Annotated in this window: 54 protein-coding genes (2 of these 54 cut by a window edge); 27 read left to right on the top strand and 27 right to left on the bottom strand. The window is 33.1% G+C overall.

All coding sequences use genetic code 11. The features are described from left to right. From GQ47_RS09520 to GQ47_RS09490, 7 genes are all read right to left on the bottom strand, one after another. Nucleotides 1–794, bottom strand: partial view of a hypothetical protein gene (locus tag GQ47_RS09520; RefSeq protein ID WP_035648149.1) — the 5' portion only. It extends 490 nt beyond the left edge of the window; 794 of the gene's 1284 nt are visible here — the first part of the coding sequence; its start codon is at nucleotides 792–794; its stop codon lies off the left edge, out of view. A gap of 204 nt (nucleotides 795–998) precedes the next feature. Next, on the bottom strand, nucleotides 999–1565 hold the full coding sequence (locus tag GQ47_RS09515) for a YceI family protein (RefSeq protein WP_035647640.1): 567 nt from the start codon (nucleotides 1563–1565) through the stop codon (nucleotides 999–1001). Nucleotides 1566–1595: 30 nt separating this feature from the next. Continuing rightward, nucleotides 1596–2228, bottom strand: a complete 633-nt coding sequence (locus GQ47_RS09510; RefSeq protein ID WP_035647637.1) for an NAD(P)H-dependent oxidoreductase — start codon at nucleotides 2226–2228, stop codon at nucleotides 1596–1598. Between the two features lie 4 nt (nucleotides 2229–2232). After that, the gene (locus GQ47_RS09505) at nucleotides 2233–2694 is read right to left on the bottom strand and encodes a MarR family winged helix-turn-helix transcriptional regulator (RefSeq protein ID WP_035647635.1); all 462 of its coding nucleotides are present in this window, start codon (nucleotides 2692–2694) and stop codon (nucleotides 2233–2235) included. 453 nt (nucleotides 2695–3147) lie between these two features. Beyond that, a complete protein-coding gene (locus tag GQ47_RS09500; RefSeq protein WP_035647632.1) occupies nucleotides 3148–3627 on the bottom strand; it encodes a DUF6691 family protein in 480 nt (159 codons plus the stop codon). Between the two features lie 10 nt (nucleotides 3628–3637). Continuing rightward, nucleotides 3638–4207 carry a YeeE/YedE family protein gene (locus GQ47_RS09495; protein WP_371199629.1) on the bottom strand — a complete coding sequence of 190 codons (570 nt, stop codon included), beginning with the start codon at nucleotides 4205–4207 and terminating at the stop codon, nucleotides 3638–3640. A 141-nt stretch (nucleotides 4208–4348) separates the two neighbouring features. After that, a complete protein-coding gene (locus tag GQ47_RS09490) occupies nucleotides 4349–5767 on the bottom strand; it encodes an MBL fold metallo-hydrolase (RefSeq protein WP_035647629.1) in 1419 nt (472 codons plus the stop codon). A 201-nt stretch (nucleotides 5768–5968) separates the two neighbouring features. Between GQ47_RS09490 and GQ47_RS09485 the strand changes: the two genes are divergently transcribed. From GQ47_RS09485 to GQ47_RS09470, 4 genes are all read left to right on the top strand, one after another. Then, nucleotides 5969–6559: an HD domain-containing protein gene (locus GQ47_RS09485; RefSeq protein ID WP_035648143.1), complete on the top strand. Its 591-nt coding sequence runs from the start codon at nucleotides 5969–5971 to the stop codon at nucleotides 6557–6559. Nucleotides 6560–6850: 291 nt separating this feature from the next. Further along, nucleotides 6851–8197, top strand: a complete 1347-nt coding sequence (locus GQ47_RS09480; protein WP_035647627.1) for a cytochrome ubiquinol oxidase subunit I — start codon at nucleotides 6851–6853, stop codon at nucleotides 8195–8197. 2 nt (nucleotides 8198–8199) lie between these two features. After that, nucleotides 8200–9276, top strand: coding sequence for a cytochrome d ubiquinol oxidase subunit II (gene cydB, locus GQ47_RS09475; RefSeq protein WP_035647625.1), 1077 nt, complete (start codon nucleotides 8200–8202; stop codon nucleotides 9274–9276). A gap of 178 nt (nucleotides 9277–9454) precedes the next feature. Continuing rightward, nucleotides 9455–10243 carry a DUF1444 family protein gene (locus GQ47_RS09470; RefSeq protein ID WP_035647621.1) on the top strand — a complete coding sequence of 263 codons (789 nt, stop codon included), beginning with the start codon at nucleotides 9455–9457 and terminating at the stop codon, nucleotides 10241–10243. A 294-nt stretch (nucleotides 10244–10537) separates the two neighbouring features. Here GQ47_RS09470 and GQ47_RS09465 read toward each other — a convergent pair whose 3' ends face one another. Together GQ47_RS09465 and GQ47_RS09460 are read right to left on the bottom strand one after the other, a co-directional pair. Continuing rightward, nucleotides 10538–11323, bottom strand: coding sequence for a sulfite exporter TauE/SafE family protein (locus tag GQ47_RS09465; RefSeq protein ID WP_035647618.1), 786 nt, complete (start codon nucleotides 11321–11323; stop codon nucleotides 10538–10540). Nucleotides 11324–11633: 310 nt separating this feature from the next. Beyond that, nucleotides 11634–12260 (bottom strand): Crp/Fnr family transcriptional regulator, encoded by a 627-nt coding sequence (locus GQ47_RS09460; RefSeq protein ID WP_035647615.1) that lies wholly within the window; start codon nucleotides 12258–12260, stop codon nucleotides 11634–11636. A 360-nt stretch (nucleotides 12261–12620) separates the two neighbouring features. Here GQ47_RS09460 and GQ47_RS09455 point away from each other — a divergent pair, with 360 nt between their 5' ends. From GQ47_RS09455 to GQ47_RS09440, 4 genes are all read left to right on the top strand, one after another. Further along, complete coding sequence (locus tag GQ47_RS09455; protein WP_035647612.1) at nucleotides 12621–12932, top strand: rhodanese-like domain-containing protein; 312 nt, start codon at nucleotides 12621–12623, stop codon at nucleotides 12930–12932. 76 nt (nucleotides 12933–13008) lie between these two features. Beyond that, entirely contained in the window at nucleotides 13009–14589 is a 1581-nt protein-coding gene (locus GQ47_RS09450) for an NADP-dependent glyceraldehyde-3-phosphate dehydrogenase (RefSeq protein ID WP_035647608.1), read from the top strand. A gap of 248 nt (nucleotides 14590–14837) precedes the next feature. Further along, the gene (locus tag GQ47_RS09445) at nucleotides 14838–16709 is read left to right on the top strand and encodes a M1 family metallopeptidase (RefSeq protein ID WP_035647606.1); all 1872 of its coding nucleotides are present in this window, start codon (nucleotides 14838–14840) and stop codon (nucleotides 16707–16709) included. 151 nt (nucleotides 16710–16860) lie between these two features. Continuing rightward, nucleotides 16861–17472, top strand: coding sequence for a hypothetical protein (locus tag GQ47_RS09440; protein WP_035647603.1), 612 nt, complete (start codon nucleotides 16861–16863; stop codon nucleotides 17470–17472). Between the two features lie 45 nt (nucleotides 17473–17517). Here GQ47_RS09440 and GQ47_RS09435 read toward each other — a convergent pair whose 3' ends face one another. Continuing rightward, nucleotides 17518–18081, bottom strand: coding sequence for a hypothetical protein (locus GQ47_RS09435; protein ID WP_026728141.1), 564 nt, complete (start codon nucleotides 18079–18081; stop codon nucleotides 17518–17520). Between the two features lie 181 nt (nucleotides 18082–18262). Here GQ47_RS09435 and GQ47_RS09430 point away from each other — a divergent pair, with 181 nt between their 5' ends. The 6 genes from GQ47_RS09430 to GQ47_RS23635 all read left to right on the top strand — a co-directional run bounded on the left by GQ47_RS09430 (nucleotide 18263) and on the right by GQ47_RS23635 (nucleotide 25666). Then, nucleotides 18263–18667: a GNAT family N-acetyltransferase gene (locus GQ47_RS09430; protein ID WP_026728142.1), complete on the top strand. Its 405-nt coding sequence runs from the start codon at nucleotides 18263–18265 to the stop codon at nucleotides 18665–18667. 257 nt (nucleotides 18668–18924) lie between these two features. Beyond that, nucleotides 18925–19308, top strand: a complete 384-nt coding sequence (locus GQ47_RS09425) for a hypothetical protein (protein ID WP_026728143.1) — start codon at nucleotides 18925–18927, stop codon at nucleotides 19306–19308. A gap of 175 nt (nucleotides 19309–19483) precedes the next feature. After that, nucleotides 19484–20566, top strand: a complete 1083-nt coding sequence (locus GQ47_RS09420; RefSeq protein ID WP_026728144.1) for an efflux RND transporter periplasmic adaptor subunit — start codon at nucleotides 19484–19486, stop codon at nucleotides 20564–20566. 106 nt (nucleotides 20567–20672) lie between these two features. Beyond that, nucleotides 20673–23840 carry an efflux RND transporter permease subunit gene (locus GQ47_RS09415; RefSeq protein WP_035647600.1) on the top strand — a complete coding sequence of 1056 codons (3168 nt, stop codon included), beginning with the start codon at nucleotides 20673–20675 and terminating at the stop codon, nucleotides 23838–23840. Further along, on the top strand, nucleotides 23833–25275 hold the full coding sequence (locus GQ47_RS09410) for a TolC family protein (RefSeq protein ID WP_035647598.1): 1443 nt from the start codon (nucleotides 23833–23835) through the stop codon (nucleotides 25273–25275). Before GQ47_RS09415 ends, GQ47_RS09410 begins: the two co-directional genes overlap by 8 nt. 214 nt (nucleotides 25276–25489) lie before the next feature. After that, the gene (locus GQ47_RS23635; protein ID WP_193745222.1) at nucleotides 25490–25666 is read left to right on the top strand and encodes a hypothetical protein; all 177 of its coding nucleotides are present in this window, start codon (nucleotides 25490–25492) and stop codon (nucleotides 25664–25666) included. 200 nt (nucleotides 25667–25866) lie between these two features. Here the strand turns inward: GQ47_RS23635 and GQ47_RS09405 are convergent, their stop codons facing one another. Next, nucleotides 25867–27576 carry a tetratricopeptide repeat-containing sensor histidine kinase gene (locus GQ47_RS09405; protein ID WP_035647596.1) on the bottom strand — a complete coding sequence of 570 codons (1710 nt, stop codon included), beginning with the start codon at nucleotides 27574–27576 and terminating at the stop codon, nucleotides 25867–25869. Nucleotides 27577–27627: 51 nt separating this feature from the next. Further along, nucleotides 27628–27828, bottom strand: a complete 201-nt coding sequence (locus GQ47_RS09400; RefSeq protein WP_035647592.1) for a hypothetical protein — start codon at nucleotides 27826–27828, stop codon at nucleotides 27628–27630. A gap of 598 nt (nucleotides 27829–28426) precedes the next feature. On the opposite strand from GQ47_RS09400, the gene GQ47_RS09395 reads away from it, so the two are divergent. Together GQ47_RS09395 and GQ47_RS09390 are read left to right on the top strand one after the other, a co-directional pair. Then, nucleotides 28427–29059 (top strand): hypothetical protein, encoded by a 633-nt coding sequence (locus GQ47_RS09395; protein ID WP_152561016.1) that lies wholly within the window; start codon nucleotides 28427–28429, stop codon nucleotides 29057–29059. A 349-nt stretch (nucleotides 29060–29408) separates the two neighbouring features. Then, entirely contained in the window at nucleotides 29409–29771 is a 363-nt protein-coding gene (locus tag GQ47_RS09390) for a hypothetical protein (protein WP_035647587.1), read from the top strand. Nucleotides 29772–29853: 82 nt separating this feature from the next. Here GQ47_RS09390 and GQ47_RS09385 read toward each other — a convergent pair whose 3' ends face one another. The 3 genes from GQ47_RS09385 to GQ47_RS23830 all read right to left on the bottom strand — a co-directional run bounded on the left by GQ47_RS09385 (nucleotide 29854) and on the right by GQ47_RS23830 (nucleotide 32515). Then, nucleotides 29854–31206, bottom strand: coding sequence for a GH1 family beta-glucosidase (locus GQ47_RS09385; RefSeq protein ID WP_035647584.1), 1353 nt, complete (start codon nucleotides 31204–31206; stop codon nucleotides 29854–29856). A gap of 264 nt (nucleotides 31207–31470) precedes the next feature. Then, the gene (locus GQ47_RS09380; RefSeq protein ID WP_035647582.1) at nucleotides 31471–32139 is read right to left on the bottom strand and encodes a response regulator; all 669 of its coding nucleotides are present in this window, start codon (nucleotides 32137–32139) and stop codon (nucleotides 31471–31473) included. A gap of 244 nt (nucleotides 32140–32383) precedes the next feature. Next, a complete protein-coding gene (locus GQ47_RS23830) occupies nucleotides 32384–32515 on the bottom strand; it encodes a hypothetical protein (RefSeq protein ID WP_256380878.1) in 132 nt (43 codons plus the stop codon). 369 nt (nucleotides 32516–32884) lie between these two features. On the opposite strand from GQ47_RS23830, the gene GQ47_RS22860 reads away from it, so the two are divergent. After that, entirely contained in the window at nucleotides 32885–33802 is a 918-nt protein-coding gene (locus tag GQ47_RS22860; RefSeq protein WP_051951461.1) for a hypothetical protein, read from the top strand. Nucleotides 33803–34133: 331 nt separating this feature from the next. Here the strand turns inward: GQ47_RS22860 and GQ47_RS09360 are convergent, their stop codons facing one another. The 11 genes from GQ47_RS09360 to GQ47_RS23630 all read right to left on the bottom strand — a co-directional run bounded on the left by GQ47_RS09360 (nucleotide 34134) and on the right by GQ47_RS23630 (nucleotide 41992). Then, on the bottom strand, nucleotides 34134–34544 hold the full coding sequence (locus GQ47_RS09360; RefSeq protein ID WP_035647577.1) for a hypothetical protein: 411 nt from the start codon (nucleotides 34542–34544) through the stop codon (nucleotides 34134–34136). Nucleotides 34545–34644: 100 nt separating this feature from the next. Next, nucleotides 34645–35700, bottom strand: a complete 1056-nt coding sequence (locus GQ47_RS09355) for a type I restriction endonuclease (protein WP_035647575.1) — start codon at nucleotides 35698–35700, stop codon at nucleotides 34645–34647. Between the two features lie 167 nt (nucleotides 35701–35867). Further along, nucleotides 35868–36767, bottom strand: a complete 900-nt coding sequence (locus GQ47_RS09350) for a hypothetical protein (RefSeq protein WP_051951459.1) — start codon at nucleotides 36765–36767, stop codon at nucleotides 35868–35870. Nucleotides 36768–36771: 4 nt separating this feature from the next. Then, nucleotides 36772–38040: an ABC transporter permease gene (locus tag GQ47_RS09345; RefSeq protein ID WP_035647572.1), complete on the bottom strand. Its 1269-nt coding sequence runs from the start codon at nucleotides 38038–38040 to the stop codon at nucleotides 36772–36774. A gap of 3 nt (nucleotides 38041–38043) precedes the next feature. Next, nucleotides 38044–38439, bottom strand: a complete 396-nt coding sequence (locus tag GQ47_RS09340; protein ID WP_035647569.1) for a hypothetical protein — start codon at nucleotides 38437–38439, stop codon at nucleotides 38044–38046. Between the two features lie 15 nt (nucleotides 38440–38454). Next, nucleotides 38455–38697 carry an excalibur calcium-binding domain-containing protein gene (locus GQ47_RS09335; protein WP_035647568.1) on the bottom strand — a complete coding sequence of 81 codons (243 nt, stop codon included), beginning with the start codon at nucleotides 38695–38697 and terminating at the stop codon, nucleotides 38455–38457. 2 nt (nucleotides 38698–38699) lie between these two features. Then, on the bottom strand, nucleotides 38700–38927 hold the full coding sequence (locus GQ47_RS09330) for a DUF4236 domain-containing protein (RefSeq protein WP_035647566.1): 228 nt from the start codon (nucleotides 38925–38927) through the stop codon (nucleotides 38700–38702). A 7-nt stretch (nucleotides 38928–38934) separates the two neighbouring features. Further along, a complete protein-coding gene (locus GQ47_RS09325; protein ID WP_035647563.1) occupies nucleotides 38935–39225 on the bottom strand; it encodes a DUF3892 domain-containing protein in 291 nt (96 codons plus the stop codon). Nucleotides 39226–39389: 164 nt separating this feature from the next. Continuing rightward, nucleotides 39390–40058 carry a response regulator gene (locus GQ47_RS09320; protein WP_035647561.1) on the bottom strand — a complete coding sequence of 223 codons (669 nt, stop codon included), beginning with the start codon at nucleotides 40056–40058 and terminating at the stop codon, nucleotides 39390–39392. A 6-nt stretch (nucleotides 40059–40064) separates the two neighbouring features. Next, complete coding sequence (locus tag GQ47_RS09315; RefSeq protein ID WP_371199628.1) at nucleotides 40065–41582, bottom strand: ATP-binding protein; 1518 nt, start codon at nucleotides 41580–41582, stop codon at nucleotides 40065–40067. A 239-nt stretch (nucleotides 41583–41821) separates the two neighbouring features. Then, nucleotides 41822–41992 (bottom strand): hypothetical protein, encoded by a 171-nt coding sequence (locus GQ47_RS23630; protein WP_193745221.1) that lies wholly within the window; start codon nucleotides 41990–41992, stop codon nucleotides 41822–41824. Nucleotides 41993–42358: 366 nt separating this feature from the next. Here GQ47_RS23630 and GQ47_RS22855 point away from each other — a divergent pair, with 366 nt between their 5' ends. After that, nucleotides 42359–43321 carry a hypothetical protein gene (locus tag GQ47_RS22855; protein WP_152561015.1) on the top strand — a complete coding sequence of 321 codons (963 nt, stop codon included), beginning with the start codon at nucleotides 42359–42361 and terminating at the stop codon, nucleotides 43319–43321. A gap of 60 nt (nucleotides 43322–43381) precedes the next feature. Here GQ47_RS22855 and GQ47_RS09305 read toward each other — a convergent pair whose 3' ends face one another. Continuing rightward, the gene (locus GQ47_RS09305; RefSeq protein WP_035647556.1) at nucleotides 43382–44998 is read right to left on the bottom strand and encodes a L,D-transpeptidase family protein; all 1617 of its coding nucleotides are present in this window, start codon (nucleotides 44996–44998) and stop codon (nucleotides 43382–43384) included. A 447-nt stretch (nucleotides 44999–45445) separates the two neighbouring features. Between GQ47_RS09305 and GQ47_RS09300 the strand changes: the two genes are divergently transcribed. The 9 genes from GQ47_RS09300 to GQ47_RS09260 all read left to right on the top strand — a co-directional run. Then, nucleotides 45446–47599: an alpha-glucuronidase family glycosyl hydrolase gene (locus GQ47_RS09300; RefSeq protein WP_035647555.1), complete on the top strand. Its 2154-nt coding sequence runs from the start codon at nucleotides 45446–45448 to the stop codon at nucleotides 47597–47599. A gap of 16 nt (nucleotides 47600–47615) precedes the next feature. Continuing rightward, on the top strand, nucleotides 47616–48353 hold the full coding sequence (locus tag GQ47_RS09295; protein ID WP_035648133.1) for an SDR family NAD(P)-dependent oxidoreductase: 738 nt from the start codon (nucleotides 47616–47618) through the stop codon (nucleotides 48351–48353). A 136-nt stretch (nucleotides 48354–48489) separates the two neighbouring features. Beyond that, a complete protein-coding gene (gene uxuA / locus GQ47_RS09290; RefSeq protein WP_152561021.1) occupies nucleotides 48490–49653 on the top strand; it encodes a mannonate dehydratase in 1164 nt (387 codons plus the stop codon). 226 nt (nucleotides 49654–49879) lie between these two features. Then, nucleotides 49880–52456: a glycosyl hydrolase 115 family protein gene (locus GQ47_RS09285; protein ID WP_035647551.1), complete on the top strand. Its 2577-nt coding sequence runs from the start codon at nucleotides 49880–49882 to the stop codon at nucleotides 52454–52456. A 167-nt stretch (nucleotides 52457–52623) separates the two neighbouring features. After that, nucleotides 52624–53733 carry an endo-1,4-beta-xylanase gene (locus tag GQ47_RS09280; RefSeq protein ID WP_035647548.1) on the top strand — a complete coding sequence of 370 codons (1110 nt, stop codon included), beginning with the start codon at nucleotides 52624–52626 and terminating at the stop codon, nucleotides 53731–53733. A gap of 222 nt (nucleotides 53734–53955) precedes the next feature. Further along, nucleotides 53956–55389: an MFS transporter gene (locus tag GQ47_RS09275; protein WP_035647547.1), complete on the top strand. Its 1434-nt coding sequence runs from the start codon at nucleotides 53956–53958 to the stop codon at nucleotides 55387–55389. A 30-nt stretch (nucleotides 55390–55419) separates the two neighbouring features. Beyond that, nucleotides 55420–56445, top strand: a complete 1026-nt coding sequence (locus GQ47_RS09270) for a glycoside hydrolase family 43 protein (RefSeq protein ID WP_035647545.1) — start codon at nucleotides 55420–55422, stop codon at nucleotides 56443–56445. Nucleotides 56446–56474: 29 nt separating this feature from the next. Further along, entirely contained in the window at nucleotides 56475–56723 is a 249-nt protein-coding gene (locus tag GQ47_RS09265; protein WP_035647542.1) for a hypothetical protein, read from the top strand. A 243-nt stretch (nucleotides 56724–56966) separates the two neighbouring features. Beyond that, nucleotides 56967–57671, top strand: partial view of a GntR family transcriptional regulator gene (locus GQ47_RS09260; RefSeq protein WP_035647539.1) — the 5' portion only. The gene runs 303 nt beyond the window's last position; the window shows 705 of its 1008 coding nt (coding positions 1–705); it begins with the start codon at nucleotides 56967–56969; its stop codon lies beyond the right edge, outside the window.

The raw sequence follows: 57671 nt of genomic DNA, 5'->3' as shown, positions 1-57671 counted from the left end.
GGATGACGAATAGCAATACTGTTACTGATGTTGATTTGTGCACCTTGAGTAAAATCAAAATCATCATCTGTAGTTCGGTATGAAACTAAATTACTCATATTTAAGTCGCCACCGTAGCATTCAAAAGAGTCATCATTTGAAAAACTAATTTGGATATTGTTTAAAACCGTTTTTCTTCCAACACCAGCCAATGAAAGTCCGTTTAGCTCTTTCAATGAACTTAATTTTCTTCCGGCATATTCAATTCGTACATATTTTAAAACTCCCGAATTATCTTCTGCATCTTGTCCTCCGTAATGATTTAATAGTGGTTCAAGATCAAAAGGTAAAGTATGAAGTCCTCCTAAAGTATTAATTGGAGCTTTTCCTAAAATTATAATACCGCCCCAGTCTCCTGGTTTTCTTTCGGTTTTTTCTTTATTTGATGTAAAAACAATCGGATCAGTTTCTAAACCATCAGCTATAATTTTTGCTCCGTTTGTAATAACCAATGTTCCGCAAGTTTTATCATCTCCACGAATTACTGTTCCAGGTTCGATGCTTAGCGTTGCATTGTTAGTAACATAAACAACGCCAACTAATTGATAAGTGTTGCGTTTCAGTAATTTTAAATCTTTGTCTATTGTTCCGGCAATTATATTTGTAGCTTCGTTATATTCGTTGGCAGCAGGTTTAAAATTGGTCCAGTTGTTCATCCAGTTTGTTGTTCCAATAATTCCTTTTGTTTGTTGTTGTGCTTGAAGAAAAAAAGTGCTCAAAAGGGTAAGAGCAGCAATTTGTAGTTTTGTTTTCATAACTATAATTTTAATTTCTAGTTTTTGATTTTTTAATTTCTTCAAAATTAGAGCCCGAATGTTAATCAATTCGGCTATAGTTATTATGAAAGCGTTATTTTAATATTAAGAACGTTATCTTTTTGAAAACTGATTATAAAAGAAAACCCCAATAGAATCAACTATTGGGGTTACTTTTTATGTATGAATTAGTAAGTCTTAAAATTAGAATTTTAAAGCTACAGTTAATTCAAATTCGTCATTGATAGTTTTGTCTCCTAAACCTTCGAAGAAACTTCCTGATCCGTATTTAATGTCATATTTAGTTCTGTCAACTTTGAAAGCAGTTGTAGCAGTGTTTCCTTTTACTGTGATGTCAAAAGTTACTGGTTTAGTGATTCCTTTGATAGTTAAATCAGCAGTTACAGTATAAACGTCAGTTGCTTTAGCACCGATAGTTTTGAAAACTAATTTTGAAGTTGGGAATTTATCAGTTCCGAAGAAATCGTCAGCTTTTAAGTGCCCGTTTAATTTTCCTTGGTATTCTCCAGTTAAATCAGTAGAAGTTAAAGAAGTCATATCAACAGTGAAGCTTCCACCAACTAATTTTTTTCCTTTGAAAACTACAGCTCCTTCTTTGAAGTTTACAGTTCCAGAGTGCTCTCCAGTTACTTTTTTACCTACCCATTTGATAGAAGACGCTTTTACGTCGATTTTTTTAGTTTGAGCATTTACTGAAATACTAGCCGCTGCTACGAATAATGCTATTGCAATTGTTTTTAAATTTTTCATGTTGTTAAAATTGAATTTGATTAATAATAATTATAGAGTGATAAATAATTCTTCGTGAGATTTTCTAACTTTTTTGTAATGCTGAGCGTCGTCCTCATCATGTCTGTAACCTACAGCAGCGATAACAGAAGCATTTAAGCCTAATTTATCGAAACCTAAGATTTCATTGAATTGTGCTGCATTGAAACCTTCCATTGGAGTTGCATCGATTTTTAATTCGGCTGCAGCAGCAAGTAAAGTTCCTAAAGCAATATAAGTTTGTTTTGCTGTCCAGATATTTTTAGCATCTTGCGAAAGGTTCGAAATTACACCATTCATCATATCTGCAAATCCGCCTAAAGCTTCAGTTGGAACGCCTCTTGTTTCGCTAATGTTTTTAATGTAAGCTGCCACAGATTCTGGTCCAGCGTTTAAGTCATTTGCAAATACAAATATTTGAGAAGCATCTGTAAGTTGAGTTTGACCCCAAGCTGCAGCTTTTAATTTTTCTCTAATTTCTGGATTTTCAACGATAATTACTTTGTAAGGTTGTAATCCGTATGAAGAAGCTGCTAATCTAACTGCTTCTTTTAATGTATTCAAATCTTCTGCAGATACTTTTTTAGTCGCATCATATTTCTTAGTTGCGTATCTCCAGTTTAAATTGTTTACTAATGTGCTCATAATATTAATTTTGTTGGGTTCGGTATTTTTCTAATAACTGATTTAATAATTCTAATTCTTCTGGGCTTATATTCTGGGCAAATACGCGCTCGTGCTCATCTACCTTCGGGTCTAATTCTTTTAAAACATCTAATCCTTTCTGAGTAATCAAAACCTCAATTTTGCGTCGATTATCCGGACAAACATTTCTTGTTACGAATTCTTTCAGCAATAATTTATCAACTAATCGGGTTGTATTACTCGTTTTAGCTAACATACGTTCTTGTATCACGCACATATTAGCAGGATTTCCTTTTTGTCCTCTTAATATACGCAGTACATTATATTGTTCTCCAGACAAGTCATACGGTTTTATCAACTCGTTGAAATGATCCTGAATCACATTCTGTGTGTACATGATATTCAGAATAACTTTTTTCGCATTATCCATCTTAACTGTACTCTTAATAACCTCTTCAATTGTCATAGTCGTAAGTGTATAATTTGTATATACAAATGTATAACTTTTAATAGTTGTATATACAAATGTTTTGTTAATTTTTTGTTAATTGAAATAACGCTAAAAATTATAACTTGATAAAGCCTATATAATTAGTATAAAAGTACTATTTATTTTTTGAAGCTTCCAAATAAATCTTCTTCAAATGTTTTAAAGCTTTGATAAAGATACGTTTAAGTTTTAGTTCTTTAAAATAATTGGCTTTAACAGAATGTAAATTTTGATCATCAGGGCGTGCCAGTATTTAAAAAAAGGCCTACTATACTTTGCGTTCATGTGGCCTTTTCTTAAATACTGTCGGGCTTTCGCTGCTACTTCGGTAGCTTAGCTCTATCCCTCACGCGAGCGCAAGAAAGAGAAAACCCGACAATTTTTCTAAAACTGTCGGGTTTGATATACTCTATATAATAAGGTATAATATTAATGAGGAAGTTTGTCTTTAATCAAACCATAAACCCATGTTCCTGCAATTGCACTTACTAAAGTAACAACTATTACAGTCGCTCCAGTTCCAATTTGAGCAAAAAGCGGACCCGGACAAGCTCCAGTAATCGCCCATCCAAAACCAAACATTAAACCGCCATAGATTTGACCTTTGTTGAAAGTCTTTGGCTGAATTTCGATTTTTTCGCCTTGAAGCGTTTTGATGTTGAACTTTTTAATCAGAAATACCGAAATTACACCAACAGCAACCGCACTTCCGATTACGCCATACATAAAGAAAGATTGCAAATGAAACATTTCCTGAATACGAAACCAGCTAATGATTTCAGCTTTTACGAATACAATTCCGAAAAAGATCCCAACGATTAAATATTTAAGGTTTCCTAATGTGTTTTCTTTTTTCTGGCTTGCGTTGATTCCTTCGCCGTCTGTATTTTTATTTTCTAAATTATTCATTTTTGAAATTTTAAAGTGAAAGAATATAAGGTAAAATCAAAAGTGCCATTACAAAACCACCAATCATAAAACAGATTGTAGCTACTAATGAAGGCCATTGTAAATTTGATAATCCCATAATCGCATGTCCGCTTGTGCATCCGCCGGCATAACGCGTTCCGAAGCCAACTAAAAATCCACCCACAACAATCATGATAAATCCGCGAAGTGTTAATAAGCTTTCCCACGAAAATAATTGTGCCGGAACAAGCCCTGTATGATCTGTGATTCCGTAACCTGATAATTGTTCAGAAAGTTCCGGAGTAATTACAACTGCATTTGGATTAGATAGAAAATAGGCTGCAATAGCACCGCCAAGAAATATTCCGAGAACGAAAAATAAATTCCAGCTTTCTTTTTTCCAGTCGTATTTAAAAAACGGAATATTAGAAGGAATGCACATTGCACAAATATGACGCAACGACGAACTAATACCGAAAGATTTATTTCCGATAATTAATAAAATTGGAACAGTTAATCCAATCAACGGACCTGCAACATACCAAGGCCATGGTTCTCTTATAATTTCTAATATACTCATAATTCAAATTAGATGTTTTGGTTTTAACCATTAAGATATTAAGGAAATTAAGCCAATCTGACTTAATGAAACTTTTCAAAGAAGGTTAAGGAAAATTAAGCATTGCAACTTAATTTTCTTAATATCTTAATGGTGAAAAAATTATGCTTTTAATGTTTTACTTTGACAAACAAAATCTGATTTTGGGATATTTGTTTTTGAAATCGCTCCAAAACCGCCTTCCACTTCAGAGAAATTTCTGAAACCTCTCGCTTGTAAAATCGAAGCGGCAATCATGCTTCTGTAGCCACCTGCACAATGCAAATAAAAATGTTCATTTGGGTTGATGTCTTTTACCCAGTCATTAATATAGGCTAACGGTTTGCTGTACGCATCTTCAATATGTTCAGCTTCGTATTCTGTTTCTTTACGAATGTCGATTATTTTGTCTTTTTGAATGTCTACTTCATTTGCAAATTGCTCAGCTGTAATTCGGTTTACAGAATCTGTTTCGAAACCCGCTTTTTGCCACGCTTCAAAACCACCTTCTAAATGTCCGATAATGGTATCAAAACCTACACGACTTAAACGCGTTACGGTTTCTTCTTCCATTCCAACTGTAGTAACCAAAACAATAGGTTGTTTAACATTAGCAATTAAAGTACCAACCCACGGAGCAAAATCGCCATTGATTCCGATATTTATAGATTGTGGAATAAAACCTTTACTAAAATCGGCAGCGCTTCTTGTATCTAAAATCAGTGCTCCGGTTTCTTCAGCAATCACTTCAAAATCTGCTGCTTTTATCGCTTTCATTCCGTTGTGTAAAACCGTTTCAAAGCTTTCGTAGCCTTGTTTGTTCATGGCCACATTCATGCTAAAATAGGCTGGAGGAGGCAATAATCCGTCAGTTACTTCTTTGATGAATTCTTCTTCGGTCATATTAGCGCGCAAAGCATAATTCGTCGCTTTTTGGTTGCCAATAGTCGAAACCGTTTCTTTGCTCATGTTTTTTCCGCAAGCGCTTCCGGCACCGTGCGCAGGATAAACGATTACATCATCAGCCAAAGTCATGATTTTATCTCTCAACGAATGAAATAAAATTCCAGCTAACTGGTCTTGAGTCATTCCCGCAGCTTTCTGAGCTAAATCCGGACGGCCAACATCACCGATGAATAAAGTATCGCCAGAGAAAATCGCATGATCTTTTCCGTTTTCGTCAATTAACAAAAAAGTCGTGCTTTCCATAGTGTGTCCAGGTGTGTGCAAAACTTTTATGGTAACTTTTCCAAGTTTAAATTCTTGTCCGTCTTTTGCAGAAATGCAGTCGAATTCGCAGGCAGCGTTTGGTCCGTAAACAATTGGCGCTCCGGTTTCTTTGCTCAAATCAACATGTCCAGAAACGAAATCGGCGTGAAAATGCGTTTCAAAAATATATTTCAGCTTTACTTCGTCACGTTCCAAACGATCTAAATAAGGCTGTGTTTCTCTAAGCGGATCAATAATGGCCGCTTCGCCATTTGAAGTAATATAGTACGCACCTTGCGCTAGGCATCCGGTGTAAATTTGTTCAATTTTCATGATTTGGAAATCTAAAATTTGGTTCACAAAGGTAAGTTTGTTTTTTCGTAAAATAAGTGACTAATGTTACAGAAATTTGATTTCTGCTCAAAAAGAAGTGAATTTTCATCATATGAGTTATTTAAGTAATTTAAACTTGAGCAATTACGCTTTAAGCTTTAATTTTGCATATGATGAATGTCATTTCAAAACAAAAATAAAATGAACACAAAAGACTTATTAGATCAAATCGCTTTTATAAAAGAAATTGATAAAGTAAAATACATTCAGCGAAAAACAAAGCTTTTTAATAGCGACCGATGCGAAAATGATGCTGAACACAGCTGGCATTTAGCTTTAATGGCAATTGTTTTAGCCGAACATTCAAATGAACCGATTGATGTTTTGAAAGTCGTAAAAATGGTTTTGATGCACGACATTGTGGAAATTGATGCCGGAGATATTTTTTTATATGATACAGCAAAAAATCATGATAATACAGATGAAGAACGTTTAGCAGCAAATCGGATTTTTGGTTTACTTCCGAAAAAACAAGCTGAAGATTTTATAGCTATTTGGGAAGAATTTGAAGCCGGAGAAACCAACGAAGCCAAATTTGCAAGATCAATGGACAGATTAGAACCTTTATTGCAGAATACTTCCAACGATGGCGGAACTTGGAAAGAGTTTGACGTGAAGTATGATAAAGTTTACGAAAAGAAAAGCATCATAAAAGAAGGTTCAAAATCGATTTGGAATTATGCTGAAGGTTTGATCAATGAAAGTGTTGAAAAAGGGATTTTGGAGAAATAATCAAAGATAGCCCGCAAATATCTATACACAATCTTGTCATTCCGAGGAACGAGGAATCTCCGCAAGTAACTCCGCATGTTGAATTGCCAATCTTTGTAGAGTTACTTGCGGAGATTCCTCGTTCCTCGGAATGACAAGCTTTGTGGGCATTCGAATTAAACATAAGTGTTATTTCTACCTTTCAAATTGTTGAAAAGTTTAACAAATCTCAGGCGATAAACTTTTTTTTAAGAGTGACATTTCGGGTTCTAATGGTTAAATTTGTAGAACTTCATAAAACAAATACCACTTATGGAAGAAATGCTCTTTTACGACCGAATGCAATTCGCTTTCACGATTACTTTTCATTATCTTTTTCCACAACTTACAATGGGGCTTTCGCTCATCATCGTTTACTTCAAGTGGAAATATCTCAAAACTAAAGACGAACAATACAATCACGCCACCCATTTCTGGATGAAGATTTTTGCCCTCAATTTTGCAATGGGCGTCGTAACCGGAATCCCGATGGAATTTCAGTTTGGAACCAACTGGGCTAAATTCTCCGAATTAACGGGCGGAATTATCGGACAAACGCTCGCCATGGAAGGAATGTTTTCTTTCTTCCTCGAATCTTCTTTTCTGGGAATATTTTTATTTGGAGAAAAACTCCTCGGACATAAATGGCATTTTGTAACCGGATTATTAATTATGATCGGTTCCTGGGCCAGCGGATTTTTAATCATCGCGACACATTCGTGGATGCAGAATCCAGTTGGTTATGAAATTTTGGAAAACGGGAAATTTGTTCTGAATAATTTCCAAGCTTTATTTTTAAATCCTTGGCTTTGGCCTTCTTACCTACACAATCAGGCTGCTTCTTTGGTAACCAGTTCTTTTGTTGTTGCCGGAATTGGTGCTTTTTATATTTTAAGCAAAAAGAATATTTCTTTCGGAAAATTGTTCTTGAAAACTGGAGTAATCTTCGGATTGATTTCTAGCATTGTAGTTGCAGTTCCAACAGGAGATTTATTGGCAAAAAATGTAGTGAAATATCAGCCCGTAACTTTTGCCGGAATGGAAGGAATTTTCCATACCGAGAAAAAAGGTTCTGAAATTGTCTTAATCGGACAACCCGATGTTAAAGACAAAAAATTGGATAATAAAATTGCAGTTCCAAATATTTTAAGTTTCCTGACTTACGGGAATTGGAATCAGGAAATTAAAGGTTTAGATCAGTTTGAAGAAAATCTGCATCCAACTAATATTTCTGGGTTGTATTATGCTTATCATATTATGGTTGGACTAGGAACAGTTTTTATTGGATTAATGATATTATCTCTTTTCCAATTAATAAGAGGAAAATTATTTGAAACCAAATGGATTTTATGGTCATTAATGTTCATGATGCCGTTTCCATACATTGCCAATACAACAGGTTGGTACACTGCCGAATTAGGAAGACAGCCTTGGTTGGTTTATAATTTATTACGAACAGCATCGGGCGCTTCGCCAACGGTTTCTTCCGGAAATACCTTATTTACATTACTTGGATTTATTGGTTTATACCTTTTACTCGGAATGTTGTTTTTGCTTTTGATTGGAAAAATTATCAATAAAGGACCTCATCATGTGGAACTTTCAACAGAAAAAATATAAGTATGGAATTTTTTTGGTACGTAGTTTTAATGGGAATTCTGGCTGTTTATCTGGTTTTAGACGGCTATGATTTTGGCGCAGGAATTATTCATTTATTTTTTGCCGATACGGAAAGAGATAAAAAAGTAATCACCAATTCAATTGGTCCGTTTTGGGATGCTAATGAAGTTTGGCTGATTGCAGCGGGAGGTGTTTTGTTTTTTGCTTTTCCGACATTATATGCATCTTCTTTCAGCGGATTTTATCTGCCTTTAATTATGATTTTATGGCTTTTGATTTTCCGTGCAATTGGATTGGAAATGCGCGGACAAGTGCATAATCCTATGTGGGAAGCGATTTGGGATAAAGCATTCGGAATTGCGAGTTTGCTTTTGGCACTTTTCTTCGGAATTGCTTTAGGAAATATCGTTCGAGGTGTCAATCTCGGAATGGTTCAAAATGGCGTTTCGACACAAGAACCGCATTTTTTCTTTTTGCCTTTGTGGAATCCAACTTTTAGTCCGCAGGCGAATGAATTGGGAATTATAGATTGGTTTACGCTTTTTCTGGGAATTGTGAGTGTTGTGGCATTGACGATTCACGGTGCGAACTGGATTATTTATAAAACCAATTCGTCTTTAAACCCGAAACTTAAAAATGTAGTTTTTAAACTGAACTTTGTTTTGCTTGTTTTGGTTTTCATTTCACTAGGAATCTGGCATTTTATAGAACCAAAACCGTTTCATAATTTCATAGAAAATCCGATTTTATGGTTTTTCCCTCTAATGACTTTTATTGGAATTGCTGGATTATTCAAAGTTCGTTCGTTTAAGAAAGACGGTCACGGATTTATTTTCTCAACCTTATTTCTACTTGGCGGATTTGCGTCAACAGCGGTTTCAATTTTCCCGAATGTTTTGCCTTCGACTAATAATGTAAATCCGTCGTTAACTATTTATAACACCGCCGCGCACGAATATGGATTAAATGCTGGATTGAGTTGGTTTTTTATTGCTTTGTTTTTAGTGATTATTTACTTTATTATTCAGTATCGCGTTTTTAGCGGAAAGATGGATGATATTGGGTATGGGGAACATTGAGTTTTTATAGCCACGAATTCACGAATTATACTAATTGCCTCCAGTTTTAACTGGAGGTTTTTTGTTTGAATTTGAATAGGCTTTAGCCAAAATCGTAAAGTTTGGCTAAAGCCTTTTATTTATATAGATTTGTTTATCTCCAGCTAAAGCTGTAGGCAATTGTGAAAAAATCAAAAATATGTTTTTTAGAAAAAGACTTCTTTCCGAAGCAGAGTTTGCTGAGAAATTTGCTAAACAATTAATTAAAAAAATAAAAGGCTTAAAGATTACTTCCATAAATGATCTTGAGGTTATAAGTGAATTTAATGAAGGTGAACGCCATCATTTATTAAATAATGCTTATTCCGAATATATAAAGGATCAAAAGTTTATTAAAGAGATTATCGAAAAATATGTGAATGGTAGTTCTACTATGTTTTTACCAAAAGAACTTTTAGATATAGAAAGAATTCTTCCGGTTATTAAAGATAAAAGATTTTTAAAAAGTTTAGAAGATATAAATGCTGAGTTCGAAGAAAATCATATTTATGAAGTTTACAATGAGGAATTAATTGTTTTTTATGTTGAAGACAAAGAATATTCAATTAATTATATTTCCAAAAATGATTTAGAAGAAATAAATTTTCCAATTGTAAATTTAAAAGAAAAGGCTATTGAAAATCTTTCAAATAATTTCGAAATGAAACGCCATGGCGAAAATGGATATTTTATGTTGACAGCCGGTGGGAATTATGAATCTAGTTTAATTTTATTAGATATATGGAATCATGAAAATTTTTTGGTAGAAGGTAATATAGTTGTTGGAATTCCTTCAAGAGATGTATTGTTAATAACAGGAAGTAAAGATTCTGAAAATTTACATCGTCTTTATGATTCGGTACAAAATATAAATGATACTGGAGATCATATTGTTTCTGATAAAATTTTCGAGTTTAAGAATGGAAAATTTGAAGTTTTGAAATTATAGCTGAACGAAAACTTCAACTTACTCGGGTCTGCGTTAGGGATAGAAGCGGTATCTCCCGATTTAGAAAAACAAGGCTTTTTAGCCGTAGTTTTTGTTAATCGGGAATATAGCGGATAGCCCGGCCGAAGGAAACGCCCAAAAAATACAAATCCCTTTATATCTGGAAAAAATCTTTTTAGTTTTCATCTTTGTCAAAGTATAAAACTTTGACAAAGATTACTTTTACAAGTGAACTAAATTGAAAATATTTAAAAATCTACACAAATTTGCCGAATCTGCGTGATGCTGTAAATTCTAAAATAAAACCTCTTTTGTAATAATATAAAATCCCATTACGAGAACAAACCAGCCAAAAAGCGGTTTCAGTTTTGCTCCGTCAATTTTTTTAGAAAGCTGGCTTCCAATCAGCATTCCGATTAATGCCATTGCAGAAACGCTTAATAAGAAAGTATAATTAATTGGTGTTCCAATGTATAAATCACCTGCAAAACCTATTGAGGAATTTATTGTGATGATTAATAATGAAGTTCCAACGGCTTGTTTCATCGGTAATTTTGCAAAAAACAATAAAGCCGGAATAATTAAAAATCCGCCGCCGGCTCCAAGAAATCCCGTTACAATTCCGACAATAAAACCAATTAAGCTTAATTGAAAATAATTAGTTTCGGCATTTTTGATTTCTGGTTGAGGTTTTTGAATCATCGAAATTGCTGCTGTAATCATCAAAACCGAAAAGACAATCATAATTAGAAAATCTTTTGAAACCGAATAAGAAGCAATAGAAAATAGAGTAGAGGCAATCTGCGGAAAAATAACTTCGCGAATAATTAAAATGGAAATTACAGAAGGAATCGCAAAATACAACGCCGATTTTAGTTTCAAATTCCCCATTTTATAATGGCTGTAACTTCCGGAAAGTGCCGTCATTCCAACAATAAATAAAGAATATGAAGTGGCTTCTTCTGGATTTACTTTAAATAAATACACTAATATTGGAATAGTCAAAATAGAACCGCCCCCACCAATTAGTCCCAGCGAAATCCCGATTATGATTGAAGCAAAATAGCCTAAATATTCCATTGCATTTATTTTGATGCAAAGTTGCTTCGGAAATTAGAAACCTACAGTAACATTTATCACAGAAGGATATTTTTGTTTTGCCACAGATTACATTGATTAAAATGATTTTTTTTCTATGTGTTGATTTTATTGCCCACAGATTTTACGGATGAAACAGGTTGCCACAGATTAATTATTAAAAGTGTGTCAGGCTGAGCGAAGTCGAAGCCCGCACAGGATTTCGACTTCGCTCAATGTTACATTTTAAGATAACGTTTGTATAAATGGACCAGCGAAAATCCGTTTAATCAGTATAATCCGTGGCCCATAACTACTTTAACAACTCAATCTGATTTCGGTTGAGTTTGACCAAACCTCTTTGCTCCATTTTTTTTAGTAAGCGGGAAACAACTTCTCGTGAAGTATTTAATTCGGTCGCGATTTCCTGATGTGAAAGTTTAACCTCAGCACATCCACAAGCATCAGAATGTCTTTTCAGATAAAATTCCAAACGCTCATCCATAGATCGGAAAGCGATGTTATCGACAACTTCTAAGACTTCTTCAAAACGACTTCGGTAGGTTTCAATTACAAATTCGTACCAAGATCGGTGTTCCATCATCCATTTATCCATCAATTGTAGCGGAATCATCATGACCGTCACATCTTCAACAACTTTAGCCATAATTTGGCTTTTTTCGCTTTTAGCAGTACAAATCATTGAAATAGCGCAGGCTTGTCCAGGCTGTAAATAATACATTAAAAATTCGCCTCCATCTTCACCTTCGCGATAAATTTTGATTTTTCCTTTCAGAATCAAAACGGTATTTTTAATGTATTGGCCGGTGCGCATTAAAATGGTTCCGGCTTCAAAACTTTGCTCAGTTCCGTTTTCTTCAATAGTAGCGACAAGTTCGCTGGAAAAATTTGGAAAGTTGTTTTTTATGGAGTGCTGCATTGTAATGTTTTTTTACCACCAATTTTACAGATTTATATCAATTACTTCGTGAGAATTTGTGAAATGCGTGGCGAGTAATTTTATCAAAATCGGATTAAAAATTGTAATTCTTTACAAAGATAATAGATTCGGCTGGCATTGTTTGTCGGAAAATTATAAATAAGATGCATTTTGTGTAAATGAATAAATCCTATTTTCTATCGATTTTGTAGAGTGAATTTTTAAAAATAGTAAGTAAATTTGTAAATCACTGATTATAATCCTTTCTCTAAAACGTTTTCTGAGAATAATAATCGAAATCGCATTTGGTACGTTTTTAATTAATAGAAACGTCGTAATTTTACAAAAACACATATTACTATGAATTTATCACAAGAAGATTGGGTTGCTCAGTTAAACGCTGACGAAAATGCAGTTATACTTGATGTAAGAACTGAGGACGAATTTAATGATGGCTATATTGAAAATGCTTTAAACATTGATATCAATAAAGGTCAGGCTTTTATTTATGAAATTGAAGAATTAGATAAAAACAAAAATTATTATGTGTATTGCCGTTCTGGCGCCAGAAGTGCAAAAGCATGCCAAATCATGAATGAATTAGGTATTGATAATGCCTATAACTTACTTGGTGGCATACTGGACTGGGAAGGCGACACCGTACAACCATAAAAGGAAGAAGAGGCGCATAAAAGCCTCTTTTTTTGTTTAAAATGCTATTAATAACCAAACTATAAATTACCAGATTATGAGTTTAATACCCGAAGAATATCAGATTAAAAATCTGATAAATCAAGATGCCTATCTTGTAAATGGAGAATTGAAAAAATGGACAGGGCAAACAACACCAGTATTTTCGACGATTTCATCAACTGAAAAATACACTCCGACATTATTAGGATCGATTCCTTTCATGGCTGAAAAAGAAGCTGCCGAAGTAGTAGAAGCTGCAAATGCTGCTTACGATAAAGGACAAGGTCTATGGCCAACTATGAAAGTAGCTGACCGTATTAAATGTATGGAGAATTTTGTCAAGCAGATGAAAGAAACACGTGAAGAAGTGGTAAAACTTTTAATGTGGGAAATTGGAAAAAACCTTGGCGATTCGCAAAAAGAATTCGACAGAACGGTTGAATATATTTATGATACCATTGCCAGTTATAAAGAATTAAACGGACGCAGTTCTCATTTTGAAAAAGTACAAGGTGTAAATGCAATGATTCGCCGCGGACCTCTTGGAGTTGTTTTGTGTCTTGGACCTTACAACTATCCGTTAAACGAGACTTTTTCATTATTGATTCCGGCGTTGATTATGGGTAATGCTGTAATCTTCAAACCGGCAAAACATGGAGTTTTATGTATTTCGCCTTTATTAGAAGCTTTTAAAAGCAGTTTTCCAAAAGGTGTTATCAATATCGTTTACGGACGCGGAAGAGAAGTAGCTTCGCCAATTATGAAATCGGGAAAAATTGATGTTTTGGCATTAATTGGAAACAGTAAATCGGCGATTGCGCTTCAAGATCAGCATCCAAATAAAAACAGACTTCGTTTGATTTTAGGTTTGGAAGCCAAAAATCCAGCGATTATTCTTCCGGATGCCGATTTAGATTTGGCTATTCAGGAATGTATCGCGGGAACTTTATCTTTCAACGGTCAACGTTGTACAGCTTTAAAAGTATTGTATGTTCATGAATCAATAAGAGAAGAATTCAACAAACGTTTCGCTGAAAAAGTAGATAGTTTAGGATTTGGAAATCCTTGGGATAAAGGAGCTTCATTAACTCCACTTCCAGAAACAGACAAACCAGCTTACATCCAGGGATTGATTGGTGATGCAAAACATAAAGGCGCAAGCATTATCAATGAAAAAGGAGGAAAACATACAGAAAACTTTATTTTTCCAGCCGTTTTATATCCGGTAAATAAAGAAATGAGAGTATATCATGAAGAACAATTTGGTCCAGTAGTTCCAATTATTTCTTTTAAAGATATCAGCGAACCTCTAGAAGATATGGCCGAATCAAATTATGGTCAGCAAGTAAGTTTGTTCGGAAAAGATATTAAAACTTTGGCACCACTTATTGATGCTTTGGTAAATTTAGTTTGCAGAGTTAACTTAAATAGTTCATGTCAAAGAGGACCAGATGCGTTCCCATTTACAGGACGAAAAGATTCTGCTGTAGGAACATTAAGTATTCCAGATGCTTTGCGTTCTTTTTCAATACGTACGTTTGTAGCTTCAAAAGATATCGATTACAACAATGAAATTTTGCAGGAATTGCTGAACAGCAAAGAATCAAACTTCATTAATACCGATTATATTTTGTAGTCATCAGAGTTATATATTAATTGTAGGTCCCGTCTTTTTCTTTTTTGAAAAAGACGGTTTTTTTTTGAAAGGGACAAAGAGACAAAGGCGCAAAGGGACAAAGGTTTTAATTCTTCGCTTTCGCTCAGAATTCCAAACCTGAAACCTGAAACTTGAAACTTTAAATTTTATAACTCGATTGTAACAATAAGTTAAAAATATCCACTAATATTATAGCGAATTAAAATCATCAAAATCTTAAAACATTTATGAGAAAAAAATCATTGCAATTATTATTGATTGCTTTGGCATTTTTTGTGCAAAACGGCTTTGCGCAAGAACTTTACATGCCTAGAAATATAAAAGAAGCTTACGCAAAAGGTACACGTTCAATGGACGGAAAACCTGGAAAAAATTATTGGCAGAATCATGGAAAATATACCATGGAAATTACTGTTGACGCCAAAACAAAAATTGTAAGCGGAACAGAAACGATTGAATACACAAACAACAGCAATGATACATTAAAAAACTTGCCAATTCGATTTGTGAATAATCTTCATAAACCATCTTCGCCAAGAAGCGGTGTCGTTAGCCAAGATTTTTTAAGCGACGGATTAACAATTACGTCATTAAAAATTGCTGGTGAAGTTTATAAAGAAGACGGCAGAAAATGGGGAACTGTTGGAATGATTCGAATGAAAAAACCTATTCCGCCTCATTCTACAGCAACTATTAATATTGACTGGAATTATCCTTTGTCAAAAGAAAGCGGTAGAGAAGGACAAATTGATGAAACTACATTTTTTGTAGCTTACAGTTATCCGCGTGTTTCGGTTTTTGATGATTACAACAAATGGGACAGATTGCCTCATACAGACCGTCAGGAGTTTTATAATGATTTTAATGATTATACTTATTCAGTAAAAGCACCAAAAAATTATGTGGTTTACGCAACAGGAGATTTGTTGAATCCTGATGAGGTTTTGCAACCCGAATTTGCTGCTCGTTTGAAAAAATCTTATGTTTCAGATGAAATTTTTCACATTGCAAATGAGCAAGAAATGAAATCTGGATTAGTAACAAAACAAAATGACTGGAATGTATGGAAATTTGAGGCAAAACATATTTCAGATGTTTGTTTTGGTTTAAGCGATCATTATTTATGGGACGCAAGTAGTGTTGTGGTAGATAAAAAAACAAACAGACGCGCAAGTGTTCAGGCTGCATATGATGTAAAAGGAACTGATTTTGTGGCTTCGGTAAAAAATAATCAATATGCTTTAGATTTCTTTTCGAACAATTGGCCGGGAGTTCCATATCCGTTTTCTAAAATGACAGCTTTTCAAGGATTTGCTGATATGGAATATCCAATGATGTGTAACGACTCACAAATGGGTGATCCTAAATTTGCACAATTGGTTCAAGATCATGAAGTAGCACATACTTATTTTCCTTTTTATATGGGAATCAACGAAACGCGTTATGCTTTTATGGATGAAGGCTGGGCAACCACTTTTGAATATTTGATTGGAATTGCGGAACACGGTAAAGAAGCAGCTGATAAATTCTATAAAGAATTTAGAGTAAAAAACTATATTAATGATGCGTCAACAGAAGAAGATCAGCCTATTATTTCAATGTCGTCTCAGGTTTCAGATGCTGGTTATGGAAACAATTCTTATGGAAAAGCTTCTCTTTCTTATATCGCATTAAAAGATTTGCTTGGAGATGATTTATTCAAAAAAGCATTGCATCATTATATGGAAACATGGAACGGGAAGCATCCAATTCCGTGGGATTATTTTAATTCGATGAATACGGGATCTGGTAAAAACTTAAATTGGTTCTTTAATAACTGGTTTTTCACGAATAATTACATTGATCTTACAGTTAAGAATGTAGAAAAGAATAAAATTGCAATTGAAAATACAGGAGGTTTCGCAATTCCTTTTGATATAAAAGTTGTTTATGCGGATAATTCAACTGAAATAGTACATCAAACACCAGCAATTTGGGAAACAAACCAAAAATTGGCAACAATTAATTTGAAAAGCAAGAAGGAAATTAAGCTAATTACGATTGATGGCGGTATTTTTATGGATGCTACTCCTGCGAATAATATGTGGGTTAGCAAATAATTCTTAATAATAATAAATCAAGAAGCCGTCTTTTTTAATGAAAATGACGGTTTTTTTTATTTTTTAAGTAAAATAATACAAATGTGGAAAACCGTATTAAATTGTTCACAGAAAAAGTTACGTTTGCAAAAATATAAACATTGAATTATTAATGAAAAAGTACCACATTCTTTTAGGTTTATTGCTTTCTTTTAAAAGTTTTGCGCAAAACGATTCGAAAACCGCATTTCAAAAGAGCAGATACGAATTAGCTGTTTCGTATTATAAAAAAGCAGATTTTAGAAAAGCATTAGACTTATTTTCTATTGCTTCAAAACTTAAACCAGAAAACGAATTAGGAAAAGAATCGACAAAGCAGGTAGATGCTTTAAAAACTATTCTTAGAAATGATGTTCTAAGTCGTGTTGTTGGAAAATGGAAATTGACGGGAGATAAACCTACTTGGGCACAAACCACAATTACAAGTCAGAATGAGATTGAAGAAATTATTGAAATAAATCAGGATAAGATTTTATTTTTTGAAACAGATAAAAAAACACTGATAAAAAAAATGGTAAAATCAGAGGATTTGAAATATTATAATAAAGATGTGACCGACGGTGTTTTTTCAGATATAATTCTTTCTGATGGGACAATTTGGAGTTGCTTATTGGATGAAGAAGCAAATGTGCTTCACGTTATAAATATTGCCAAACAAACTGAAAAAGGCATCGAAAATATAACCAGCAATAATGAAGAAGCTTATTTTGTAAGAATAAAATAATAAAAGGGGAATCAAATGATTCCCCTTTTTATGTTTGTGTATCGATTACAAAAATTTAAAACCTACTGAAAAATTAGAAATACCTGTTTTAATGCTTCTTCCAGATGGATCAAGATCGGTTACGCCTGCTAGATATCTGTAATCGACTGTAAATCGCCATAAATCTACTCCGGCACCGCCAAGAAAACTGCTATTGTTTCGTTCAAAAGCAATAAAATTGAGATTATTGCTTGCATTAATATCAGAGTAGTTTTTCCAGTTGTATCCAAGAAATATTCTGACGTTTCCTAATTTTCCTAAAGGGAGAACTTTTAAACCAGCAATCAAAGTTGCGTCAGTACCGCCTAACTCATATTCTGTTTCCCCAATTCCGGTTTGCGAAACGCTAAATTTTGATTTAGCATATCCAAATTCACCCTGGCCATAAAAAAGCGCCAGATTTACTCGAACAAATCCAGCAAAACCATACTCGGTTCCTGAACTTTTAGAACTGAAATCATCAGTAATTACGGAAGTTATATTAGTAGAAAATTGAGGTCCAACTTGTATTAGCTGCGCAAATCCATTGACACAAATACATAATAATGTAGCGAGAAAGAACTTTTTCATAACTGGTTTTTATTTATTTTGATACTATAAAATTAATTATTAATAATTAAAATAGAATGATTTTTCTGGTTTATTTTTAGTTATCTTTTTGATAATGAGAAGGATGTTGTTTTTTGGTTTCGAAATGTTTTTCATTTTTAAATGGCGTAAATTTGGCTTAAGACTAAATACCTTATTTGAAATGAAAATTACAGCAATTGAGCCTTCGCAAACTTGGAAAATCCGACATGAAGTAATGTGGCCCGATCAGCCTTTTGAATATGTTCAATTAAAAGAAGATAATCTAGGATTGCATTTTGGTGCTTTTGAAAATGAAGAACTAGTTTCAATTGTTTCCTGTTTTTTTTCTGAAAATGAAATGCAGTTCAGAAAATTGGCAACTCTGGAAAAATATCAAGGAAAAGGAATCGCTTCAAAACTGCTGCAGCATGTATTTGCGTTGGCTAAACAAAGAGATATCACTAAAATTTGGTGCAATGCGCGCGCCAATAAAAAGTCATTTTACGAAAAATTCGGAATGATTGATACACAAAAAACTTTCTCTAAAGAAGGCCAGGAATTTACCATTATGGAAATTTTATTGTAAAAATTTAAGATCAAATTGAGGAATAAAATAAAGAGTGCCAATTTTTTATGTTTATTATTTTTTTGAAAGTTGATTTTGTTTTTTTCAACAAAACTTCAGTTGCAAATTTTGCTCGACTGCATTTTTGATATAAAATCATTTGTATAATTGTGGAATAAATAGCGAAAAAAAAGAAAACGTTTTCGCTTATTATCGACATGTTAAGACTTTCTTATTTTATTTTTTTTATTGTAATCTTTTAGTACTTTCGCACCGAAATGAGAAAGTTAATAGTATTTTTAGTATTCATGAATTTGCTTCTGTCAGGCGGAGGCCAATATCTTAATGCTAATACTATTGGAGCTTCTCAGCATCATTTGCTTGAAAAAAAGCACCGTGTAAAATTCACAAACCAAGAACGTGGCACTTCACTTATTGAAGATGCAGATGTGGATGTTGAAGAAGATTTGCTTGGAAATGATGATGCTAATGATGGACTTACAACGAAATTTGTTGCAGTTAATTACAGTTTACTTGATAACTGGTATTTGACTTTTTCGGAGCAATCTGCTACAAATGAATCTAATCGTTTTAAAATCTACGCGCCTTTTCTTGCGCACTCAAATCCTATTTACATTACGCAACGCGTATTAAGAATTTGATTTACCAATATACATCGGTTACCTGTTGTGTAATCCCGCTATCTTGTTGATGTATATTTTTCTACTTCTTCTTAAATGAAAGTGAGGTTATAACTTACTGGTGTCTGATGCATTTTTCCATCTAAGGGAATCACTGTATTCCAAGCATTCAATCGCTTAATTTCCAAACTAAATCATGAAAAGAATTATTTTGTTCACAGGCTTAATTGCCTTTGTGTGCCTAACTAGTTGTACAACTAAAAAAGAAGAAAAAGAAGAAGTTGAAGTATTTACGGTAACAAATCCGGTAAAAATCGATACTTCATTTACAAAAGAATATGTTTCGCAGATTAAATCTGTCCGAAATATCGAAATCCGCGCCCAGGAAAAAGGGTTTTTGCAAAACATTTATGTTGATGAAGGACAGTTTGTAAAAGCTGGTCAATTGTTGTTCAGAATTATGCCAAATATGTATCAGGCAGAATTATTAAAAGCACAAGCGGAACAAAAATCAACTGAAATCGAATTGCAGAATGCTAAACTTTTAGCAGATAAAAACATCGTTTCTAAAAACGAATTGAGCGTTGCTCAGGCTAAATTGCAATCAGCAAAAGCTGAGGTTTCATTGGCAAAACTTCATTTATCATTCACAGAAATCAGAGCTCCGTTTGACGGAACAATTGACCGTATTCCATTAAAACTTGGAAGTCTTATCGATGAAGGCGAATTATTGACAAGCCTTTCAGACAACAGTCAAATGTTTGCTTATTTCAATGTTACTGAGCCAGAGTATCTTCAATATCAGACAGATGTTCAAGATCGTGCTGAGACCAAAGTAAATTTGGTTTTGGCGAACGGCGAAACGTTCAAACATAAAGGAAACGTAGAAGTAATTGAAAGTGAATTTAATAATGAAACTGGAAATATCGCTTTTAGAGCAAGATTCCCTAATACCGAAAAATTACTTAGAAATGGCGAAACTGGACAAGTACAAATGTATTTGCCTCTTAAAAACGCTATTGTAATTCCGCAAAAAGCGACTTACGAAATTCAGGATAAAAAGTATGTTTTTATTGTTGACAAGAACAATAAAGTTACTTCAAGAGAAATTACTATTACAGGTGAAATCCCTGATTTGTACGTAATAAAAAGCGGTCTTTCTGAAAATGACAAAATCTTGCTTGAAGGTGTTCAGAAAGTAAAAGAAAACGACAAAATTAAATATGAATACCAAGCTCCTCAAGAGGTAATGAAACATTTGCGTGTAAAAGCAGAATAAGGATTTTGTTTAAAAGTTTCAAGTTTCAGGTTTTCGTGAAACTTGGAACCTGAAACCTTAAACAATTTTAAACTTTCATTTGGTTTAATCATTAAAAAAATATAAAATGTTTAATAAATTTATACAAAGACCGGTTCTGTCGATAGTTATATCGCTGATAATTGTCTTTTTGGGAGTATTGTCGGTATTGAATTTGCCAATTACACAGTTCCCTACGATTTCACCTCCAATGGTAAATATTACCGCAGATTATCCAGGATCGAACGGTGAATTGATGATTAAGGCAGTTGTTATTCCGTTGGAAAGAGCCTTAAATGGAGTTCCGGGAATGAAATATATGGCTTCTGATGCCGGTAACGATGGTGAAGCTACGATAAAAGTAGTTTTTAATTTAGGTACAGATCCTAATCAGGCCGCGATTAACGTTCAAAACCGTGTGGCTTCGGTAACAAATAAGCTTCCTCCATTAGTAATTAGAGAAGGTATCAAAATTACAAGAGAGGTACCAAGTATGTTGATGTACGTGAACCTTTATAGTACAGACAAAAATACCGACATGAAATTCTTGTACAACTACGCTGATATCAATGTACTTTCAGAATTAAAAAGGGTAAACGGTATTGGTTCTGGAGATATCTTAGGAACACGTGAATATGCAATGCGTATTTGGTTGAAACCAGATCGTATGCTTGCTTATAAAATCTCTGCCGATGAGGTAATGGAAGCATTATCAAGTCAGAGTTTAGAGGCTTCTCCAGGTAAAACAGGAGAAAGTTCTGGTAAACGTTCTCAAGCATTTGAATATGTATTGAAGTATTCAGGACGTTTTACAACAAAAGAACAATACGAGAATATTGTAGTAAAAGCAAATCCAAACGGAGAGCTTTTGCGTTTGAAAGATATTGCGAAAGTCGAATTCGGAAGCTCGATGTATGATATCTATTCGAATTTGAATGGAAGACCTTCAGCGGCAATTGTATTGAAACAATCTTTTGGAAGTAACGCGAATCAGGTTATTGAAGAGGTAAAAGCGAAATTGGAAAAAATCAAACAAAAATTCCCTAAAGGAATGGATTATGAGATTTCTTATGACGTTTCTAAGTTTCTTGATGCTTCTATCGAAAAAGTAATTCACACGCTTGTTGAAGCGTTTATTCTGGTAGGTTTAGTAGTATTCCTTTTCTTGGGTGACTGGCGATCTACAGTTATTCCGGCAATTGCAGTTCCGGTATCATTGGTTGGAACTTTTGTGTTCATGACTTTCTTCGATATTTCGTTGAACTTAATTACATTATTTGCTTTGGTATTGGCAATTGGGGTCGTGGTCGATGATGCGATTGTGGTTATCGAGGCCGTTCACGCCAAGATGGAAGAAGAGCATCTGTCACCATTTAAGGCAACGAAAAAAGCAATGCATGAAATTGCTGGAGCAATTGTGGCAATTACATTCCTTATGGCAGCCGTATTTATTCCTGTTGCTTTTATGTCTGGTCCGGTTGGAGTATTTTACCGACAGTTCTCAGTAACAATGGCAACTGCGATTATACTGTCAGGTATTGTGGCATTGACCTTGACACCAGCGCTTTGTGCAATGATGTTGAAAAACAATCATGGACAACCTAAAAAGAAAACTCCTGCAAACCGATTTATTGATGCTTTCAATGAAAAATTCAATTTAGCACAAGGCAGATATCAAAATGTGTTGGCAAAAATTGTTGACAGACGTGTTGTTACTTTTGTAGCTTTAATTGGCTTCTGTATCGGAACATGGGGGATTAGTAGCACTGTTCCTTCTGGATTTATTCCGAATGAGGATCAGGGAATGTTTTATGCTGTTATTCAGACACCTCCGGGTTCATCATTAGAAAGAACAAATAATATTGCAGAAAGAGTTCAAAAAATTGCTGAGGAAATAGACGGAGTAAAATCAGTTTCTTCATTAGCGGGTTATGAAATTTTATCTGAAGGTACGGGTGCTAACTCAGGAACTTGTTTGGTTAACCTTAAAGATTGGAGCGACCGTAAAGAATCTGTTGTTGAGATCATGCATCAAATGGAAGAAAAATGTAAAGATATTGCAGGTGCAAATATCGAATTCTTCCAACCGCCAGCTGTACCTGGATATGGTGCTGCAGGTGGATTTGAGCTTCGTTTGTTGGATAAAACAGGTTCTGGGGATTATAAGAGAATGGAGAAGGTAAACAATGATTTTGTTGCCGAATTGAACAAACAACCAGAATTATCAAATGTATTCAGTTTTTATAGTTCAAGCTTCCCTCAGTATATGATGAAAGTCGACAATGATTTGGCACAACAAAAAGGAGTTTCTATCGAGAATGCCATGAATACTTTGTCAACTCTTGTGGGGAGTAACTACGAAATCAGTTTTATCAAATTCGGAATCAACTATAAAGTTATCGTTCAGGCTTCGCCGGAATATCGTGCACAGCCAGATGATATATTGAAATTGTATGTGAAAAACGACCGCGATGAAATGGTGCCTTATTCTGCTTTTATGAGATTAGAAAAAGTGTACGGACTTTCAGAAATCACGCGTCATAACATGTACACCTCAACACAAATCAGTGGTTCTCCGGCAGCAGGTTATAGTTCAGGAACAGCGATTAAGGTGATTCAACAAATAGCAGAGAAAAAACTGCCAAGAGGATACGACATTGACTGGGCAGGTATTTCTGCCGATGAGGTGGCTCAAGGTAATCAGGCAATTTGGGTATTCTTGATCTGTTTAGGATTTGTTTACTTGGTATTAGCAGCGCAATACGAAAGTTTTATTTTACCATTATCAGTAATTCTTTCATTGCCAGCGGGTATTTTTGGAGCTTTCCTTTTATTAAAATTTACAGGATTAGAAAACAATATCTATGCGCAGGTTGCCATGGTAATGCTTATTGGTTTGCTAGGTAAAAATGCCGTACTGATTGTAGAGTTTGCGATTCAGCGACACGCTGCAGGAAAATCAGTTCTTGATGCGGCTATGGAAGGAGCAAAAGCGAGGTTCCGTCCTATCTTGATGACATCTTTTGCTTTTATTGCTGGTTTGCTTCCGCTTGCATTTGCAACTGGTCCGGGTAAAATTGGTAACAGAACTATTGGTACTGCTGCTGCAGGAGGTATGCTTATAGGAACCATTTGTGGGGTATTCTTAATTCCGGGATTGTATTACATCTTTGGACGAATTGCCGAGAAATACAAATTGGTTAAACATGAAGAAGAAAACCCATTAACTGAAGAAATTGACAACAATCATGTATAATAAAGTGAAAATATATAAATATAGCGTCGCATTGGGTTTGTGTCTAGCTGTAGTGGGTTGTAAAGCTCCTGCGCCAGACACTGCAACAGCTAGTGCGCCGGTTCCGCAATCATTTGGTGCTACTGCCACTCAGGACACAATCAATACCTCAACTGTAAAGTGGAAAGAGTTCTTTAAGGATCAAAACCTTGTTGATTTGATTGATGTGGCCCTGAAAAACAATCAGGAGTTAAACATGACGCTGCAGGAAATCGAAATTGCTAAGAATGACATTAGAGTTCGCAAAGGACTTTTATTGCCACAAGTTGGTGTTCGTGCCGGAGCTGGAGTAGAAAAAGTAGGAAGGTATACCAGCCAAGGTGCTGGTGATGCCACTACTGAAATCAAACCTGGTGTTGAAACTCCAGATCCGCTTGGAGATTTTACAATTGCAGCTTATGCAAATTGGGAAGTTGATATCTGGAAAAAACTGCGCAATTCTAAAAAAGCGGCAGTAAACAGATATTTGGCTACAGTTGAAGGAAAAAACTTTGTAGTAACAAACCTTATTGCTGAAATCGCCGATTCTTATTATGAGTTATTGGCTTTAGACAGTCAGCTTGATATTGTAAAACAAACAATTACGCTACAAAGCAATGCTTTGGAAATTGTAAAAATCCAAAAACAAGCTGCAAGAGCGACAGAACTTGGAGTTAAAAAATTCGAAGCTGAAGTATTGACTTCAAAAAGTATGGAGTTTGATATTTTACAGCAAATCAAAGAAACGGAGAATAAAATTAATTTCTTGTTAGGACGTTATCCGCAAGAGATTAAAAGAACGAACACGAAGTTCCTGACTTTATTGCCAGCTTCAGTAAGTGCCGGAATTCCGTCTCAATTGTTGATGAATCGTCCTGATGTTAAACAGGCAGAATTAGAATTGGTTGCGGCTAAATTAGATGTAAAAGTAGCTCGTGCTGAGTTTTATCCTTCACTTGATATTTCAGCAGCTTTTGGAGTTCAGGCATTTAAGCCATCTTATTTGTTTACGTTTCCGGAATCACTTTTATATTCATTAGCAGGTGATCTTGCTGCACCGTTGATTAACAGAAATGCAATTAAAGCGGAATTTTCAAGCGCAAATGCAAGACAACTTCAGGCATTATACAATTATGATAAAACGATTTTAAACGCTTATTTAGAAGTATCTAATCAGCTTTCTAAAATTGATAATCTGCAAAAGGGTTATGATTTGAAATCGCAACAAGTTGACGCATTGAACAAATCAATTGATGTTTCGAATGATTTATTTAAATCGGCTAGAGTAGATTATTTTGAAGTTTTAATGACACAACGTGACGCATTAGAAGCAAATTTAGAATTGATTGATACTAAAAAAGAACAACTTAACGCTGCGGTTCATGTTTACAGAGACCTAGGCGGAGGTTGGAAGTAGAATGCCCATTTTAATTAGTTATTAGTAGAGGCCTCTCAGAAGTAAAATTCTGGGAGGTTTTTTTATAACTCTTTGTTTCAAAAAAAAGGGATTAATCTCAATACATTTAAAATATTAAAAATGTCTGATTTTGATATTTTTCAGGCTTTTAGTGTCAAGTCTTTGATTTTTAGAGTGATAATTTGGTTTTAATTAACTTTTAAGCCTTAAAAATGTGAGCCAAAAAATTAGAATTTTAAAGAGATTTGCACTTTTCTTGTGTATTTTAATGCTTTCTGTTAATTGTATAAATGATGAAAACTTAGAAAAACAAAGCGGGAATTCAAGTGCTAAATTAAAAGAAGCACAAAATAATAGAACTGGAAAAATAACTGCTGGTAAAAGACTTTAATTTATAAAACCATGAAAAAAATAATAACAATTGACGATTTTAGTATTGGATTGCTAATTTGGCAAATATTTAATGTGATACTTATTTTAGTGGTTATATATTTTTTCTATAAGGTGTGCCAACTTTTGAAAAAGAAATTATAGTATTTGTAATAATAAAAAAGCCTTTCAGAACACTGAAAGGCTTTTTTGAAATTTCACTTATTTAGGAATAGCTATTTTGGCTCTAAAACCTTTGTCTGGTTCTGTTTCAAAATCTACAGTTCCTTTTACGGCCTGAATACGGCTTTCCATGTTTTGGAGACCATTTTTTGCAATCTTATTTTTTTCGCAACCAATACCATTATCGGTGTAGTTGATTAAGATTGAGTTTTGGTCGTTTTCAAATTTTACGACAACAAGATTTGCCTGGCTGTGTTTTTTCATATTTACCAGTAGTTCTTGTAAAATTCGGCTTATGGTGACTTTTTTTATATCGTCAACAATTTCCCAATTTATATTTTCTAAATTAGTAAATATGATATTTCTTTCAGTGGTATTATAAGTCGAAAGCAATTCTTTAATGCTGCTGGTAAAATTTGCACCCGTGTCAATTTTATTATTTTCTTTAGAAATTCCTCTTACACGGCTATAAATATCATCTAATTTTTGAAGAAGATTCTCTTTTGTATTTTCTTTAGACAAAGACTGAGATTCGGTAAAAGCAATCACATTATAAACATCGTTTGCCAGCTCATCATGGATTTTTTTAGCAATTCTCGTTTCGGTTTCATACGAAGCTCTAAATTCGGTTGCCTTGTTTTTATTTTTATAATAACGGATTAAAATTGCTATTAAAATGACTAAAAAAACAAATATGATTACTAATACAATTCGCAAATATTTTTCTTTTTGAAGCGCTAATAGGTTTTCAGCTTTTTCTAAACGAAGTTTTTCATTTTCGTCTTTTTCTTTTTTAGCATCATATTTAATTTTAGCAAATTTATTTTTAAAGTTATTTCTAACCTTAATGATACTATCATTTAACGTAAAATACTTTTGAACATATGTATGTTTTTGAGCACTGTGATCATTTGAAATTAAAATTTGCAACGCTTCTAATCTTTCATCAACACTATTTAGTTTTGTGGAAATATTATATGCTTTCAGCGCGCTTTCATCTGATTTTTGAATTTCTTTTTTGGAATAATAATCTGCTAAGTGAAGGTAGCTTTCAATGCTTCCGTACGTATCTTTAATTTCATTTCTTTTTTGGAGCGCATTATCCATTAAATGAAATCCTTTTTCATCCATTCCATATTTAAAATAGGCATAACCCAAATTATCTTGAATTCTTGCTTTATCAGGCGCTTGAGCTTCATCATTTAATAAATTTTTACCCAAAATAGATTCTAAAAGGGCAATTGCCTTATCGTACTTTTTTTGTTGGATATAGATTGGGCCAATATTAGATAGAGGGCCTAGTTTTGCAATAGGATCTTCAAATTCTTTTGCAGATTCTTTATAATAAAAAATAGCATCATTGTAAAGAGAAAGTTCTTTATCTGCAATACCTAATATAAGATTTATATCAGCAATGTATGCACTCTCTTTTTTGAAATATGTTGATGCTTCAGTAAGAGTTTCCTTGCTGCCATAATAATCTCCATTGACCTGCTGTATTCTTGCTATCTTTATAAGGATATATCCAATGTTGGCACTGTCTTTTAAAGTTTCGTAAAGTTTTTTCGATGTATTAAATTCATGAAAGGCCTCACCAAAACTTTGTTTTTCAAAATTTTCAATGCCTTTATTTCGTATGCGTAAAGCTTCTTTCTTTATCGTTTCTGTATTAGGATTTGCCGTCTTTTTTTCTTTACAAGAAAAAAGAAAAAGGAGAATAATAAAATAAAAAAACGGGGACCGTAACATATAAATTTACTTTCCCCGAAAATAGTAATTAATTAGATACTAAAAAATATATTATTCGTCAGCTGGAGGAGGAGGAGTTCCACCACCACCATCACCAGGACCCTCACCTCCAGGAGGAGTACCAGTACCTGGAGTACCGGTACCAGGACCATCCTCAGCAAAGGTATCTTTTGCTGGATTAATAGTTTTTTTTGTTTCTTGTTTTGGTTGCGTTTCAAACTCATCCGGAGTACAAGAAAATATAGTGAACATTAACGCAATAGCGCTAAAAAATAATAGTTTTTTCATTTTGATTTAATTTAGAAATTAGACATAGGTATTGCTGTCCGGAGTTATCCAGAGTTCATTATTGACAATACCAAATTGATTTTGGGAAGTTGATCGTGTAGAACTGTAAGACGTAATTTAAACTTCCCGAATAAACTCGGCCTTACGGTTTTCCACAATGTTAATTAGAACTAGTTTTATATTTTTGTTTTAGTCTGCAGACAAAACTTGAACTAATTTCTTATGCAAAGGAAAGGCACTTCTAGGCTACTGTAGATAAGGAATTCCCGGAATTCCTGCGTTTTCCTGAGATTCCTATGATTTCCCAATAAAATAAAAATGCAATGCCTGTTTTTTGATTAAATTTTATTTGATTTTAGACATAGCTCTATTTTAATAGAGACAAAAAGCCACACAAAAGTTGGTTGAAGTGTAAAAAAAAGTAGTAAAAAAGTGGAATTAAAATAAAATTTGAAAGTGCTGATAATGATTTGAATTTTAGAAGTCAAAAATAAAGGCATATAAAAATGTTTTGATTAAAAATGAAAATAAAGAGTCCGAAGAGATTCTTAAAAAAGACAAGATGAATAATACATTAGAAGAATATAAAAAGGCGATTAAAATTAAATATGAACTCGAAAAAGAAGGAGAACACTTTGATTATTTGTATAGTCCGTCTCGAGGAAAACTTCGCGATTTGTGCTGGCTTATTTTCGAAAATAACCCAACCCAAGATGATTTGAATGTTTTTAGGAATTTATTGTGTTTAGATTTTGATCATAAAAAAAAGAATAAGTTTAAAGAACAAAAGGATAAGTTTAGACCCATTGAAACCTTTTTTAAAGGAGAAACAGATCCTTCAAATATTGACGCAATAAATCTCGCGGCAGTTTTGGTCGATTTTCAACCGCGACCTTTTAAAAGGTTTAATGAAAAGTGTAGAATTGAAGAAGCCAAAACGACTGGAAATGTAGAAAAAATTAAAGCAACTGCTGAAATCGATAATGAAGTCATAGAATTAAAGAGTTTTGTGAAAAATGAAAATGAAGGGTCTAAAGAAGTTCCTAAAAGAGGAAATCTTTTTTTGAATTTAAAAGACATATTTTCTAAAAAAATAGTTCAGAAGATATATCCCAGAAAAGTAATTACGATTGCAATTGGAGCGGTCGCATTAGTGTCTTCTGCATGTTTATATTTTGTGCAGAAAAAAGATTAGGTAGGGTAATTTCCAAAAGAAGATTGAAAGCATTTTGAGAAATAAAATGCAAAAAGTTGGAAAAAGAATAATTTTTTGAAGAGTAATTTAGGCATTTAAAAAGTTTGTTTTTCGGCATATATTTACTGTTATTTATACTATAAAGATAAGAAAAAAATACCGTTAAACCTAATAAAATCAACGAAATAATGATTTTTTTTTGCTTTTTTTTGGAAGTTTTTTTCGTATTTGTTTGCTTAATAAATGAGGCTGTAAAATTTGCTTTTTAATTGGATTTCGATAAAATTATTTATATTTATAAGGCAGTAAAAAAAGTGATTCTGTCAACAATCTATTTAAAAATTCATTCATGAAAAAGGTATTAATACTATTAATTGTTTTATGCGCTTTCGGTTGTAAAAAGTATGTCGTATCGTTTGAACAGCCAACCGAAATGAAACTGGACAATCTAAAACTAGAAGTATTTCTGGATAAAAAGAAAGTTCAGGATATTAACTTGAAAGCAACAAATGAAATGCCGACTTACCAAACAGCAGAGCTTTCAATATCGGATGATGGAAAGCATCTGCTTCAGGTTAAAACAAAAGATACGACCTTTAGTTACGATGTAAATTATCCAGAAGAAAAATATATTGTGGTAACGGCCCACTTAATAAATAATGGGAAACTTTATATTGGAATTAGAAAGCAGAATTATAAATTTAGATTTTAATTGATTAAACGGGATTTATTAAAAATATAAAAGCCTTTCACATTTAATGAGAAAGGCTTTTGCTATTTTTAGGAATAAAGTCTTAAGATAAAAAATCTTTGAGCCAGAATCCGGAATTTTTGATTGTTCTTTTTTGAGTCTCAAAATCGACATGAATTAGCCCAAATCTGGCGTTGTAACCTTCGGCCCATTCAAAGTTGTCGGTAAGCGTCCATACGAAATAGCCATCTACATTTAAGCCATCTTCTTTGGCTTTCAAAATTTGTTCTAAATGATCCTGAATATAATGTGTACGTTTAATATCGTGCACTTTTCCGTTTGTAACCGTGTCTGGGAAAGCGGCACCATTTTCGGTAATTATAATTTTTTTGATGCCGTCGTATTCGTTGAATCTTTTTAAAACATGGTAGAGAGCGGGAGGGTAAACTTCCCAGCCCATATCAGTTGCGATGACATTTCTTTTTTCGGCACTAATTAATTCGGCACCGATATACGGAATTATCAACGACGATTTTACAACTTCTCTGGTATAACATTGTAGACCAATAAAATCGAAATCAAAAGCGATGTTTTCCAAATCATCGGACGCAATATAATTGTTTAGTTTTTTTAGAACTGGTAAATCGCCTTGTGGATATCCAAGTCCTAAAAGTGGCTCGATAAAAGTTCGGTTAAGCAGAGTGTCGACACGTTTTGCAGCTTCGGCATCTTTTTGACTTGTTGTCGCAGGTTCAATATGAGTTGAAGAAAAAGTAGTTCCAATATTGGCATCAGGAATTCTGTTTCTAAGTATTTTTCCTCCGGCTGCAGTTGCCATTGTAACGTGATGCATTGCTTTTAGGTAATTTGTAATTCCTTTTTTTCCCGGTGCGTGAATACCCAAAAAATAACCAGCTCCGGTAAAAACAGAAGGTTCATTAATAACCATCCAGTTTTTAACACGATCGCCAAAATGCTTTGCACAGATTTCGACATATTCTGAAAACCAGGAAATAGATTCGCGATTCGTCCATCCGCCTTTTTCTTCCAGAGCGTGCGGTAAATCCCAATGGTAAAGTGTAACCCAAGGTTCAATTCCCTGAGCAAGCAATGAATCGATGATTTTATTATAGTAATCAATTCCGGCCTGATTTACAGGATGAGTACCTGTAGGCATAATTCGTGGCCAGCTGATCGAAAATCTAAAATTCGGGATATTTAATTCTTTGATTAAATTAATATCATTTTCATACGAATTATAGAAATCACAAGCGGTTACAGCATGATGTCCGTTTTTAATTTTCCCTTTTTGAGAGGTAAAAACATCCCAGATCGAAGAACCTTTTCCGTCTGCATCATGAGCACCTTCAATTTGAAATGCGGCGGTAGAAACACCCCACAAGAAACCTTCTCCAAATTGATTTTTGTTTAGAAATGAGTTTTCAATTTTATTCATTCAACTATGTATTCCTTGATTTTTAATTGATTTTTTAATGAAGGAAAGAAGATTGCATAGCTCTTAAAAAAAGCCACTCTTTGAATGATACCAGAAAATTTAGATTAAAGAATTTCATAACTTTTACTTTTATTCAAATTAAGAAAACTAATGTGAATAAATTGTAAAGTCATTATTATCAAATAATTAAATAAGATGAAAGTGATCAAAAAAACGATAAAAAGCCCCCAGAGGAGCTTTAGTTAATAAAGTATTTGCCGAGAGTTAAATAATCCCCATATCCTTTGCAATAAAAACTAACTGAACCGTATTATTAGCTTTAAAGAAATCTTTTAGTTTCGATAATCTTTTTTCGATAGCACTTTTGCTGTTTGGTTTGACATCTGCATTTTTGAAAATTTCGATGATATCATCCTGCGATTCTCCTTCAGATAAATATTTTAGGATTTTAATATCAATATTATCAATTTCAAAATTATTTTTTTCCTGCAATAACAAAGCAATTTCTGGCGAAATAAATTTTTCATTAGAAGATGAAATAATCGAAATAGCTTTTTTAAGCTCTTCAATGCTGTTTCTCCCTTTCAAAACAAAAGCATTTATTGATGCATTTTCAAAAAGAGATTTGATACGATAACTTTTGTCTTCGACCGAATAGGTTAGTATTTTAATATCAGGCTGGATTTCTCGTGTTTTCTGTACCAATTCGTCGCCACTGGCAAGTTTTACCTCGCGATGATCTGTTTTGAACGAAAGGTCGCTTATCAATAAATCATAAGGATCATTGTCCTGAATGGCTTTACGTATTTTTAAAAAGGCATCGTCACAATATTTGGAATAATCGAAATTCTCAATTCCTAAATCTTTTAGGACTTGTTCGATTCCAAAATTGATGCTATCTAAATCTTCGGCTATCATTACTTTTTTAAACATAAAAAATTATTTAGGCATGGATATCTTTACTTTAAAAACCTCTATCAGGTTCAGTGTCAAAATTAATAGTTCCTTTTGTAAACAAAGTACGGTTTTCCATATTTTGGATACCATTTTTTACAAAAACAGCTGTTTTGTCTTTGTATGAAACAAGAAAAACAAAAATAAGAAGACATAAAAAGAAAATCGTACCAAAAGATTTACTTTCCCCGAAAGTACTAATTAATTATTAAGTGCAATTTATTTATTCATCTTTTGGCGGCGGGGATAGAAACTCTTCTGGAAAATCGTCGGTATAATTTGATTTTGCACGTTCTATTTCTTTTTTAATACGATCATATTTATCATCATAACAAGAAAATAATATTGTGTTCAAATAGAACGAAAAAATATTTTTTCTTTTTTATTATGGCTTAAAAATTTGGCATAAGCATTGCTATTCAGAATTGTTCTGAATCGTTTTTTGGGCAATGAAACTTTCTGTTTGTGAAGAAAAGAGCGTAAAATAGTAAGTCTTGATTTAGGTTTTCCTCCTAAACTAAAATTTACGGTTTCCCGCAATTTCTAGGTGAACTAGTTTTGTAAATTTGTTATGATCGCGAGTCAGAACGAGCACTAATTCTAAGGTAAAGTAATCATTTATTTTCCTTTGAATTGAGAAGGAAATCCGGAGATTCCAAATGTTCCAGATTTTCTTGAAAAATCCGAGAATTAATCTTAAAAATCCTGAAAATCCTGAATGTATATGGACCACATTACACGATGCAATTATGAAAAAGCTTATAAAGAAGCTATACGAAGAAAATATAATAGCGAAAAAGAATTAGGGGAAAACTCTAATTATCTGGAGACACCTTCTCAAGCCCATTTGAGAGATTTATGTTGGAAAATATTACGTGAAAATCCTTCTCCAGACGATTTAAAAGTGTATTGGGATTTTAAAGGTGTTCCTTTCGATAAAAATATGGAGGATACTTGTACAACTTATACGGATAAGTATAAAAAAGTAGGCGCATTTTTGAAGGGAGAGAAAGAACCTCTAAAAATAGATACCGTTGATATGGCTGCAATTTTGATTGATTTTCAGCCAAGGCCTTTCAGAAAATTTAAGGCTAAAGCAATGTCTCAGGAAGAGCAAATTACTGTTTTTGGTCCCGACGTTTTATACAAAAATGAAATTGAGAAGGCTCCCGAAAATTTGAAACATCCTGAAAATGCAGTTTTTGCGAAAACACCAAATAAGAAAAGAAAATTTAGAATTTATAAGTCAAAATTTAAAATGTTTCGAATTGCATCAATAACGGCTGTTCTTTGTTTGATTGGCGTTATTATTTATTTGGCGCTTCCGCAGAAAGAGTGTATGCAGTGGTCAGGCGATCATTATGAGCTTGTTAGGTGCGATTTGAAATCACAAAGTACGCTTACACGAAATCCAGTTGAATTGTTAGATGAAAGTTTGGTTCATTTGCAGAAAGTAGATATTGATGATCATACTATTTGTTTTGATAAATACGGGCGCGCTATAATTTGGTATGCCCAAACTGCTGATGGAATTGACTTTTTTAACGGTCACGGAAGGCATCCTGAAAATAATATTGCACTGAAACCAGTCACAAAAGATATTTTTAGAAAGTACGCACATAAACCTAGTGCAGCAAAATAAAAAATCTCCCAAAATAAACTTTATTTTGGGAGATTTTATAATTCGTTTTTATTGATTCGGTTATTCTTTCTTTGTACAATTGCCATTCGTTGAATAATATAAAGAAGAAATTAATCTTCCCAACCACAAAGCGTCAAACCGTATCCTTGAGCTTTTTTAAGGCTAACTTTTGTAATTTCATGATTACACGAACTTAGTCCACGACAGTTTGCATTATAATGATATTTTTTGGCACCTGTTGGACCGCATAAATATACTGTGGTTTCGAGCGGACAAAATGAAGTTAAAAAAGTAAAGAGAAGTAATAAAGCATATTTCATTTTGACTTAATTTATTTTGCTACTAAGTGATATTCATTTCCTTTATTATCAAATGCTTTTAATTTTCCGTATGAAATCCATTCTGTACAAATTTCTAGCTCAGGAATGCTATCTATCATTAAAATTCCTGCACCATATTTTCCTTGAACATTTATATTTCCAAAAACCGAATCACCTTTGTAATTTATTCCTTTTACATCATAATTGTATTCGTAATGACCTGGATTTCCTGTGCGGTATTCATATTGATAGGTTTTATTTACGTGATAAGTTTTAGCTTCTTCTGGTGTAATGGTTTTTCGGTCGTCTGCGGTAACTGTTTCTTTATAAAACGTATTGATGTGCTGTGGAGGCAGAGCACCAGATTTTTTGCAAGAATAAAACGTAAATAATAAAGGCAAGATGAGGTAGTTTTTTTGCATAGGCTTTGTGGTATTTGGTTTAGAGCTAAAAGCTTTATTTAATTTAGTTTCTAAATCTAAATAGAATTAAATTCTTTTAAGTGAGTACTTATACGTGATTTTATTCTGTTTCGTAAAGCGCCACAGTATCTAATAATTCTTTCTCAAACTGATAAATATCGTCGATTGATGAAATCGAAATTTTTGACTCTGTTTTATTATCATTAAACAGGCTTATGTATTTTTTACCGCCATTAAGATGTAGTCTGCATAAAGGCTTACGGTTGTTATCATCTAGTAAGATTCCAAAATAGGATTGCGTATCGCGATAAACAATTCTGTTGGTTGGAAGTTTTCGGCGTAAAATGGCAACCACTATTCGATAACCGTCTAGTTCCTCTTCAGTTGTATTAATTTTATTGTCATCTTCAATTACTGAAATTTCTTCGACTTGCTGTTTAATTGTTTCTTTTGTTAAAGCGGCATTTAAACGATCATTAATTTTATCATTGATAAATTGATTTACTGATTTTTGAACTAAGTCTTTAAATTCATCAACAACTTTTTCAGTTAGTCTGCCTGCGTATACCTTATTGGCAAAAAGTTTTGTAAAATCATTTGAAGGGTTTTCTAATTCTGCACTTATCTGTTTTTTGATTTCTTTAATGTATTTTAGAGAACTGGCATTGCTTACAATATTATTTACATCAAAATTGGCTTTATGAAATTTTGCAATTTCGTTTATTGTATTTTCCTTTAGATTGCTGATATCAAATTCCAAAAATGGTTTTTCATCCATTTTATTTTGATCATCTAAATCGGTAAAAAATTGATATGTAATGCCATTTGTCAAAAGCGCAAATCTGGTTTTTGTAACATGGAAATAACGGAATAACTGCGAATTATGAACCGTAAGATTTTCTTTCCAACTTTTGCATTCTACAATTATAATGGGTTCTCCATTCTGGAAAATAGCATAATCTACTTTTTCTCCTTTTTTCAGCCCAAGATCTGCTGTAAATTCAGGAACTACTTCTAACGGATTAAAAGCATCATAACCCAAAATATGTATAAAAGGCAATACAAAAGCATGTTTTGTAGATTCTTCAGTTTCAATTTTACTTTTCAGCTGATTTATTTTATCGGCTAATGATTTTAGTTGAATGTTGATTTCCATTGGTTTGTGATTTAGATTAATATTCAAAAGTAAAACCTATCAAATCAATATTTTATGGAAATCCGTAATCTGATAAAATTTAGAAAAGAAACTTTTTTAGAAAAGGATTTAAACAGAAAAAAGAGGACAATGATGTTCCTCTTTAAAGCATTTAGGTTTTGAATTTTTTACTCTTTTTCTAGAATAAAATCCTTTATAATTTTATCTGTATTTGAAGGCAGATCAGCATTTTTAATTTCGAAATGTTTTATTTTCATTTCTGAGAACCATTTGCTCCAATACGCTTTTATAACTTTTTCCTCAAACGGATTATTTTTACTTGGATTTATTCCTAAAACTAAAACTTCGAGATTCGATAAATCTTTATCAATTTTAATGAATCCAAAATTTTCTTTCTCGAATTTTTTCTGCCAATCGTTGTTATTTAATCCATTCTGTTTAATTAGCTGAGGTGTTAAATAGCTCGATAAATTTCCATCTTTGATTTGCGTACCTTCATAAAACATATATCCATCTGTCAGAATAATCAAGATGTTTCTGTAATTCTTATCAATACATTGATCTTGAATTTTGCTGTCAAAAAAGTTCCAAATGTCAGACCCAATATATTTATCATCTTTAATTGCTGAATCATATATTTTTGATGTTTTTGAAGAATAGGTTTCGTTAATAGAATTCAATAATTTTTTTGAAGCATTGTCTTTGTCAACAGTAATTCTTAACTCTTTGGAAATAGAATTAATTTCAGAGTTTTCTGGTTCAGGATTAAAGAATAATTGCATTTTGTCATCAATCTGCCTCATTCTTTTTGATTTCAAATGCTGAGTAAAAGCTTCAGAAACCGATTTGATATATCCTAAATCTCGTTGATAGATTTCCATTGTTGGATTTGGATTTTTTTTGAGACTTATTCGGTCTGATAAATCCACCAAGATGCTGATATTATAATTTTCTGAAACTGAACTTTTAGTTGAGGTTTCCTTTTCTTCATTCTTGGTTTCTTCTTTGCATGAAAAGAAGAAAATCAACAATAATGACATTGTGATTCTTAGTATAGTTTTTTTCATAGTATCAGTTTTTAGAATATACTAAATGTTGAAAATCTGGATCGACTAAGTTTAATTTGCTTAAATGTTCTTCAGAGTAAAGTTCACAGCTTTGTAAAAGTTCTTCTTTCTCTTTATAAGGTAAAGCCAATTCGGTACCAATTGCCTGGAACCAGCCTTCTTTATATTGATGATGATAATGCAGATATTCTTTTACAGGAAAGACAAAACCATCTATTTTCGATTGTAGTTCAGAGATTTTTCCATTTATGGTGACAATCTGCTGTTTGAAATCATTTATTTTATTGATATAATCTGTTTTCAATTTTTCAAGATTGATTAAATTTTCTTTTTTTCCTCTGATGAACGCTCGTATTTTATCAATATTTTCAAATTCTTTCATAACAAAATCAAATACAAGTCCCCAAATTATATAAACTACAAAACCGGCAAATATGATCATCCAGAATTCTGGTTCGCCTAAAGCGATATTTAAATTGTAAGGAGAAGATTCTGTTGTTTTGTTAAACTCGTATATTTTTTTCTCAATGATATAGGCCAAAAGAGAATCGAATAAAAATGTAATAGCAAAAAGAGAAATAAGTCTGAAAACATTTTTAAGTCCTTTACCTTTTTGTACCATATGAATAACATAACCTAATCCCATAAAAACAAACGGAATTGTCACGACTAAAACTCCTTCGAGCCAGCTCGCTTTAAATGCATTTGTAAAAGCATCAGCATCAAAAATAGCCGCGCTTAAACTGTCATTTGAAAATTCTTTGAAAAAAGCAGAATAAGATGCCGAAATATAGAATACTAAAACATAAAGTGTGATTGGCAATAAAAGAATCAAACCAATATAGAACTGCGCTTTTAAACCTTTTCCTTCGTCTATTCCATATTTGTCGGGATTACGTTTTACTTCGATAATTTCGTTTTTAATTTGGTCAATATTGTCATTGATATCCTGTTCTTTTTTTTCATAAATGCCAATTGCAACTTCAGATTTTTTAAGCTCAGTTCTGTTTTTTTCCTGCTCTTCTCGATAAGGCTGTTTCAACCTGTCTTGTTCCAGTTTTTGTTTTCGGCATTGGTCTTCAAAACTCATATAAAGATTTTGCAGACATGCTTTTAGAACAATTGGCTTTCCGGTAGCTTTTATAGAAGCAGCAAAACCGCTTTGATAATAAGTAATTCTAATTTGCTCTCTGTCGTCTTCATTTTCATCAAAAGATTTTATAGAAGAATCTTCAGATTTTTTTAAACTAAATAATTGTGAAAGTGGTTTCATAGTTTAAGTGTTTAGTTGACTAATAATTTCTTCTTTGCTGATATTTTTTTGAACACAATCAATTAAATAATCAGATAGATCATTAATGTTTTCTTCGACGAAATCAAATTTTCTGCAATATTTTTTGAGCATATTTAATTCGTCGTCAGTTACTTTTTCATCTGCCCAAATTATTTTTGTCAGATCATACAAGTACTCAATTTTTGTAGTTAAAGCTTCTGGAATTATAAATTCTACATTAATAGGATTCAGAAAAAGTTTGTCCAATTCTTCTTTTGGAATTCCTCTTTCGTCAGCAAAATGATATAACATTTGTAGTTCTAATACATTAAATTGATCGTCTGCCATTGCCATTTGATACAATCTCAAGAAATGACTTTTAAGTTCTAGTGTTATCATGGTTTTTTGGTTTGTTTATTTTAGATTTTCACATGCAATTCCATCTCCATCTGCATCCAGATTTTTATAACAGCTTTTATTGTTATTGTATGCAGCTTGTGCTTGCGCTCTAGTTGCAAAATCACCACAAGTTTTTGTTGGACAATTTGAACTCGTATTAGAATTTGAACTTGTCTCTCCTGAATCTGAACAAGAAATCGAAAACGCGATAATTGATAGAAGTGAAAATAAGAGTATTGTAATTTTTTTATGCTTCATGTTTATTGCTTTAGTTGATAAATTAAAAATGTGAGAAGACCTGTAAAAACAAATAATATAAGACATCCACTGCTTTGATATCTTACTCCAGGAATTCCGGTTTTTGTTGAATAGCCATTTTTGCTAAATGTGCCCATTTTTGTTCTAAGACTTGGAGAAATTCCTGATTTGCTAATATTCAAACCAAGTCCTCCTCCAAGTTTTATTCTTTTTTGAAATCGAAAGCCCATGACTGAATTATTTACACTCAGGTAATTCCAGTAAATTGTTTTTTTCAGTGGTGTCGGCCTCAGTTTTCAAGTATTTGTTTCCTAATACTGTCTTTGCAATTATTACGTTCACTTTTTGACCATAAATATTGTTTACATAAAAAGTCCATTTACCATCCTCAATCCCTTTTATTGCATCATCTAAAGATAATTTCCAATGTGTTCCGTCATTGTTTATTCCGCCGATGCTTAAAATACGTTCATGTATATTATATCTGTCAGATTTATTTATACATTTAATTTCATGTGCTGTTGCCATTTCTGTTTTTGTTTAATTAGTAAATGATTTTATTTTTAATTTTAATAACCCAAAAGTAAAATCAATAAAACCAGTATTTTACGGAAATCCATAATCCATAAAATTTTAAATTTCGGCAATAAAAAAAGCCCCCGAAGGAGCTTTAAAATAGGAATAGCAGGAATTTAAATTATTCCCATATCTTTTACAATTGAAATCAAATGAAGCGTATTATTGGCTTTAAAAAAGTCTTTTAATCTCGAAAGTCTTTTTTCCATAGCACTTTTGCTGTTCGGTTTAGTTCCTAAGGTTTTTAGAATTTCTATTATTTCATCTTGAGAAACGCCATCGGCTAAGTATTTTAAAATCTTAATATCTAACTCTTCTATTTCAAAATTGTTTTTTTCCTGTAAAGCAGAAGATATTTCTGGAGAAATAAATTTTTTATCCGAACTTGAAATCAGATTGATTGCTTTTTTTAATTCTTCAATACTGTTCAAACTTTTTAAAACGAAACCATCTATTTCAGCATTTTCAAAAAGCGACTTAATACGAAAGCTTTTGTCTTCGACAGAATAGACAATTATTTTAATATCAGGCTGTAATTCGCGTACTTTTTGAACCAGTTCATCTCCATTTATAATATTGGGTTCACGATGATCCTTTTTAAAGGAAAGATCACTGATTAATAATTCAAACGGTTCATTTTTGTGAATTGCGGCACGTATCTTTAGAAATGCATCATCACAAAATTTAGAATGTTGGTAATCGGCAATATTCAATTCTTTCAAAACCTGTTGAATTCCTAAATTCATTGCATCGATATCTTCAGCTATTATTACTTTTTTAAACATAGGCTTTTATTTAGGCATAGTTATTTTTACTTTAAAACCTTTTTGAGGTTCGGTTTCAAAAGTAATTGCTCCTTTTACAGATAAAATACGGTTTTCCATATTTTGTAAACCATTTTTTATAATTTTTGATTTTTCACCACCTTTTCCGTTGTCTGAATAATTTATAGAGATTTTAGTGCTGTCGGTCTCAAATTTTAAAACAACTACCGAAGCTTCGCTATGCTTTTTCATGTTGACCATTAATTCTTGCAAGACTCGATGAATTGTTATCTTTTTAAGCTCCTCAATTAAATCCCAATTTATTTTTTCGATACCATTAATTGAGACATTTATATTTTTGTCCCCATAAGTAGAAAGCATTTCTTTCAAATTTCTAGAATAATTTGTTCCAGTATCAATATCATTATTTTCTCTTGAAATACCTCGAACACGAGTATAAATATGATTTAGTTTTTGCAATAAGATTCCTGTATTATTTTCGGCTGTTAAAGATTGGGTTTGTGTAAAGGTTATGGTATCGAAGACATCATTTGCCAATTCATCATGAATATCTTTTGCAATTCTTGTCTCAGTATCGTAGGCCGTTTTTATTTTTTCGATTCGATTTATTTTTCGATAATATTTTCTAAGATAAAAGATCAATATGGACAAAAAGCAAAAAATGACAATGAATAAATATTGTTTAAATTGTGCTCTTTCTAAGAATAATTGATTTTCAGCTTTTTCTAAACGAAGTTTCTGATTTTCATCTTTTTCCTTTTGAGAGTCATATTTGATTTTGGCAAATTTGTTTTTAAAATTATTGCGAACTTTTATGATACTGTCGTTCAAAAAAGAAAATTGCTTAGCATATTCGGTATTATTTGTCAATGACTTATTAATCATTAAATAAGAAAGCGCTTCTAAACGTTCATCAATACTATGAAGTTTTGTTGCAGTTTTGTAAGCCTTTAAAGCGTAATCTTTTGATTGTAAAGGATCATTTTCAGTATAAAGTTCAGCGAGATGCAAATTGCTTTCAATGCTTCCATAATCATAAGGAACATTTTTTCTTAACTCTAAACTATATTTTATAAGCTTAAGTCCTTTATCAGTCTGTCCATTTTTATATAAAGCGTAACCCCAATTATCTATATATCTCGCTTTGAAATTTTCTGATTGATCTGCTGATGCTTTTATATTCGAAATAGAATCAAGAATTTTTATGGCCTGATTGTATTTTTTTTGATGAGTATAAACTACTGCAATGTTGTTTAAAGTGTTTTCTTTACATGAGGGATCTGGGCAATCTTTCAAACCTTGATTATAATAATAGATTGCATCATCAAAATTAGATAATTCTTTTTCGGCTATTCCGTATAAAGTATTGATTGTGGCGGTGTAAATATCTTTTTTCTTGATATAAGGCAGGGCTTCAGTAAGTGTTTCCCGGCTTCCATAATAATCACCATTGACTTGTTGGATTTGGGCGACTTGAGCAAGGATAAAAACAATATTTGTACTGTCTTTGACTTTTTCATACATTGTTTTAGACTTATTATAGTAGTAAAAGGAACTATCATAATTTGCTTGTTCAAATTTTTCAATGCCTTTATTTCTAATCTCTAAAGCTTCTTTTTTTATGATCTCATTTTTTACAGGAATAGTAGCTTTGTTTTTGCATGAAAAGCAAAACAGTAAAAAAAGAAAATAAAAAAACGGGGATCGTAACATAAAATTTACTTTCCCCGAAAATACAAATTTATTGTTTTTAATAGATTTTTTTATTCATCTTCTGGAGGTGGAGGAGGAGGAACTGTATCTCCAGGGCCATCAGCATAAGTTGGTTTTATAGGTTTAATTTCTTTTTTAACATCATCATATTCGTCGGCTGTGCAAGAGAATAATGTAGCTGACAATAGCGCAAACGCTCCCAATAAAAATATCTTTTTCATGTTTTTTACGATTAAATTTTAGACATGGGTATTGCTGTCCGGAACTATTCCAGATCTAGTCGATACCATTTTTTGTTTGGGAAGTGAAATGCGTAGAACAGTAAGATTTTCATCTATACTTCCCGGATAAATTCCGTCTTACGGTTTTCCGCATTTTTAATAAAACTAGTTTTGTATTTTTGTTTTTAACCTGCAGGTCATAACGTTAACTAATTTTGTTGAGGCAAAGTTATGTGGGGTTTAGAGCTGTATTGATCAGAAAGTCAGGAAAGTCTAATTAGTTTTTTTAAAGTCGTGAGAAGTTCTAAAAAGTCACAAAAAGTAGAATAAAGTACTTTAGAAAAGTTGTAAAAAGTTCAAATGCCTATGTCAAACATTACTTTTGAAGATTATAAAAATGCTATTAAAGCTAAATATGAAAAGGAAAAAGAAGAAGGGGATTATTCAAATAATTTAAGTTCGCCAACACCCGCAAATCTTAGAAAATTATGTGTCAAAAGATTTAAGTCAAATCCTGATAAAGAAGACTTAAATGCTTTTGAATCTTTTTTTGATTTTCCATTTGATAAGGATAAAAAGAATTTGTTTGGAGATGATGAGATGAACAAATTAGAAGCAGTGAAGAGATTTTTTCAAGGTAAAACGGAGAAACCATCTGAAGATACTATTCAATTGGCTGCAATACTTGTAGATCTTCGGCCAAGACCTTTTAATAAGTATAAGAAACAAATGGATGAAGAAGATGTACAATTGATAGATATTCTTAGAGGTACATCTGATTCAGCTAAAGAAGTTTCTTCAGATAATTTGAGTGATAAAGTAAAAGTCGAAAACTCAAATAATTCAGAAGCAGATTTTGTTATAGAAGAACCTCTACCAGTTCAAAGTAAGGAAGTTAAATCTGAAGAAACATCAATATCGACTTTTGTTAATATGGATGAGAAACCAAAATCTAATAAATTAAAATATTTAGCAATTGTAGCTGTTCTAGCTGGATTAGGTTTAATCATTTTTTTAGCCTTACCACGAAAAGAATGTATGCAATGGTCAGGTGATCATTATGAAATTGTAGATTGTAATTTGAAATCGGAGGGATTTATAAGTGGTAGTCCTGTTGAATTATTAGATGAGAATTTAGTTGGTCTTAAGAAAATAAAGGTTTGTGATACAACAGTTTATTTTGATAAGAATCATAATGCAATTATCTGGTATGCAAAAAAAGGAGATAGCATTGATTTTTTCAACAATCACGGAAGACATCCAGAAAATAATAGTCCGTTAAGACCAGTTACAAAATATATTTTAGACAAGTACGTCAATAAGAAATAGAAAAAACCTCCCAAAATAAAAATTACTTTGGGAGGTTTTCCTTGATGAAGTTTATTACGTCTATTCCTGATCCGATTTATAAGCAGTATCATTTGGAAACAACATTCCATTTAAGCGAGTATCTCTTTGATAAACGTCAGGATAAAAATTCATATTTCCATCTCTTGTTACCCAAGCGGTAAAATAACCTATATAAATCGGGATTTTTTTCTTTAGGAAAAAAGGTGTTTCTTTTTCGCCACTCATGGCTTCATTTATTTTATCAATTGTCCACTCCGGATAATCTTTCATCATTGAAACGGCAAGTTCTTTCGCTTTTTCTACATTGATGCAACCGTGGCTGAAAATACGTTTTTCAAATCCGAATAAACTTTTAGATGGCGAATCATGCATGTAAATATCATTCGGATTCGGAAACATAAATTTAACAAGCCCTAAAGCATTTTCCGGACCCGGTTTTTGTCTCACTTTCCCGCCGTTCCATTCCATACCATGATCGGCTAGGTAATTTTTGTCTTCGGCCATTTTTAGTTTTAATTCGTTTTGGATAATACTTGTTGGAACATACCAATACGGACTAAAAACAATTCGGTCAATCTGTCCACTAAAAATCACCGTTTTGGTTAATGGAGTACCGATAAAAACCTTCGATACAATATCAAAATTTTTATCTCTAACAAAATACAGCATAAACGACGGAATATTAACCATTACATATTCGCTTTGATCTTCCAGGGATGGTGGAATCCATCTGCAACGCTCCATATTCAGCATTATGGTTTTAATACGATCGCTGATAGGTTCATTCATTTGGTCAATATGTTCTTTTGTAAGTATATAATTTGGTGACAATGCATGTCGTAGTTTATATTTCATTACACCATCCATCAATTCCTGATCATAAAAATTGCTTTTAGAATCATTGGCTAAATCGCCAATTATGAATAAACGATGCCTAACATCGGCAATGGTTTGAGAAGTAGCATCAGGACGCAAATCTTGATAAGGCTTATCCATATAGATGGGAGTCCATTGATTGCTTTTTTCGATTTCGCGGTATTTTTTTAAAACTTCCTGAAGCTTGTAGTATTGGCTAAAAAGAACATGTTTGTTTTCCTTCAATAAATCGGGATTACTTACAATTGAATCTAATAAGGTTTCATAAGATAATTTTTTCTTAGGCAAATACCATTGAATTTTATTTTGTTCATCGGCGTCAATTCCCTGATAAACATGTTTGGCATATAAAATGTACATGGAACTCAGTAAAAGTTCTGTATCAGATTCTGAAATTTTTGATTTTGATGCTGATTCTTCGTTAAAAACTTCGTCAAGTTTCTTTTTATACGGAATATCAATTTGGACACCTTCTTCGTAAGTTGAATTTAATTTGTGATATAAAAGATACCCAAATTCGTTTATATCATTTCCTTCATACCAAATCGGTTTATAGGCTTTATCCTTATACAAAGCTGCAACATCGGTTTGATAGGATTTTAAATCAGAATATTTTTTGAAAAATGCAGCGATTGAGGCAGTAGTAATTTCTGGAGAGCTGGTAGAAAAAGCAATTATTTTATGTGCTTCAGAAATATGCAGATCATTTTTTGAAAAAACAGTTGAGGAATTGAAAAAAATCCCCAGTAAAAGAATTACGGCAAAAGTAAAGTTTTTCATTTTTTTCGATTTTACGTTATAGATCCTTTTTGAAAACAGTGGAAACAAGCAGTAAGTTGTAAAAAAATGATTTGGGGAAATCGCTATTCTTACTCAAATTTATAAAAAATATCTTAATATTTTGAGGTTTATATTTTAAGAAATTGCTTAAAAAAAAATAGTATCTACTAAAGGTGAAAATGATATCGAAACAAGTAAAGAAAGTGCAGGATAGTTTTTCAAATTATCCTGCTTTTATTTGTTAAAGAAATTATTTTTTGAAAAAAAATGAAGCAAAAGTTTTTTTCTTCAAATGCAATCTTATATTTTTACGCAACCGATTGCAATTGTTGTTTTATTTCGAATAATGTATTTTTTGAATTAAAATTTTATCAAATATTTTTATACAGACGAAAAAAACTGATTCATTCAAATTTGAAATTTTAAAGAATAAATTAAAAAACCAAAATGACTTCATTAAGATTTGTTTTCCTTTTTCTTCTGATTTCCTTTTCCACTTCGGCACAAAAGGATTATAAATTGTGGCTTCAATATAATGCCGTGAACAATGCTACAATAGCTTCAGAATATAAAAGTAATCTTAAAGGAATTGTTGTTTTAGGAACCTCCGAAACGATTAAAGTTGCCCAGAAAGAACTTAAAACTGGATTTTTAGGCATGTTGGGAAATGTTCCAGAAGTAAAATCGAAAATAAAAGAAGAAAATAATCTGATTGTAGGCGCTGAATCTTCATTAAATCCTGAAATAAAAAAGACAGTTAGTGCTGATTTTGATAAAATAAACAATGAAGGTTTTATCATCAAATCGATTTCCATTCAAAATAAAAAACAAATCATTATTACGGGAAAAAATGACGTTGCTGTTTTATACGGCGTATTTAATTTCCTGAGAATATTGCAGACGAATAAATCGATTAAAAATTTAAACATTGCCGATTCTCCAAAAACAAATATCAGAATTCTGAATCATTGGGATAATTTAGACAGAACGGTCGAAAGAGGTTACGCCGGATTTTCACTTTGGAACTGGCAGAAATTGCCTGATTTTATTGATCAGCGTTATATTGATTACGCCAGAGCAAATGCATCAGTTGGAATCAACGGAACGGTTTTGACCAATGTCAATGCAAACGCCTTAATTCTGACGCCACAATATTTGGAGAAAGTTGAGGCTTTGGCCAATATTTTCAGACCTTACGGTATGAAAGTGTATTTAACCGCAAGATTTTCGGCACCAATTGAAATTGGAAATCTAAAAACTGCCGATCCAAAAGATCCTGAAGTGATTAATTGGTGGAAAAATAAAGCAGCTGAAATCTATAAACGAATTCCGGATTTTGGTGGATTTTTGGTAAAAGCCAACTCAGAAGGTCAGCCAGGTCCTCAAAATTATGGTAGAGATCATGTAGACGGAGCCAATATGCTTGCCGATGCTGTTGCGCCTTTTGGAGGTGTAATTATGTGGAGAGCATTTGTGTATTCGGAACATGATGCAAATGATCGTGCCAAACAAGCTTACGCCGAATTTCAACCGTATGATGGAAAATTCAAAGAAAATGTAATTGTTCAGGTGAAAAATGGAGCTATTGATTTTCAGCCAAGAGAACCTTTTCATCCATTATTTGGAGCGATGCCGAAAACGCCATTAATGATGGAATTTCAAATTACGCAGGAATATTTGGGTTTCAGTACGCATTTGGTTTTTCTGCCTAAATTATTTCAGGAAGTTTTAGAATCTGATACATTTCAAAAAGGAAAAGGTTCAACTGTTGCCAAATCTGTTGACGGTACTTTATATCAAAACAAATTAACCGGAATTGCCGGCGTGGCAAATATTGGAAATGATTTAAACTGGACCGGACATCCTTTTGCACAAGCCAATTGGTACGGTTTCGGCAGATTGGCGTGGAATCCGTATTTAGATTCAGAAATTATTGCCGATGAATGGTTGAGATGTACTTTTTCTAATGATGAGAATTTCATTAAACCGGTTAAAAATATAATGATGGAATCACGTGAAGCGGTTGTAAATTATATGACACCTCTTGGATTGCATCACATTATGGACACTGGACATCATTATGGGCCGGGACCTTGGGTTTCGAATTTGTCAAGACCAGAATGGAATCCGACGTATTATCATAAAGCAGACAAAAACGGAATTGGTTTTGACCGATCAAAATCGGGTACAAATGCTACTTCGCAATACGCGCCTGAAGTTGAGAAACTTTTTGATAATTTAGAAACTTGTCCAGAAAAGGATCTTTTATGGTTTCATCATGTTTCATGGGATTATAAACTGAAAAACGGTCAGACGCTTTGGAATGGTTTGGCACTCAAATATCAGGAAGGCGTAAATCAGGTTGCCGCCATGCAGAATGTCTGGAAGAAAACGGAAAAATATATCGACAGCGAACGCTTTAATGAAGTCGGAATGTTGTTAGAAATTCAGTACAAAGAAGCAAAATGGTGGCGAGATGCCTGTTTGTTGTATTTTCAGCAATTTTCAGGAAAAGAACTTCCGGCGGGAGTAGAAAAACCAGCACAAACATTAGATTATTTTAAATCATTAAAATTCCCATTTGCACCGGGAAATGGATAAATATATTTTAAAAATTATGAATAAAAAATCGGCAATAGTAACCGGAGGAAATTCGGGTTTAGGATTTGCAACAGCAAAAAAACTTTGTGATAACGGAATCACAACTTACATAATAGGAAGATCAAAAGAAAAAACAGAAGATGCCTGCAAGGAAATTGGCGAAAATGCTATTCCGGTAATCTTCGATTTGAATGATTTGGCCGGAATTCCTGCCATGATTGAAAGCATCACAAAAGATAATCCGATTGATATTTTGGTAAACAATGCCGGAATCAATCTGAAAAAGGAATTTTTAGACGTTACCGATGAAGATTTTCTATCGATAATTCATACCAATCTTTTAAGTGTTTTTGCAGTAAGTAAAGCGGTTGTAAAAAACATGAAAGAAAATGGAGCAGGAAGTATTGTAAACATCAGCTCGATGGCATCGCAATACGGAATTCCAAAAGTAATCGCTTATTCAGCAAGCAAAGGTGCGATTGAATCGATGACGCGTGCTATGGCGGTAGAATTGGCTCCGTTTGGAATTCGCGTTAATTGCGTTGCTCCTGGTTTTATTAAAACGAAGATGTCGGCTAAAGCTTTGGACAGCGATCCAGAAAGAAAAAATAAAGTATTGGGAAGAACGCCAATGGGCTTTTTGGGAGAACCTTCGGATATTGCTGATGCGGTTTATTATTTCGCTTTAAGCGAATCAAAATATACAACCGGAACTATTTTGCCTGTTGATGGCGGGAATAGTATTGGGTTTTAATAAGCGTTGAAAATTTCTCGCAATCCCGATAGCTATCGGGAGCGAAGTCGCAAAGTATTTTTCTTTTTAAGCTTTTTTAAATAGAAACTTTGCGCCTCTGCGCCTTTGCGAGATTAAAAAAATAAGTATGACAAAAATGCAACAAACAATGCGTTGGTTTGGACCTCAGGACAACGTTACTTTATTAGATATCAAACAAGCTGGAGCAACTGGAATTGTTACGGCTTTGCATCATATTCCAGTAGGGGAAATTTGGACAATTAGTGAAATTAAGGAAAGACAGCAGATTATAAAAAATGCAGGTTTGGAATGGGCGGTTGTTGAAAGTCTACCTGTTCACGAAGAAATAAAACGTGCTTCGGGAAATTACCTTCAATACATTGAAAACTATAAAATCAGTTTAAAGAATCTGGCAGATTGTGGAATCAAAATCATTACTTATAATTTCATGCCGATATTGGATTGGGTAAGAACCAATCACAATTTTATAAACGTTGATGATAGTAAAGCTTTACTGTATAATCAGGATGCATTTACCTATTTTGATGTATTTCTTTTAAAAAGGCCAAATTCAGAAAATGATTATTCAGATGCTGAAAAAGAAAAAGCTTTGCAATTTGGGAATCAATTGTCTGAAGATGAAAAAGCATTATTGTTTAAAAATGTTTTATTAGGATTGCCAGGAAGTAAAATCAATTTTACAGCCGAACAAATTTTGGCGCTTTTAGAAAATTATGCTGAAATCGACAATCAAAAACTAAGAGAAAACCTGATTTATTTTTTATCAGAAGTAACTCCGATTGCTGAGGTAAATGGGCAAAAATTAGCGATTCATCCAGATGATCCGCCATTTTCGGTTTTAGGTCTTCCAAGAATTGTTTCAACAGAAGCCGATTTAAAAGCGATTTTTGATGAGGTTCCTTCAACAGCAAACGGATTGTGTTATTGCACGGGTTCATTAAGCGCTGATCCGAAAAATAATCTGGAAAAAATAATTGATGATTATGGTGACCGAATTCATTTTTTGCATCTTCGAAATACCATCCGCGAAAGCGAAACTATTTTCCGAGAATCAGAACATTTAAACGGCGATGTGAAAATGGAAGTGATTTTGGAAAAAATCTTGTTATTGATGAATGAGACAAAGATAAGTTTGCCAATGCGTCCTGATCACGGATTTCTGCACGCAGTTGACGAAAAAACAGAAACTTATCCAGGATATTCATTGACAGGAAGATTGAAAGGTTTGGCAGAATTAAGAGGTTTGGAAATGGGAATTGCTTATAAATTGAATTTGTAATTAAAGTTAAGCATCCTAACTGGTTTCCAAAATCTATTAGGTATTGAATGAAACGTCTTGTTTGTCATTCCGAGGAACGAGGAATCTCCACAAGAAACTCCGCACAGAATGTCGCCAAGCTTTGTAGAGCTTCTCGCGGAGATTCCTCGTTCCTCGGAATGACAAAACTGAACGAAAAAAGCTGAAAGAGCTAAAAAACTATGATTCTATGTGTTTAAAATTTAAAATGCTAAATATAATTTCGCTGCTTTTCCTTATCGGGTTAAGCACAAATACATATGCCATAAATCCAGAGAAATATATAGTAAATCAGTCTTCTGCTAAAAATTTCCCTTTAGTTTCAAAAGGAAAAATAGCTTCAATTTTGGTTGACGATAAAGATTATGCAGGCGTTTTGAAAGTTGCAGGACATTTAGAAAATGATATTTTCAAAGTTTCAGATTTGCATTCAAAGCGAATTAAAAATATTTCTGAAGCCGAAGGTTTTGTTGTCATAATTGGGACTTTTGGAAAAAGCGAAATTATCAATCAATTAGCCAAAGAAGGAAAAATTGACGCGAATCAGCTTCAGGGAAAATGGGAAAAATTTACCACACAAATTGTAGAAAATCCGTTTAAAGGAATAAAAAAAGCCTTGGTAATTGCAGGTTCAGATAAACGCGGAACGATTTACGGAATTTACGATTTGTCTAGCCAAATTGGTGTTTCTCCTTGGTATTTCTGGGCAGATGTTCCGGTTAAAAAACAATCAGAATTACATGTTTTGCCTGGAATTCATTCGCAGGGAGAACCAAAAGTAAAATATCGTGGTATTTTTATAAATGATGAAGCGCCGGCATTAACAGGTTGGGCTTTTGAAAAATTCGGCGGATTTAATTCGAAATTTTATGACAATGTTTTTGAATTGATTCTGCGAATGAAAGGCAATTATTTATGGCCAGCAATGTGGGGAAGAATGTTTTATGTGGATGATCCGCAGAATGCAGTTTTGGCCGATGAATATGGAATTGTAATGGGAACTTCGCATCACGAACCGTTAACGAGAGCGCATGCTGAATGGGGGAAAGAAAAAGGAAAATGGGATTTTAATACCAATTCTGAAGCTTTGATTACGTTCTGGAAGGACGGAATTAAAAGAATGGGAAATAAAGAAACCATTGTGACAATTGGAATGCGAGGCGACGGCGACGAACCAATGACCGAAGGAACTGCAATTGGGCTTTTGGAAAATATTGTAAAAACACAGCGAAATATTATTCAGGAAGTTACTAAAAAGCCAATTGAAGAAACACCGCAAATGTGGGCGCTTTATAAAGAAGTTCAGGATTATTATGACAAAGGAATGACAGTGCCCGATGACGTAACACTTTTATTGTGCGATGATAATTGGGGGAATATTAGAAAACTGCCCGAATTGAATGCAAAACCAAGAAAAGGCGGTTACGGAATTTATTATCATTATGATTACGTTGGCGGTCCGCGAAATTATAAATGGATCAATACAAACCAAATCGAGCGCACTTGGGAACAAATGGATTTGGCGTATCAGCATGGAGTTGATAAAATCTGGATAGTAAATGTTGGCGATATAAAACCAATGGAATTTCCAATTGAGTTTTTCCTTGATATGGCTTGGAACCCAGAAAAATTCAATGCCGGAAATTTACAAGATTATTATGTGAATTGGGCAAAAGAGAATTTTGGAGGTCAGTTTACAGTAGAAATTGCGGAGATTTTGAAATTGTACACCAAATACAATGCACGCAGAAAACCTGAATTATTGGATGAGAAAACCTATAGCATTACAAATTATAACGAAGCAGATCGAGTTGTAGCTGATTATCAAAAATTGGTTAAAAAAACCAATGCAATAAACGAGAAATTGAAGCCTGAATATAAAGATGCTTATTATCAGCTGGTTTTATTTCCGGTTTTGGCAAGTGCCAATTTAAACGAATTGTATGTCGCGACGGCCAAAAATCATTTATATGCAGAGCAGGGAAGAGCTTCGGCAAATGATTATGCTGAAAAAGTAAAATCATTATTTGAAAAAGATAGTCTGTTGACAAATTATTATCATACCAAAGTAGCGAATGGGAAATGGAATCATATGATGTCGCAGACACACATTGGTTATACAAATTGGCAACAACCTGATAAAAATGTAATTCCAAAAACAAAAACAGTTGAAATTTCAAATAAAGTTGAGACGAAAACTTCTACGAAGGCTGAGACATCAACTAATAAAAATAGAAATTTAGAACATGTTCGAGGTTTTGTTGAGGATAACGGGTATATTTCGATAGAAAGTAAAAACTATTCTAAAGCCATAAATTCGGATTCAGTAAAATGGACTGTAATCCCAAATCTTGGAAAAACAGATGCTGGAATAACAATAAAACCTTCGAATGTTCAGCCGATTGAAATTTCAGAACAATCACCAAGATTAGAATATAATGTTCATTTTTTCAGCAAAGGGAAAATAAAAGTAAAAGCTTATTTTTCGCCAACAATCAATTTTAAAAACGGTGATGGCTTAAAATTCGGAATTGCTTTCGATTCGGAAAAACCGCAAATTATGAACCTCAATGCAGATTTTTCAGAGAAAGCTTGGGCGTCATCGGTAGCAAATAATATTAAAATAATAACATCGGAACATCAAATAGAAAAATCAGGAAATCATGTTTTGAAAATTTATGCGATTGATCCGGCTTTGGTGCTTCAGAAAATTGTAATTGAAACAGAAGAAGAAAAAGTTTTGGAGTCGTATTTAGGGCCACCGGAAAGTTTTAGGAAGGAATGATACACAAAGTAACACGTTCTGTTTGTCATTTCGACGAAGGAGAAATCACACTAGAAACTCCTCACAGAATGTCGCCAATCGTTGTCGAATCCCGAGTGTGATTTCTCCTTCGTCGAAATGACAAGATTGAGAAAGAAAAAAACTATTAACTATTAAAACCAAAAAATATGAAATTTATTAACCCTTATGTGTTTGCCGTCGCAACGTTGCTGATGGTAAGCTGTTCTTCAAAAAAAGAAACACTGTCGTTAAAAGACGCTTATAAAAACGATTTCTACATTGGAACGGCTTTAAGCGCAGACCAAATTCAAGAAAAAAGTACAAAAGAAGATTCATTGATTAAAAAAGAGTTTAATGCGATTACGGCAGAAAATATCATGAAATCAATGTTTGTGCATCCGCAAAAGGATAAGTATGATTTTACATTGGCAGATAAATTTGTAGCGTACGGAGAAAAAAATAAAATGTTTATTCACGGTCATACTTTGATTTGGCATAGCCAATTAGCGCCTTGGATGGAAAAAATAAAAGACAGTACAGAAATGAAGGCTTTTATGAAAGATCATATCACGACAATAGTTTCTAAATACAAAGGAAGAATTGGTTCGTGGGATGTTGTAAATGAAGCTTTAAACGAAGATGGAACTTTAAGAAAGTCAGTATTTTTGAATACGCTTGGAGAGCAATATTTAATTGATGCTTTCAAATTAGCGGCAAAAGCAGATCCAAAAGTAGATTTATATTACAACGACTATAATATTGAAGATCCTGCAAAAAGAGCTGGAGCTATCGCTTTAATCAAAAAAATAAAAGCTGCAGGCGGAAAAGTTGATGGAGTTGGAATTCAGGGACATTGGCGTTTAGCGAGTCCATCAATTGAAGAAATCGAAAAAAGTATTTTGGAATATTCGGCTTTAGGAATTAAAGTTGCATTTACGGAATTGGATATTACGGTTTTGCCAAATCCATGGGATTTAAAAGGAGCAGATGTGAATCAGAATTTTGAAGGAAGTGAAAAAATGAATCCGTATCCAAAAGCATTGCCTGATTCGATTCAGAATAAATTAGCTGAACGTTATGCTTCTATTTTTAAGTTATTTTTAAAGCACAAAGACAAAATCAGCAGAGTTACTTTTTGGGGAGTTCATGACGGACAATCATGGCTAAATGACTGGCCTATAAAAGGAAGAACAAATTATCCGCTTCCATTTGATACTCAAATGAAACATAAAAAAGCATACGATAGCATTCTTCAGCTTAAAGCAAAAAAAGAATAAAAAAGACTGCGAATTCTATTTATTGAGAATGCTAACAGACTGTTTTTCTGAAAATAATGCAATTAAACAAAGTAAATTTGGATGGTATATTTTTTTTACTAAATTTACACAACCGATTGCTTAAGTGAAAAGCTTTTGAAATCAGTATAAGAGCTAACTGAAATGATTGATTTTTTATAAGAATTGATTGTAAAAATTAACCACAATAACCACGAACCAATAATGAATTTTAATTCCCAAAAACTATCCATAAAAGAAAAAATTGGATATAGCTTAGGTGATCTTGCTGCAAATTTAGTTTTTCAGACCTTGATGACTTATCTGGCGTATTTTTATACCGATATTTACGGATTATCGCCTGCACATTCTTCTATAATAATGTTGGTTGTCGGTTTGATTGCCGCTTTTATTTTTAATCCAATTATTGGTGTGCTCGCAGATAGAACGAGTACCAAATGGGGGAAATTCAGACCTTGGATTTTATGGACAGCTGTACCATTGGGAGTAATTGCATTACTGGCTTTTACAACTCCAAATTTCTCTTACCAGGGAAAAGTGATTTATGCAGTCGTAACTTATAGTTTATTATTGCTTTTCTATGCAGGAAATAATTTGCCTTATTCAGCCTTAAGTGGTGTAATTACAGGCGATATGGGCGAGCGAAACAGTATGTCATCCTACCGTTTTGTGGCAGTTATGTTTGCGCAGTTTTTTGTTCAGGTATTTATGCTCGGAATTATAAAAAGTGCCGGAAATGGGGATAAAGCTGTTGGTATTGAAAAAGTAATGACAGTTTTGGCGATTATCGGAACCATCATGCTTTTAATCACCTTTTTAACCACAAAAGAAAGGATTATTCCTAAACCAGAACAAAAATCAAGTGTAAAAGAAGATTTAAGCGATTTGGTAAAAAACAGACCATGGATAATCATGCTTTCACTTACAACTTTGGTTTTTATAACACTTGCGATGAAAGGTGGATCATATGTCTATTATTTTGAAAACTATGTTGATAAAGAGCAATTAGCGGTTTTTATTCAGCCTATTTTAGATACTTTGTCGAATATTGGGTTGAATTATTTTGGGAGTGATCCTGTTTCAGCCGGATTTGGATTGTTTAATGCCGGCGGAATTATCTTTATGATAGTCGGAATTACCTTGTCTAAAAGTCTTGCGGATAAATACGGAAAGCGAAATGTGTTCGGTTTGTTTTTATTCATTTCAACGCTTTTTGTTATTGCTTTTTATTTCTTTCCGTCCACATCAATCAGCTTCATGTTTTTCTCTCAAATTTTGCATGGATTTTTCTACGGAATAACAATACCACTTCTTTGGGCAATGATCGCTGATGTTGCCGATTATTCAGAATGGTTGAATAACCGCCGTGCAACTGCAATTATTTTTTCAGCCATGATGGTTGGTTTAAAAGCAGGTTTAAGCATTGGAGGCGCTTTGACAACTTCATTATTAGGATATTTTAATTACGTGCCAAATGCTGCACAACAGACAGATATAGCGATAAACGGAATAAAACTACTGGTTAGCATTTTTCCAGCTATCCCTTTCCTTATTGGCGTTGGATTATTGTTTTTCTACAAAATCGACAAGAAAATGGAAGTGCAGATTGAATCAGATTTAAAAGAAAGAAGAGTTTAATGTATTAAAGAAAATTTAAAAAAAGAGAATATGCCTGAAGATAGCATTGAAAACATTGACTTTGCCGCGTTAGATAAGCGTGCAATTTCAAATCCCTTAGTTAATCATATTTATACCGCTGATCCATCGGCACACGTTTTTAACGGCAAAATATACATATATCCATCGCATGATATTGATGCGGGAATTCCATTTAACGACAATGGAGATCATTTCGGAATGGAAGATTACCATGTAATTTCGATGGAAAATGTTGACGCAGAAGCAGTAGATCACGGGGTAGCTTTACATGTTGATGATGTTCCGTGGGCAGTTAGACAAATGTGGGCGCCAGATGCGGCTTGTAAAAATGGCAAGTATTATTTGTATTTTCCGGCAAAACGCGCAGACGGAATTTTCCAGATTGGTGTGGCAATAAGTGATTCTCCAACTGGACCATTTAAGTCAGAACCAAATGCTATAAAAGGAAGCTACACTATTGATCCGGCAGTTTTTGAGGATAATGACGGTAAGTACTATATTTATTTTGGTGGAATTTGGGGCGGTCAGCTTCAAAAATATAGAAACAATACTTATGATAAGTCATATGAGGAGCCAAAGGCAAATGAAGAAGCTTTAGGGCCAATCGTAGCTTTGCTTTCGGATGATATGAAAGAGTTTGCCGAAGAACCAAAAGAAATCAAAATTTTAGATGAAAATGGAAATGCTTTATTAGCCGGTGATAACGATCGTCGTTTTTTTGAAGCTTCATGGGTTCATAAATACAACGGAAAATATTATTTCTCTTATTCAACGGGCGATACGCATTTTATTTGTTATGCAATTGGTGACAATCCGTACGGGCCTTTTGTTTACAAAGGACGTATTTTGAATCCAGTTGTGGGTTGGACTTCGCATCATTCTATTTGCGAAATTGAAAATGAATGGTATTTATTTTATCATGATTCGAGTTTGTCAAAAGGAGTGACACATTTGAGGTCCATAAAAGTGACTAAAATTGAATATAATGAAGATGGTTCGATTGTAACAATTGATCCTTATAATAAAGAAGATTAAACAAGACGATTTTCAAAATTAATTTTAAGATGATTGACTTAAGAACAGCTGGTTTAAAAATTATAGTATTAACCTTTTCTATGGTTAGTGTAATGGCATGTAAAAAAATTTTCCTGAAACCACAACCGGTTGTTCAAAAAGATGTTATTGTTTTTAATAGTTTTAATTATCAAAGAAGAGATCATGCGTCTGCGAATATTTTTAAATCAAAAGAAGGATTATTTGTAGACAACGTTTTTCCGTATAATTTGTCATTTCGAATTTCTAAAACGAAATGACAAAGGTGCGGTAAATAATGCTGTAATTTCTTTTGAAAACAGTTTGCGTGAGGGATAGAAGTGGAAAGCCCATCTCGTCTTTTGACGAGACGAGGACTTGAAACGTATAGCCCGGTTCGCCGCGGCGAAACACGCCCAAATTAGTAAGCATAACATATTAAAAATTAACAATTTTAATATAAAAAATAATTTTTTATAAAAGATTTTTAGCTACTTTAGCATAACAGAACGGAACAGAACGGTATGCTAAAAGAAGAAGAAAAATTTGAGTTTATAATTAATCACGAAAGTGATATTCCGAAGTATCAACAGTTGGTTGACGGAATTACGAATGCCATTGCGGAGAATATTTTACAAAAGGGAGATTTGCTTCCGTCAGTAAATGTAATCTGCAAAACGTATCAGCTTTCGAGAGACACGGTTTTTAAAGCGTATTCGATTCTAAAAGATCAAAATACGATTGATTCGGTGCCGAATAAAGGTTATTATGTAGCAGGCGAAACGAGAAAAGTGCTTTTGGTTTTAGACACTTTTAAGGCTTATAAAGAGGTTTTGTATCATTCGTTTGTGAATAATGTGCCGGACAATGTGATTACTGATGTGCAGTTTCATCATTATAATATTGATGTTTTTAAAACGATCATCAATAACGGAATCGGAAAATATTACAAATATGTAGTGATGAATTTTGATCACAAAGAGATTGCTCCAGCTTTGTCAGCGATTTCGAAAGATAAATTGCTTTTGATTGATTGGAATATTCAGGCGAAAAAAACAAATAATTATGTTTTTCAGGATTTTGGAAAAGCGTTTTATGAGTCTCTGACGGAGGCTGTAGATTTGTTTAAAAAGTATAAAAAGATACATTTTGTATATCCGGATTTTACCAATCATCCTTGGGAAACAGTAGAATATTTTAAGAAATTCTGTGCTGATTTCAATTTTGAA

Origin of the sequence: Flavobacterium sp. ASV13 (assembly GCF_000745775.1) — a bacterium.
In the GTDB taxonomy this organism is placed as follows: Bacteria; Bacteroidota; Bacteroidia; order Flavobacteriales; family Flavobacteriaceae; genus Flavobacterium.
Note: the sequence above shows the minus strand (reverse complement) of the source record. Positions and strands in the feature narration are given on the sequence as shown.

Coding starts and splice junctions, on each gene's coding strand:
- GQ47_RS09515 (WP_035647640.1), bottom strand. CDS start 1,565: ATGAAAAATTTAAAAACAATTGCAATAGCATTATTCGTAGCAGCGGCT.
- GQ47_RS09510 (WP_035647637.1), bottom strand. CDS start 2,228: ATGAGCACATTAGTAAACAATTTAAACTGGAGATACGCAACTAAGAAA.
- GQ47_RS09505 (WP_035647635.1), bottom strand. CDS start 2,694: ATGACAATTGAAGAGGTTATTAAGAGTACAGTTAAGATGGATAATGCG.
- GQ47_RS09500 (WP_035647632.1), bottom strand. CDS start 3,627: ATGAATAATTTAGAAAATAAAAATACAGACGGCGAAGGAATCAACGCA.
- GQ47_RS09495 (WP_371199629.1), bottom strand. CDS start 4,207: ATGAGTATATTAGAAATTATAAGAGAACCATGGCCTTGGTATGTTGCA.
- GQ47_RS09490 (WP_035647629.1), bottom strand. CDS start 5,767: ATGAAAATTGAACAAATTTACACCGGATGCCTAGCGCAAGGTGCGTAC.
- GQ47_RS09485 (WP_035648143.1), top strand. CDS start 5,969: ATGAACACAAAAGACTTATTAGATCAAATCGCTTTTATAAAAGAAATT.
- GQ47_RS09480 (WP_035647627.1), top strand. CDS start 6,851: ATGGAAGAAATGCTCTTTTACGACCGAATGCAATTCGCTTTCACGATT.
- cydB (WP_035647625.1), top strand. CDS start 8,200: ATGGAATTTTTTTGGTACGTAGTTTTAATGGGAATTCTGGCTGTTTAT.
- GQ47_RS09470 (WP_035647621.1), top strand. CDS start 9,455: ATGTTTTTTAGAAAAAGACTTCTTTCCGAAGCAGAGTTTGCTGAGAAA.
- GQ47_RS09465 (WP_035647618.1), bottom strand. CDS start 11,323: ATGGAATATTTAGGCTATTTTGCTTCAATCATAATCGGGATTTCGCTG.
- GQ47_RS09460 (WP_035647615.1), bottom strand. CDS start 12,260: ATGCAGCACTCCATAAAAAACAACTTTCCAAATTTTTCCAGCGAACTT.
- GQ47_RS09455 (WP_035647612.1), top strand. CDS start 12,621: ATGAATTTATCACAAGAAGATTGGGTTGCTCAGTTAAACGCTGACGAA.
- GQ47_RS09450 (WP_035647608.1), top strand. CDS start 13,009: ATGAGTTTAATACCCGAAGAATATCAGATTAAAAATCTGATAAATCAA.
- GQ47_RS09445 (WP_035647606.1), top strand. CDS start 14,838: ATGAGAAAAAAATCATTGCAATTATTATTGATTGCTTTGGCATTTTTT.
- GQ47_RS09440 (WP_035647603.1), top strand. CDS start 16,861: ATGAAAAAGTACCACATTCTTTTAGGTTTATTGCTTTCTTTTAAAAGT.
- GQ47_RS09435 (WP_026728141.1), bottom strand. CDS start 18,081: ATGAAAAAGTTCTTTCTCGCTACATTATTATGTATTTGTGTCAATGGA.
- GQ47_RS09430 (WP_026728142.1), top strand. CDS start 18,263: ATGAAAATTACAGCAATTGAGCCTTCGCAAACTTGGAAAATCCGACAT.
- GQ47_RS09425 (WP_026728143.1), top strand. CDS start 18,925: ATGAGAAAGTTAATAGTATTTTTAGTATTCATGAATTTGCTTCTGTCA.
- GQ47_RS09420 (WP_026728144.1), top strand. CDS start 19,484: ATGAAAAGAATTATTTTGTTCACAGGCTTAATTGCCTTTGTGTGCCTA.
- GQ47_RS09415 (WP_035647600.1), top strand. CDS start 20,673: ATGTTTAATAAATTTATACAAAGACCGGTTCTGTCGATAGTTATATCG.
- GQ47_RS09410 (WP_035647598.1), top strand. CDS start 23,833: ATGTATAATAAAGTGAAAATATATAAATATAGCGTCGCATTGGGTTTG.
- GQ47_RS09405 (WP_035647596.1), bottom strand. CDS start 27,576: ATGTTACGGTCCCCGTTTTTTTATTTTATTATTCTCCTTTTTCTTTTT.
- GQ47_RS09400 (WP_035647592.1), bottom strand. CDS start 27,828: ATGTTCACTATATTTTCTTGTACTCCGGATGAGTTTGAAACGCAACCA.
- GQ47_RS09395 (WP_152561016.1), top strand. CDS start 28,427: ATGAATAATACATTAGAAGAATATAAAAAGGCGATTAAAATTAAATAT.
- GQ47_RS09390 (WP_035647587.1), top strand. CDS start 29,409: ATGAAAAAGGTATTAATACTATTAATTGTTTTATGCGCTTTCGGTTGT.
- GQ47_RS09385 (WP_035647584.1), bottom strand. CDS start 31,206: ATGAATAAAATTGAAAACTCATTTCTAAACAAAAATCAATTTGGAGAA.
- GQ47_RS09380 (WP_035647582.1), bottom strand. CDS start 32,139: ATGTTTAAAAAAGTAATGATAGCCGAAGATTTAGATAGCATCAATTTT.
- GQ47_RS22860 (WP_051951461.1), top strand. CDS start 32,885: ATGGACCACATTACACGATGCAATTATGAAAAAGCTTATAAAGAAGCT.
- GQ47_RS09360 (WP_035647577.1), bottom strand. CDS start 34,544: ATGCAAAAAAACTACCTCATCTTGCCTTTATTATTTACGTTTTATTCT.
- GQ47_RS09355 (WP_035647575.1), bottom strand. CDS start 35,700: ATGGAAATCAACATTCAACTAAAATCATTAGCCGATAAAATAAATCAG.
- GQ47_RS09350 (WP_051951459.1), bottom strand. CDS start 36,767: ATGAAAAAAACTATACTAAGAATCACAATGTCATTATTGTTGATTTTC.
- GQ47_RS09345 (WP_035647572.1), bottom strand. CDS start 38,040: ATGAAACCACTTTCACAATTATTTAGTTTAAAAAAATCTGAAGATTCT.
- GQ47_RS09340 (WP_035647569.1), bottom strand. CDS start 38,439: ATGATAACACTAGAACTTAAAAGTCATTTCTTGAGATTGTATCAAATG.
- GQ47_RS09335 (WP_035647568.1), bottom strand. CDS start 38,697: ATGAAGCATAAAAAAATTACAATACTCTTATTTTCACTTCTATCAATT.
- GQ47_RS09330 (WP_035647566.1), bottom strand. CDS start 38,927: ATGGGCTTTCGATTTCAAAAAAGAATAAAACTTGGAGGAGGACTTGGT.
- GQ47_RS09325 (WP_035647563.1), bottom strand. CDS start 39,225: ATGGCAACAGCACATGAAATTAAATGTATAAATAAATCTGACAGATAT.
- GQ47_RS09320 (WP_035647561.1), bottom strand. CDS start 40,058: ATGTTTAAAAAAGTAATAATAGCTGAAGATATCGATGCAATGAATTTA.
- GQ47_RS09315 (WP_371199628.1), bottom strand. CDS start 41,582: ATGTATGAAAAAGTCAAAGACAGTACAAATATTGTTTTTATCCTTGCT.
- GQ47_RS23630 (WP_193745221.1), bottom strand. CDS start 41,992: ATGAAAAAGATATTTTTATTGGGAGCGTTTGCGCTATTGTCAGCTACA.
- GQ47_RS22855 (WP_152561015.1), top strand. CDS start 42,359: ATGTCAAACATTACTTTTGAAGATTATAAAAATGCTATTAAAGCTAAA.
- GQ47_RS09305 (WP_035647556.1), bottom strand. CDS start 44,998: ATGAAAAACTTTACTTTTGCCGTAATTCTTTTACTGGGGATTTTTTTC.
- GQ47_RS09300 (WP_035647555.1), top strand. CDS start 45,446: ATGACTTCATTAAGATTTGTTTTCCTTTTTCTTCTGATTTCCTTTTCC.
- GQ47_RS09295 (WP_035648133.1), top strand. CDS start 47,616: ATGAATAAAAAATCGGCAATAGTAACCGGAGGAAATTCGGGTTTAGGA.
- uxuA (WP_152561021.1), top strand. CDS start 48,490: ATGCAACAAACAATGCGTTGGTTTGGACCTCAGGACAACGTTACTTTA.
- GQ47_RS09285 (WP_035647551.1), top strand. CDS start 49,880: ATGCTAAATATAATTTCGCTGCTTTTCCTTATCGGGTTAAGCACAAAT.
- GQ47_RS09280 (WP_035647548.1), top strand. CDS start 52,624: ATGAAATTTATTAACCCTTATGTGTTTGCCGTCGCAACGTTGCTGATG.
- GQ47_RS09275 (WP_035647547.1), top strand. CDS start 53,956: ATGAATTTTAATTCCCAAAAACTATCCATAAAAGAAAAAATTGGATAT.
- GQ47_RS09270 (WP_035647545.1), top strand. CDS start 55,420: ATGCCTGAAGATAGCATTGAAAACATTGACTTTGCCGCGTTAGATAAG.
- GQ47_RS09265 (WP_035647542.1), top strand. CDS start 56,475: ATGATTGACTTAAGAACAGCTGGTTTAAAAATTATAGTATTAACCTTT.